This is a genomic window from Paraburkholderia sartisoli (genome assembly GCF_900107685.1).
GTDB classification, from domain to species: Bacteria; Pseudomonadota; Gammaproteobacteria; order Burkholderiales; family Burkholderiaceae; genus Paraburkholderia; species Paraburkholderia sartisoli.
This window is the reverse complement of record NZ_FNRQ01000001.1, coordinates 1146448-1204118: the sequence shown is the minus strand read 5'-3', so window position 1 is coordinate 1204118 and position 57671 is coordinate 1146448. Positions and strand designations below refer to the sequence as shown.

Annotated in this window: 52 protein-coding genes (1 of these 52 running past the window's edge); 24 read left to right on the top strand and 28 right to left on the bottom strand. The window is 65.8% G+C overall.

The features are described 5' to 3' along the window. Positions 1-149: 149 nt before the first annotated feature. Positions 150-656: a GAF domain-containing protein gene (locus tag BLV45_RS05475; protein WP_090529983.1), complete on the top strand. Its 507-nt coding sequence runs from the start codon at positions 150-152 to the stop codon at positions 654-656. Between the two features lie 77 nt (positions 657-733). On the opposite strand, the gene hydA is transcribed toward BLV45_RS05475, so the two are convergent. From hydA to BLV45_RS05450, 5 genes are all read right to left on the bottom strand, one after another. Continuing rightward, positions 734-2185, bottom strand: a complete 1452-nt coding sequence (hydA, locus tag BLV45_RS05470; RefSeq protein ID WP_090529980.1) for a dihydropyrimidinase — start codon at positions 2183-2185, stop codon at positions 734-736. Between the two features lie 51 nt (positions 2186-2236). After that, entirely contained in the window at positions 2237-3748 is a 1512-nt protein-coding gene (locus BLV45_RS05465; protein WP_090529977.1) for an NCS1 family nucleobase:cation symporter-1, read from the bottom strand. Positions 3749-3821: 73 nt separating this feature from the next. After that, positions 3822-5135, bottom strand: a complete 1314-nt coding sequence (gene preA / locus BLV45_RS05460) for an NAD-dependent dihydropyrimidine dehydrogenase subunit PreA (RefSeq protein ID WP_090529974.1) — start codon at positions 5133-5135, stop codon at positions 3822-3824. Positions 5136-5229: 94 nt separating this feature from the next. After that, positions 5230-6591, bottom strand: a complete 1362-nt coding sequence (locus BLV45_RS05455; protein ID WP_090529972.1) for an NAD(P)-dependent oxidoreductase — start codon at positions 6589-6591, stop codon at positions 5230-5232. A gap of 117 nt (positions 6592-6708) precedes the next feature. After that, a complete protein-coding gene (locus tag BLV45_RS05450; RefSeq protein ID WP_090529969.1) occupies positions 6709-7977 on the bottom strand; it encodes a Zn-dependent hydrolase in 1269 nt (422 codons plus the stop codon). 349 nt (positions 7978-8326) lie between these two features. Here BLV45_RS05450 and BLV45_RS05445 point away from each other — a divergent pair, with 349 nt between their 5' ends. The 4 genes from BLV45_RS05445 to BLV45_RS05430 all read left to right on the top strand — a co-directional run bounded on the left by BLV45_RS05445 (position 8327) and on the right by BLV45_RS05430 (position 13853). Further along, complete coding sequence (locus BLV45_RS05445; RefSeq protein ID WP_245753120.1) at positions 8327-9016, top strand: TetR/AcrR family transcriptional regulator; 690 nt, start codon at positions 8327-8329, stop codon at positions 9014-9016. 217 nt (positions 9017-9233) lie between these two features. After that, complete coding sequence (locus tag BLV45_RS05440) at positions 9234-9647, top strand: host attachment protein (protein WP_090529963.1); 414 nt, start codon at positions 9234-9236, stop codon at positions 9645-9647. A 271-nt stretch (positions 9648-9918) separates the two neighbouring features. After that, positions 9919-12459 carry a bifunctional lysylphosphatidylglycerol flippase/synthetase MprF gene (mprF, locus tag BLV45_RS05435; RefSeq protein WP_090531169.1) on the top strand — a complete coding sequence of 847 codons (2541 nt, stop codon included), beginning with the start codon at positions 9919-9921 and terminating at the stop codon, positions 12457-12459. Next, on the top strand, positions 12456-13853 hold the full coding sequence (locus BLV45_RS05430; protein ID WP_090529959.1) for a virulence factor family protein: 1398 nt from the start codon (positions 12456-12458) through the stop codon (positions 13851-13853). Before mprF ends, BLV45_RS05430 begins: the two co-directional genes overlap by 4 nt. Positions 13854-13959: 106 nt before the next feature. Here BLV45_RS05430 and BLV45_RS28050 read toward each other — a convergent pair whose 3' ends face one another. Continuing rightward, positions 13960-14301 (bottom strand): hypothetical protein, encoded by a 342-nt coding sequence (locus tag BLV45_RS28050; RefSeq protein ID WP_176954069.1) that lies wholly within the window; start codon positions 14299-14301, stop codon positions 13960-13962. 205 nt (positions 14302-14506) lie between these two features. Here BLV45_RS28050 and BLV45_RS05420 point away from each other — a divergent pair, with 205 nt between their 5' ends. Then, positions 14507-15082 (top strand): PAAR domain-containing protein, encoded by a 576-nt coding sequence (locus tag BLV45_RS05420; RefSeq protein WP_090529956.1) that lies wholly within the window; start codon positions 14507-14509, stop codon positions 15080-15082. 3 nt (positions 15083-15085) lie between these two features. Beyond that, the gene (locus BLV45_RS05415) at positions 15086-15856 is read left to right on the top strand and encodes a peptidoglycan recognition protein family protein (protein WP_090529953.1); all 771 of its coding nucleotides are present in this window, start codon (positions 15086-15088) and stop codon (positions 15854-15856) included. Here the strand turns inward: BLV45_RS05415 and BLV45_RS05410 are convergent. After that, positions 15848-16177 (bottom strand): hypothetical protein, encoded by a 330-nt coding sequence (locus BLV45_RS05410; protein ID WP_245753119.1) that lies wholly within the window; start codon positions 16175-16177, stop codon positions 15848-15850. The genes BLV45_RS05415 and BLV45_RS05410 overlap by 9 nt on opposite strands. On the opposite strand from BLV45_RS05410, the gene BLV45_RS05405 reads away from it, so the two are divergent. Further along, the gene (locus BLV45_RS05405; protein WP_322788599.1) at positions 16086-16757 is read left to right on the top strand and encodes a SanA/YdcF family protein; all 672 of its coding nucleotides are present in this window, start codon (positions 16086-16088) and stop codon (positions 16755-16757) included. The two genes, BLV45_RS05410 and BLV45_RS05405, sit on opposite strands and share 92 nt — an antisense overlap. Positions 16758-16975: 218 nt before the next feature. On the opposite strand, the gene uvrA is transcribed toward BLV45_RS05405, so the two are convergent. The 10 genes from uvrA to BLV45_RS05355 form a co-directional block, all read right to left on the bottom strand. Beyond that, the gene (gene uvrA / locus BLV45_RS05400; protein ID WP_090529944.1) at positions 16976-22891 is read right to left on the bottom strand and encodes an excinuclease ABC subunit UvrA; all 5916 of its coding nucleotides are present in this window, start codon (positions 22889-22891) and stop codon (positions 16976-16978) included. Between the two features lie 310 nt (positions 22892-23201). After that, positions 23202-23510: an EthD family reductase gene (locus BLV45_RS05395; protein WP_090529942.1), complete on the bottom strand. Its 309-nt coding sequence runs from the start codon at positions 23508-23510 to the stop codon at positions 23202-23204. A 144-nt stretch (positions 23511-23654) separates the two neighbouring features. Next, a complete protein-coding gene (locus tag BLV45_RS05390; protein WP_090529939.1) occupies positions 23655-24605 on the bottom strand; it encodes an MBL fold metallo-hydrolase in 951 nt (316 codons plus the stop codon). Positions 24606-24637: 32 nt separating this feature from the next. Then, positions 24638-25519, bottom strand: coding sequence for a quinoprotein dehydrogenase-associated SoxYZ-like carrier (locus BLV45_RS05385; protein WP_245753118.1), 882 nt, complete (start codon positions 25517-25519; stop codon positions 24638-24640). Between the two features lie 18 nt (positions 25520-25537). Beyond that, positions 25538-26479, bottom strand: a complete 942-nt coding sequence (locus BLV45_RS05380) for a quinoprotein relay system zinc metallohydrolase 2 (RefSeq protein WP_090529936.1) — start codon at positions 26477-26479, stop codon at positions 25538-25540. Further along, complete coding sequence (locus BLV45_RS05375; RefSeq protein ID WP_090529933.1) at positions 26476-27480, bottom strand: LysR family transcriptional regulator; 1005 nt, start codon at positions 27478-27480, stop codon at positions 26476-26478. The genes BLV45_RS05380 and BLV45_RS05375 overlap by 4 nt, the downstream gene beginning before the upstream one ends. Positions 27481-27482: 2 nt before the next feature. After that, positions 27483-28292 carry a hypothetical protein gene (locus tag BLV45_RS05370; RefSeq protein WP_176954068.1) on the bottom strand — a complete coding sequence of 270 codons (810 nt, stop codon included), beginning with the start codon at positions 28290-28292 and terminating at the stop codon, positions 27483-27485. Next, positions 28289-29179: a substrate-binding domain-containing protein gene (locus BLV45_RS05365; protein WP_090529928.1), complete on the bottom strand. Its 891-nt coding sequence runs from the start codon at positions 29177-29179 to the stop codon at positions 28289-28291. The genes BLV45_RS05370 and BLV45_RS05365 overlap by 4 nt, the downstream gene beginning before the upstream one ends. 101 nt (positions 29180-29280) lie before the next feature. Next, entirely contained in the window at positions 29281-29694 is a 414-nt protein-coding gene (locus BLV45_RS05360; protein ID WP_090529925.1) for a c-type cytochrome, read from the bottom strand. A gap of 174 nt (positions 29695-29868) precedes the next feature. After that, positions 29869-31689: a methanol/ethanol family PQQ-dependent dehydrogenase gene (locus tag BLV45_RS05355; RefSeq protein WP_090529922.1), complete on the bottom strand. Its 1821-nt coding sequence runs from the start codon at positions 31687-31689 to the stop codon at positions 29869-29871. Positions 31690-32196: 507 nt separating this feature from the next. Here BLV45_RS05355 and BLV45_RS05350 point away from each other — a divergent pair. The 9 genes from BLV45_RS05350 (at position 32197) to BLV45_RS05310 (ending at position 40372) form a co-directional block, all read left to right on the top strand. Further along, positions 32197-32583, top strand: a complete 387-nt coding sequence (locus BLV45_RS05350; RefSeq protein WP_090529919.1) for a 4a-hydroxytetrahydrobiopterin dehydratase — start codon at positions 32197-32199, stop codon at positions 32581-32583. A gap of 193 nt (positions 32584-32776) precedes the next feature. Next, positions 32777-33820, top strand: a complete 1044-nt coding sequence (locus BLV45_RS05345) for a beta-ribofuranosylaminobenzene 5'-phosphate synthase family protein (RefSeq protein ID WP_090529916.1) — start codon at positions 32777-32779, stop codon at positions 33818-33820. 120 nt (positions 33821-33940) lie between these two features. Next, a complete protein-coding gene (locus tag BLV45_RS05340; RefSeq protein WP_090529913.1) occupies positions 33941-34867 on the top strand; it encodes an NAD(P)-dependent methylenetetrahydromethanopterin dehydrogenase in 927 nt (308 codons plus the stop codon). Between the two features lie 13 nt (positions 34868-34880). Beyond that, entirely contained in the window at positions 34881-36140 is a 1260-nt protein-coding gene (locus tag BLV45_RS05335) for an ATP-grasp domain-containing protein (protein ID WP_407670956.1), read from the top strand. Next, positions 36121-37149, top strand: coding sequence for a methenyltetrahydromethanopterin cyclohydrolase (gene mch, locus BLV45_RS05330; RefSeq protein ID WP_090529910.1), 1029 nt, complete (start codon positions 36121-36123; stop codon positions 37147-37149). Before BLV45_RS05335 ends, mch begins: the two co-directional genes overlap by 20 nt. Beyond that, positions 37146-38207: an ATP-grasp domain-containing protein gene (locus BLV45_RS05325; protein WP_090531157.1), complete on the top strand. Its 1062-nt coding sequence runs from the start codon at positions 37146-37148 to the stop codon at positions 38205-38207. Before mch ends, BLV45_RS05325 begins: the two co-directional genes overlap by 4 nt. Then, positions 38194-39096 (top strand): triphosphoribosyl-dephospho-CoA synthase, encoded by a 903-nt coding sequence (locus tag BLV45_RS05320; protein ID WP_090529907.1) that lies wholly within the window; start codon positions 38194-38196, stop codon positions 39094-39096. The genes BLV45_RS05325 and BLV45_RS05320 overlap by 14 nt, the downstream gene beginning before the upstream one ends. 185 nt (positions 39097-39281) lie before the next feature. Then, the gene (fae, locus tag BLV45_RS05315) at positions 39282-39791 is read left to right on the top strand and encodes a formaldehyde-activating enzyme (RefSeq protein ID WP_090529903.1); all 510 of its coding nucleotides are present in this window, start codon (positions 39282-39284) and stop codon (positions 39789-39791) included. A gap of 149 nt (positions 39792-39940) precedes the next feature. Further along, a complete protein-coding gene (locus BLV45_RS05310) occupies positions 39941-40372 on the top strand; it encodes a hypothetical protein (RefSeq protein WP_090529900.1) in 432 nt (143 codons plus the stop codon). 104 nt (positions 40373-40476) lie between these two features. Here BLV45_RS05310 and BLV45_RS05305 read toward each other — a convergent pair whose 3' ends face one another. Then, the gene (locus tag BLV45_RS05305) at positions 40477-41001 is read right to left on the bottom strand and encodes a dihydroneopterin aldolase (protein WP_090529897.1); all 525 of its coding nucleotides are present in this window, start codon (positions 40999-41001) and stop codon (positions 40477-40479) included. Positions 41002-41424: 423 nt separating this feature from the next. Between BLV45_RS05305 and BLV45_RS05300 the strand changes: the two genes are divergently transcribed. From BLV45_RS05300 to BLV45_RS05290, 3 genes are read left to right on the top strand one after another with little or no spacing between them, the layout of a single operon-like run. Next, on the top strand, positions 41425-43536 hold the full coding sequence (locus tag BLV45_RS05300; RefSeq protein WP_090529894.1) for a sigma-54-dependent Fis family transcriptional regulator: 2112 nt from the start codon (positions 41425-41427) through the stop codon (positions 43534-43536). After that, positions 43533-44132 carry a flavoprotein gene (locus BLV45_RS05295; protein ID WP_090529891.1) on the top strand — a complete coding sequence of 200 codons (600 nt, stop codon included), beginning with the start codon at positions 43533-43535 and terminating at the stop codon, positions 44130-44132. The genes BLV45_RS05300 and BLV45_RS05295 overlap by 4 nt, the downstream gene beginning before the upstream one ends. Further along, a complete protein-coding gene (locus BLV45_RS05290) occupies positions 44111-45493 on the top strand; it encodes a DUF6513 domain-containing protein (protein WP_090529888.1) in 1383 nt (460 codons plus the stop codon). Before BLV45_RS05295 ends, BLV45_RS05290 begins: the two co-directional genes overlap by 22 nt. A gap of 3 nt (positions 45494-45496) precedes the next feature. On the opposite strand, the gene BLV45_RS05285 is transcribed toward BLV45_RS05290, so the two are convergent. The 7 genes from BLV45_RS05285 to BLV45_RS05255 all read right to left on the bottom strand — a co-directional run bounded on the left by BLV45_RS05285 (position 45497) and on the right by BLV45_RS05255 (position 52294). Next, positions 45497-46057, bottom strand: a complete 561-nt coding sequence (locus BLV45_RS05285) for a thioredoxin family protein (RefSeq protein WP_090529885.1) — start codon at positions 46055-46057, stop codon at positions 45497-45499. Between the two features lie 131 nt (positions 46058-46188). Further along, positions 46189-47226 (bottom strand): class II fructose-bisphosphate aldolase, encoded by a 1038-nt coding sequence (gene fba, locus BLV45_RS05280; RefSeq protein ID WP_090529880.1) that lies wholly within the window; start codon positions 47224-47226, stop codon positions 46189-46191. A 35-nt stretch (positions 47227-47261) separates the two neighbouring features. Further along, complete coding sequence (locus BLV45_RS05275) at positions 47262-48134, bottom strand: phosphoribulokinase (protein ID WP_090529876.1); 873 nt, start codon at positions 48132-48134, stop codon at positions 47262-47264. A gap of 61 nt (positions 48135-48195) precedes the next feature. Further along, positions 48196-49293, bottom strand: a complete 1098-nt coding sequence (locus tag BLV45_RS05270; protein ID WP_090529873.1) for a class 1 fructose-bisphosphatase — start codon at positions 49291-49293, stop codon at positions 48196-48198. A gap of 22 nt (positions 49294-49315) precedes the next feature. Beyond that, a complete protein-coding gene (gene cbbX, locus BLV45_RS05265; RefSeq protein ID WP_245753148.1) occupies positions 49316-50251 on the bottom strand; it encodes a CbbX protein in 936 nt (311 codons plus the stop codon). Positions 50252-50337: 86 nt separating this feature from the next. Next, positions 50338-50766 carry a ribulose bisphosphate carboxylase small subunit gene (locus BLV45_RS05260; RefSeq protein ID WP_090529867.1) on the bottom strand — a complete coding sequence of 143 codons (429 nt, stop codon included), beginning with the start codon at positions 50764-50766 and terminating at the stop codon, positions 50338-50340. A gap of 28 nt (positions 50767-50794) precedes the next feature. Continuing rightward, a complete protein-coding gene (locus BLV45_RS05255) occupies positions 50795-52294 on the bottom strand; it encodes a ribulose-bisphosphate carboxylase large subunit (RefSeq protein ID WP_090529864.1) in 1500 nt (499 codons plus the stop codon). Positions 52295-52673: 379 nt separating this feature from the next. On the opposite strand from BLV45_RS05255, the gene pqqA reads away from it, so the two are divergent. The 3 genes from pqqA to BLV45_RS05240 all read left to right on the top strand — a co-directional run bounded on the left by pqqA (position 52674) and on the right by BLV45_RS05240 (position 54200). Then, positions 52674-52748: a pyrroloquinoline quinone precursor peptide PqqA gene (gene pqqA, locus BLV45_RS28045; protein ID WP_090531154.1), complete on the top strand. Its 75-nt coding sequence runs from the start codon at positions 52674-52676 to the stop codon at positions 52746-52748. A gap of 113 nt (positions 52749-52861) precedes the next feature. After that, positions 52862-53464 (top strand): DUF447 domain-containing protein, encoded by a 603-nt coding sequence (locus BLV45_RS05245; protein WP_090529860.1) that lies wholly within the window; start codon positions 52862-52864, stop codon positions 53462-53464. Between the two features lie 34 nt (positions 53465-53498). Further along, complete coding sequence (locus tag BLV45_RS05240) at positions 53499-54200, top strand: (5-formylfuran-3-yl)methyl phosphate synthase (protein WP_090529856.1); 702 nt, start codon at positions 53499-53501, stop codon at positions 54198-54200. A gap of 70 nt (positions 54201-54270) precedes the next feature. On the opposite strand, the gene BLV45_RS05235 is transcribed toward BLV45_RS05240, so the two are convergent. The 3 genes from BLV45_RS05235 to BLV45_RS05225 all read right to left on the bottom strand — a co-directional run bounded on the left by BLV45_RS05235 (position 54271) and on the right by BLV45_RS05225 (position 57139). Continuing rightward, positions 54271-54861, bottom strand: a complete 591-nt coding sequence (locus BLV45_RS05235; protein ID WP_090529853.1) for an amino acid kinase family protein — start codon at positions 54859-54861, stop codon at positions 54271-54273. Positions 54862-54950: 89 nt separating this feature from the next. Further along, positions 54951-56066, bottom strand: a complete 1116-nt coding sequence (locus BLV45_RS05230) for a hydantoinase/oxoprolinase family protein (protein WP_090531151.1) — start codon at positions 56064-56066, stop codon at positions 54951-54953. After that, positions 56063-57139 carry an ATP-grasp domain-containing protein gene (locus BLV45_RS05225; protein WP_090529850.1) on the bottom strand — a complete coding sequence of 359 codons (1077 nt, stop codon included), beginning with the start codon at positions 57137-57139 and terminating at the stop codon, positions 56063-56065. The genes BLV45_RS05230 and BLV45_RS05225 overlap by 4 nt, the downstream gene beginning before the upstream one ends. 418 nt (positions 57140-57557) lie before the next feature. Here BLV45_RS05225 and BLV45_RS05220 point away from each other — a divergent pair, with 418 nt between their 5' ends. Beyond that, positions 57558-57671, top strand: partial view of a molybdopterin-binding domain-containing protein gene (locus BLV45_RS05220; protein ID WP_245753117.1) — the 5' end (the start) only. It continues 1290 nt past the right edge of the window; 114 of the gene's 1404 nt are visible here — the first part of the coding sequence; its start codon is at positions 57558-57560; the stop codon falls past the right edge of the window.

Here is a 57671-nt window from a genome sequence, read left to right as displayed (position 1 = left end):
AGGCGCGAAAACCGTGCGACGCGCAGCCCTGTCGCCGTGCGCGGCAGGATCGCGCCAAAGGTGGGAAAATCACGGACCCGGTCGCGCCAATGCGGCCTCGCGCCCGCCACCGGCGCCTTTCATGCACCCACCACGCAGGACACACGATCATGTTTCAGGGAACCGTCTCCGCCGCGTTGCCCAGGCGCGAGTTCTACGTCGAACTGGCCGCGCAGGCGCGCGGGCTCCTTGCCGGCGAAACGAATCTCGTCGCCAATGCCGCGAATCTTTCCGCGCTGCTCTTCAACGCGATGCCGGACGTGAACTGGGCGGGCTTCTATTTTCTCGTCGAGGGCGAACTGGTTGTCGGGCCGTTTCAGGGCAAGCCCGCCTGCGTGCGCATCGCGATGGGTCACGGCGTGTGCGGCACCGCCGCGCAAACCCGCGAGACCCAGCTCGTACCGGACGTTCAGGCGTTTCCAGGCCACATTGCGTGCGATTCGGCATCGCGCTCGGAACTGGTCGTGCCGCTCGTCATGCCCGATGGCGCGGTGCTTGGCGTGCTCGATATCGACAGCCCGCTACCCGGCCGTTTCACCGTAGAAGACCGCGACGGCATCGAGGCGATCGCCGCCCTGCTGATCAGGACGCTCGCGCCAGAAGGCGCGGTGCTGTAACAGGTCTTCCACGCACATGAAAAAAACCGGATGCCTTGAATGGACATCCGGTTTTCACGGCCGCGCATCGTGCACGCTCAACGCGCGACCGGCTCCACGGCCTTCAGGCGGTTGGCGACCCGGATCGCCTCGAAATACGCCGGGTTCGGCGGCCGCTTCAGATAGCGCCCCGCGCCGCGCTGCGCCCGCAGGTCGCCGTTGGCCCACGCCACGTGGCCGCGCGAGAGCGTATGCGTCGCCACGCCCTGCACGTTCATCCCCTCGAACACGTTGAAGTCGACGTTCTGGTGATGGGTCTTGACGGAGATCGTGCGCGTCGCCTGCGGGTCCCAGACGACGAGGTCCGCGTCGGCACCCACTTCGACCGCGCCCTTGCGGGGATAGAGGTTGAAAATCTGCGCGGCGTTGGTCGACGTCACGCGCACGAACTCGTTCGGCGTCAGGCGTCCTGTGTTGACGCCGTGATGCCAGAGAATCGACATGCGGTCCTCGACGCCGCCACATCCGTTCGGAATCTTCGTGAAGTCCTCGCGTCCCATCGCTTTCTGCGACGCGCAGAACACGCAGTGATCCGTCGCGGTGGTGTGCAGATGGCCGCCCTGCAGGCCGCGCCACAACGCGTCGCGATGCTCCTTCGAGCGAAACGGCGGGCTCATCACGTGCGCGGCCGCGCGTCCCCAGTCGGTGTCGCGATAGACCGATTCGTCGATCACGAGATGGCCGGCAAGCACTTCGGCGAACACGCGCTGGCCCTCGCTGTGCGCGCGGATCACGGCGTCGAGCGCGTCTTTCGCCGACACGTGAACGATGTACACCGGCACGCCCAGCACCTGGGCAATACGGATCGCGCGATTGGCCGCCTCGCCCTCCACTTCCGGCGGCCGCGACAACGGATGCGCCTCCGGTCCCGTGAAGCCGCGCGCCAGAAGCTGCCGTTGTAACTGGAACACCAGTTCGCCGTTTTCCGCGTGGACGGTCGGCAACGCGCCGAGTTCGAGCGCGCGTGCGAAGCTGTTCACGAGGATTTCGTCGTCGGCCATGATCGCGTTCTTGTAGGCCATGAAGTGCTTGAAGCTCGACACACCGTGCTCATGTACAAGCGTGCCCATGTCGCGATGCACCGACTCATCCCACCACGTCACCGCGACGTGAAAGGCGTAGTCGGACGCGGCCTTCTCCGCCCAGCCGCGCCATTCGTTGAACGCCGCCATCAACGGCTGACGCGGCGACGGAATCACGAAGTCGATGATGCTCGTCGTGCCGCCCGCGAGACCGGCGGCCGTGCCGCTATAGAAGTCGTCGCTGGCGGTCGTGCCCATGAACGGCAGCTCCATGTGCGTGTGCGGATCGATGCCGCCTGGCATCACGTACTGCCCGCCGGCATCGATGACCGTCGCGCCGGCGGGAGCCGTGAGATCGACGCCGATCTGCGCGATCGTGCCACCTTCCGCGCTGTCATGACACAGCACGTCGGCGCGATAAGTCTGGTTGGCGTCGACTACCGTCCCGCCACGAATCAGGGTTGCCATGCTGCCGTCTCCTTCAGTTAACCCTCAATCTCCATTCACGTCACTGCCCGCTCACGCGCGTGCGATACGCGGGCTTGCGCGCTTGCCGAGTTTCATCCACACGCCGTAGACGATGGCCGCGAGCGCGAGACCCACGAACCACGCATACGTATAGAGCGTGTTGAACATCTCCGGCACGTTCGGAAAAGCCGCGGGAAACGCCGTGTGCAGAAAGCCCGGCAGATTCGGCAGCACGCCGATCACCAGCGCGACCACCGCCTTGATGTTCCAGCCACCGGTGTACGCGTATTCGCCGTTTTCGTCGAACAGTTCATGATGGTCGAGACGCGTGCCGCGAATCAGGAAATAGTCGACCATCATGATGCCGGCCACCGGCCCGAGCAGCGCCGAATAGCCGACGAGCCACGTGAAGATGTAGCCCTGCGTGGTGGCGAGAATCTTCCATGGCATCATCACGATGGCGATCGTCGCGGTAATCATGCCGCCCGCCTTGTACGAAATGCCCTTCGGCCAGAGGCTCGAAAAATCGTAGGCCGGGCCGACGAGATTCGCCGCGAGGTTGCAGCACATCGTGTCGAGCGTCAGGATGATGAGCGCGATGCCGACGCCGACGCCCGTCATGCGGCTCGTCAGGTCGATCGGGTCCCAGATCGCCTTGCCATAGATCACGACGGTGGCCGAGGTGACCACCACCGAGATCACCGACAGCAGCGCCATCGGCACCGGCAGGCCGATCGCCTGGCCGACCATCTGGTCGCGCTGCGTCCTTGCAAAGCGCGTGAAGTCGGGGATATTCAGCGCGAGCGTGGCCCAGAAACCGACCATCGCCGTGAGGCCCGGCCAGAACGTGACCCAGAAGAGGCCTTCCTTCTTGCCGCCGGCGACGAACTGCGAAGGCGTCGAGAGCATCGACCCCACTCCGCCCGCTTTCGACGTCGCCCACCACACCAGCGCAATGCACATCACCACCTTGATCGGCGCCGACCAGCTTTCCAGCCAGCGGATCGAATCGGTGCCGTTGACGATGAAGTAGATCTGCAACGCCCAGAACGCGAGAAAGCACGCCGCCTGGCCGATCGAAATGTCGAGGAACGGAAGCGGCGTGCCGTGCAGCGCATTGCCGGTGAGAATGTTGAGCAGCACGTAGATCGCGCTGCCGCCGAGCCACGTCTGGATGCCATACCAGCCGCACGCGACGATCGCGCGCAGGAGCGCCGGGAGTTTCGCGCCCTGCGTGCCGAACGACGAGCGCACCAGCACCGCATACGGAATGCCGTGCTTCGCGCCGGCGTGACCGATCAGCAGCATCGGCACCAGCACGATCAGGTTGCCGAGCAGCACCGTCGAGACGGCCTGCCAGGGCGACATGCCCTGCTCCGTCAAGCCGGCCGCGAGCATGTACGACGCGATGTTCATCACCATGCCGACCCACAGCGCCGCGAAGTGATACCACTTCCACGTGCGCTGCGATTTGCCGGTCGGCGCGAGATCGTCGTTATAGAGCGCGCTGTTGCGCGCCGACGGTTGCAGTAGCGAATCGCTGGTTCCCACGGACTGGTTCATCAAGCACGCTCCCATTGTCGAAAAGCTGGCGCATCGTCATGCGGTGCGATGCGTCCAGCGCTCATGTCAATCATCAGACCGCATGTGCGGATGCTGGTGCTTCGGATTCCTGCGTCGCGGCGCTGGCGTTCACCGCGGCAGGATTGTTCGGATGCGTCGTCCAGTTCGAATACGCACCCGCGTCGACGCGCTCCATCGTGATGCACTGGTCGACCGGGCACACATGCATGCAAAGATTGCACCCGACGCATTGCGAATCGACCACTTCGAAATGACGCACGCCGTCTTTCTCGCGCAGGATGGCCTGGTGCGCGGTGTCTTCGCACGCGATGTGGCACAGGCCGCACTGGATGCACTTGTCCTGGTCGATGCGCGCCTTGATGTCGTAGCTCAGGTTCAGGAATTTCCAGTCGGTGACGTTCGGCACGGCGCGTCCGCGAATCTCGTCGAGCGTCGCGTAGCCTTTTTCGTCCATCCAGTTCGAGAGCCCGTCCGCCATGTCGGAGACGATCCGGAAACCGTAGTGCATCGCGGCGGTGCATACCTGCACGCTGCCCGCGCCCAGCACCATGAACTCGGCCGCGTCGCGCCATGTCGTGATGCCGCCGATGCCCGAAATCGGCAGGCCCGGCGTTTCCGCGTCGCGCGCGATTTCAGCGACCATGTTCAGCGCGATCGGCTTGACCGCCGGACCGCAGTAGCCGCCGTGCGTACCTTTGCCGTCGACGGTCGGCATGGGCGCCATCGCGTCGAGATCGACGGCGACGATCGAGTTGATCGTGTTGATGAGCGACACGCCATCGGCGCCGCCCTTGTATGCGGCGCGCGAACCGAGGCGGATGTCGGTGATGTTCGGCGTGAGCTTCACGAGGCACGGCAGGCGCGAGCCTTCCTTCACCCAGCGCGTGACCATCTCGATGTATTCGGGCACCTGCCCGACCGCCGCGCCCATGCCGCGCTCGCTCATGCCGTGCGGGCAGCCGAAGTTCAGTTCGACCGCATCGGCGCCGGTATCCTCGACGAGCGGCAGGATCCATTTCCAGTCGCGCTCGTTGCACGGCACCATCAGCGAGACGATCATCGCGCGGTCGGGCCAGTCGCGCTTGACCTGCGCGATCTCGCGCAGATTCTCGTCGAGCGGACGGTCGGTGATCAGTTCGATGTTGTTCAGGCCCGCGATGCGCTGGCCGTTCCACTGCACCGCGCCATAGCGCGAGCTCACGTTGACGACGTGCGGGTCGAGGCCAAGCGTCTTCCATACGACGCCGCCCCAGCCCGCCTCGAATGCGCGATTGACGTTATAAGCCTTGTCGGTGGGCGGCGCGGAGGCCAGCCAGAAAGGATTCGGCGACGTGATGCCGGCGATGGTGCAACGAAGATCGGCCATGTCTGGCTCCGTGGGGTGATTCGTTTTTTATCGCTGCGCGTGGCGTCGAGGCCCGCGCTTTCCGTACAACGTGCTGCTACGTCCGTTATGTCCGTTACGCCGCGCGCTTCGCGGTGCGGGCGAACACGCGGCTGATCGAGGCCGCCGCGAGCTTGCCGTCCTGCACGGCCTGCACGGTCAGATCGAGACCGGTGGCCGCACAGTCACCGCCGGCCCAGACGTTGTCGAGCGACGTACGCCGTTCGTCATCGACGGCGATGCGCGTGCCGTCCGTCGTCAGGATGTCGGCGTCGAGCCCTGTCGCGACGAGCGTCTGGCCGATGGCCTTCAGTACGACGTCGGCGGCAATCGTGAAGCGCTCGCCGGTGCCCGCGAGACGTCCACCCTCTTCATGCGTGCGTTCGAATTCGACGCCCGTCACCGTTTTGCCGTCACCCAGCAACCGGACCGGTTGCGCGTACAGCACGATCGAGACGCCCTGCGTCTGCGCGAATTCCTGTTCGGCCCACGTCGCGCCCATCGCCTCGACGCCGCGCCGGTACACCATCGAAACGCTTTCGGCGCCGAGCTTGCGGCTTTGCACCGCGGCGTCGATCGCCGTGTTGCCACCGCCGATCACGACCACGCGACGCCCTACCGGCAGCGTCGACAGATCGTCCGCCTGACGCAGGCGCGCGATGAAATCGACCGCGTTTTCCACGCCGCCGAGCGCCTCGCCTTCGATTCGCAACGCCTTCACGCCCGCGAGACCCACCGCGAGAAACACGGCGTCGTGCTGCTGGCGAAGCGCATCGAGCGTCACGTCGCGGCCCAGCGCGACACCCGTCTTCAGTTCGATGCCGCCCACCGACAGCAGCGAGTCGACCTCACGTTGCGCGAATTCATCGACGGTTTTGTACGCGGCAATCCCGTATTCGTTCAGACCGCCCGCCCTGGGATGCGTGTCGAACAGTGTCACGCGATGACCGTCGAGCGCGAGCCGGTGCGCACACGCGAGACCCGCCGGGCCCGCGCCGACGACCGCCACATGCCGGCCGGTTTCCGCCGCGCGGGTGAACAGCTTGAGATCGCGCGCCATCGCCCAGTCGGTTGCATGGCGTTGCAACGCGCCGATCGCGACGGGCTGTTCATCCTGATGGTTGCGCACGCATGCGCCTTCACACAGGATTTCCGTCGGGCACACGCGCGCGCACATGCCGCCTAGAGGATTCGCGGAAAGAATGTCGACCGCGGCACCTTTAAGGTTGCCGTTGCCGATCTTGCGGATAAAGCCGGGAATATCGATTTGCGTCGGACACGCGTTCACGCACGGCGCGTCGTAGCAGTAGTGGCAGCGGCTCGCGGCGATCGCCGCGGCGGCGGGTTCAAGCAACGGAGCGACGTCGGTGAACTGACACGCGAGCTGGTCGGCCTGTAGTCGGCCTGCGGCGATATCGCCGGTTTCCTTCGTAGCCATGCGCGTTCCTTCAGCAAGAGAAACAACACGAACCCGCTGGCTTCGCCTTTGGCGAAGCCAGCGTCGAAATCAGGAAACAACCTTCAAGGAGCGTCTGTCAATGAAGACCAGAAGAAGCTACGATGCAGGCTCGCACGCGCGCTCGAGCATCGCGTGCAGCAGCACGTTCGCACCCGCTTCGATCCATTCGATCGTCGCGTCCTCGATCTCGTTGTGGCTGATGCCGTCGACACACGGCACGAACACCATCGAAGTCGGCGCGACCTGCGACAGGTAGCACGCGTCATGGCCCGCGCCCGACACGATGTCGCGGTGCGGATAGCCGAAGCGTTCGGCCGCCGCGCGCACCGACTTCACGCAGGCTGCGTCGAAGGCGACCGGCTTGTAGTAGAAAATCTGTTCGAGCTGCGTTTCAAGGCCGATTTCGCCCGCGATGCGCGCGACGCCCTCACGCAGTTCCGCATCCATCCGTGCAAGCACGGCATCGTCCGGATGACGAAAATCGACGGTGAAAAACACGCGGCCGGGAATCACGTTGCGCGAGTTCGGATAGACCTGCATCATGCCGACCGTCGCGCAGCCGAAGGGTGCATGGTTCAGCCCGACCCGGTTCACGAGGTCCACCACGCGCGAGGCGCCCAGCAACGCGTCGCGCCGGCGCGGCATCGGCGTCGGACCCGCATGCGCCTCCTGCCCGGTCAGCACGATCTCGTACCAGCGCTGGCCCTGCGCGTCGGTCACGACGCCAATCGTCTTGTGTTCCGCCTCGAGTATCGGGCCCTGCTCGATGTGCAGTTCGAACGCGGCGTGAATCGGCCGGCCGCCGCACGGCACGTCACCCGCATAGCCGATGCGCCTGAGTTCCTCGCCGATCGTCTTGCCGTCGACGTCCTTGCGCGACAGCCCATAGTCGAGCGTGAAGACGCCCGCGAACACACCCGATGCCACCATCGCCGGCGCGAAGCGCGAGCCTTCCTCGTTGGTCCAGATCACGACTTCGACCGGATGCTCGGTCTCGATGCCATGGTCGTTCAGGCTGCGGATCACTTCGAGGCCGCCGAGCACACCGTAGATGCCGTCGAAGCGGCCGCCCGTCGGCTGCGAATCCGCGTGCGAGCCCGTCATCACCGGCAGCGCCGACGGGTTGCGTCCCGCGCGCCGCATGAACACGTTGCCCATCTGGTCGACGCTCACCGTGCAACCCGCCTCCTTTGCCCAGCTCACGATCAGGTCGCGCCCTTCCCGGTCGAGGTCCGTCAGCGCAAGACGGCAGACGCCGCCTTTAGGCGTCGCGCCGATCTTCGCCATCGACATGAGGCTGTCCCAAAGACGCTGACCGTTCACCTTGATCGACACGTCGAGCCCTGTTTCCGTCACTGCGTTCATCAGTCTGTCTCCTCTGCGAATCTGGTCATTCAAAAGCACGGTTTCGTACGCAAACGCGGTGCATCGCCGGCACATCACGGGACATCACGGGGCATCGCGCCCGTGTGCGGTGCATCTTCCGCGCGCCGCTGTTTACGTGTTTTCCCTGCTCGTCCAATCCTGTCCAGTTGGACAGGTTGTAGACGATTACCAGCTATATTTCAATGACTTCTCTCTGAGCGAAAAGCGTGCCATTGCGCTGCACCATGACGTGATGCACGTCGCTCGCAGGGGTACGGCACGACACATTCCGACTACAATGAGGCGCGCAATGAGGCGTGACGCGGCAAGCGCGCCAGACGAGGCCATGATGAAAAGCGACGATGCGCCGGCGATGACCGTCGAAAACGCAGAAACAGCGAAGCCAATGCGGCGGCGCAAGGCACACATCCGCAACACGAACGAGGCGCATCTGCTGGCCTGCGCCGAAGCCGTTTTTGCCGAGCGCGGTCTTGAAGGCACGAGCACGGCGATGATCGCGGAACGCGCCGGCCTGCCCAAGGCGAACCTGCACTACTACTTCCCGACCAAGCTCGCGCTCTACCGGCGCGTGCTCGACGACATCTTCGAGGAGTGGTACCGCGCCGCCGACACGTTCGACAGCAGCGACGATCCGGTGGAAGCCATCAGCGGTTACGTGCGCGCGAAGATGGAACTGTCGCGACGCCGTCCGCTCGCGTCGAAGGTATGGGCGAACGAAATCATTCGCGGCGCGACGCACATGCAGGACATCCTGTCGGGCCGCGTGAAGCCGTGGATGGAAACGCGCGTCGTCGTGATCAACGACTGGATCGCGCGCGGGCTGCTTGCCCCCATCGATGCGCGCGCGTTCCTCTTCATGATCTGGGCGATGACCCAGCATTACGCGGATTTCGATGCGCAGATCGAAGCGCTGGCGGGCAAACGCGCGCTGTCCAGAAAGGCATTCGATGAAGCGACCGAGCAGGTCGTCGCGCTGGTGATTCGCGCCTGCGGCGCGAGGAGCGTACACACGGAATAGAAAACGGGCGCTGGCGAAAGACGTCGCCCCTCGACGACCGTCGCCGCGCGGGACGGGTGACGCGTGCATGCCCGCATTGAAGCGGACGCTTCATTCGCCCGCGGGGCGCACCGCGCTGCGCCCCGCCGCAGGTCGGCCCATGGCGAAAACCCGGCAGGCATGCTTCTGGAGCGCTATTGTTCCTCGTGCGCCCTCACGTTCCTGAAAGGAGGAAAGCATGACCACGACTTCCTGGGTTGTCGTCGCGGACGGCAATCGCGCCCGTATTTTCGAAGCCAGCGGGCTCAAGCTCGACCTGCGTGAAATCGAAGGCTTTACCGACCCGCAGGCCCGCACGCGCGACCCGTCGTTGCGCAACGGCGAACCCGGCCAGAACGCGAAACCCGCCCAGAACAGCGCCGACGACACCGCGCGCGACCAGTTCGCCCGCATGCTCGTCGATTATCTGGACCAGGGACGTCTGCAGCAGCGCTTCCAGCGGCTGCGCCTTGCGATCGAGCCCCGGTTTCTCGGCCTCGTGCGCCGGCACATGACCGACGAGACGCGCAAACTCGTCTTCGACGAAATATCCGGCGACCTCTCCAAGCTGGCCCCAAAGGACATCCAGCGGCACCTCGAACAGCACGGATAGGCGACTGAGGGCGCCCGCAGGGCGGGCACCCCCGCTGCTTTTCCCGCATTTAATGCATATTTGCACCAGATTGACCCGGACCACGTCAACTTTCTGACTGCCTGACCGTTATAGTACGCATGGCTTTCAACGGGGCGGGCAAGTGAGCAGTATCGGTTCAAATAAAGTGTCGGCACGCACCGATACGGTGCATCAAGCGAAACCGGGCTTCTTCGACCGCTTCTTCAACCGCGTTTTCAGTCGCTTCCCGCGCGCGCCCGGCCCGGTCTGGATCGGGCGCCTGACCTCCCTTCCGCTACGTCACGTCGCCGTTCCCGCCCTTGCGCTGGTGGTCTGCGCGATCGTCCTGCTGGTTTTCCAGCATCTGTCGAAAACCATCGACTATCACTCCGTCGTCCGCAGCCTGCGTCATTTGCCGCCGCAGGCGCTCGTCACGTCGCTCGCCGCGACCGCCGCCAGCTACGTCGTGCTCGTCGCCCGCGACGCGGTCGGGCTGCGCTCGATCGGCGCACGCGTGTCGCGCCCGGTGCTGTGGATCGGCGCGACGGTGGCGTCCGCGCTCGGCAACGCCACCGGTTTTGGCGCGCTGACGGGCGGCGCCGTGCGCATCCGCATCTACGGCGCCGAAGGCATCAAGCCCGCGCAGGTCGGCCGCATCACCCTGTTCACGAGCGTCACGCTCGGCCTCGCGCTCGTGCTGCTTTCGGGTCTCGGCATGCTGTACGCCGCCGGATCGATGAGCCGCATGACGCATCTTTCGCCGACGCTGCTGGTCTGCACCGGCCTCGTCATCGTCGCGCTCTTCGCGGCGCTGATCGCGCTGTGCCCGCCGGTTGCGCGTCAGGTCCAGCTCGGCCCGCTCACGCTCGACGTGCCCGCGCGCCGCGATCTCGTCGCGCAGCTCGCACTCGCGGCCGCCGATGTCGCCGCCGCCAGCATCGCGCTGTGGGCCCTGCTGCCGCAGACGCACATCGGCTTTGCGCACTTCATCGCGATTTTCTCGGTGGCGATGCTGCTCGGCATGATCGGCCACACGCCGGGCGGTCTCGGCGTGTTCGAGGCATCGATGGTGTTCGCGCTCGGCGGCACCATGCCGACGCCCGCGATGGTCGCGGCGCTGCTCGCCTATCGCGTGATCTACTTCGGCGTGCCGCTGCTGCTGTCGTCGGCGCTGCTCGCCGGTTTCGAAGGCCAGGCGCTCAAGGCGCGCTTTGCCTCGCGCAACTCGCAGCACATCACGCAGCTTGCGCCGCTCTTTCTGAGCGTCCTCACGTTCGCGGTCGGCGGGATGCTGGTGATTTCCGGCGCGACGCCCGCGTTCGCGCGCCGCCTCGCGCTGCTGCAAACCGTGCTGCCGCTGTGGGTGCTCGAAGGCTCGCAACTGCTCGCGAGCCTGCTCGGCGTGCTGCTGCTGTTCGTCGCGCGCGGGCTGCTGCGCCGGCTCGACGCCGCATGGTGGCTCACGATGCTGCTCGCGCTCGCAAGCCTCGCGCTTTCGCTGACCAAGGGTCTCGCGTTCGTCGAAGCCGGCGTGCTGAGCGTGCTGATCGTGCTGCTCGCCACGACGCGCGGCCGCTTCAACCGTTCGTCGTCGCTCTTCGGCGAGCGCTTCACGGCGACCTGGCTCGTGTCGGTCGGCATCGTGATGATCGTCGCTTCGTGGGTGCTGTTCTTCGCGTTTCGCGACGTGCAGTACAGCCGCGACCTCTGGTGGGATTTCGCGTTCGACGAACGCGCCCCGCGCGCGCTGCGCGCGACGCTCGGCGCGTGTCTCTTCGCGATGTTCATCGCGTTCTGGCAGCTGCTGCGTCCGGCTGCGGGACGCTTCGTGAAACCGCCCGCGGCCGACCTCGTCGACGCCGCGAAGATCGTTCGCGCGCAGGAGCGCAGCGACGCCGGTCTCGCGCTGATGGGCGACAAGAGTTTCCTGTTCTCGAAGTCGCGCGAGGCGTTCCTGATGTACGCGAAGCGCGGCCGCACGTGGGCCGCGCTGTACGATCCGGTCGGACCGCGCGAGGAATGGGTCGAGCTGATCGGCGAATTCATGGCGCTCGCGCATGCGCACGGCGGACGCGCCGCGTTCTACCAGGTGCGCGCCGACGCCCTGCCGCTCTATCTCGACGCCGGCCTTTCGCTGATGAAGCTCGGCGAAGAGGCGCGCATCGTGCTGAGCGACTTCGAGCTCGCTGGCTCGCATCGCACGCACCTGCGCTATGCGCTCAAGCGCGGCGAGCGCGACGGCCTGACCGTCGAGATGTATGAACCGCCGCACGTCCCCGGCCTGCTGCCGACGCTGCGCGGCATCTCCGACGCGTGGCTCGACAGCCGTTCCGCGAAGGAAAAGAGCTTTTCGGTGGCCGCCTTCACCGACGACTACCTCGCTGCGCAATCCGTGATGCTGGTTCGCCAGCAGGGTACGCCGGTCGCGTTCGTCACGTTCATGACGACCGACCTGAACCTGGATGCGACCGTCGGCGTGATGCGCCACGCGCCGGATGCGTCGCCGTATGCGATGGAGTATCTGTTCACCAAGCTCGCGCTGCACCTGAAGCAGGAAAACTTCCGCAGCCTGAGCCTCGGCATGGCGCCGCTGTCGGGCATGAACGCGACGCCGCTCGCTTCACCGTGGCACCGTCTCGCCAGTCTGATGTGGCGTTTCGGGTGCCGCTTCTATAACTTCCGCGGTCTGCGGGGCTTCAAGAGCAAATTCCAGCCGACCTGGGAGCCGCGCTATCTCGCGGCATCCGGTTCGGTCGGCGTCGTGCTGACCCTCGCCGATCTCTCACTTCTCGCCGAAGGCTGGCGTTCATGAAACTATTGAGCATCACCCTGGCCCTGGGATTGTCCTCGGGCCTTTTTGCCGCCGTATCGTCCGATGCGGCCGCCGCCAATGCTCCTGCGGCCCCTGCCGCCCGCACCGTCGCCGCGCCGGTCACCACCGTCTCCGGCGGCCGTTTTGGCAACGTCACGGTCACGCGTCCCGCCGGCGCGATGCGCGGCTTCGTCGTGCTGTTTTCGCGGGCTGGCGGCTGGCGCGCCAGCGACCAGCAGGCCGCCGACGCGCTCGCGAAAGACGGCGCGATGGTCGTCGGCGTCGACACGTCGCGCTACGTCGCGAGCGCCGCGCCGCAGCCGGAGACCTGCCACAACCTGGTGGGCGACGTCGAGAACATCAGCCACCAGTTGCAGCGCGAAGCGCAGCTGAGCCACTACTTCCTGCCGGTCGTCGCGGGCACCGGCGAAGGCGGCACGCTGGCCACGCGGATGATCTCCACGGCGCCTTCGAACACGCTCTCCGGTGCGGCATCGGTCGATCCGGATGCGAAGCTCGACGCGCGCTTCAACCCGTGCCCAGCCGATCCGACGATCAGCCGCGGCAACGGCCTGCCCGGCTTCGTCGAAGTCGCGGCGACCACGACGGCCGCCGTCGACGCGCCCGCGCCCATCGGCGGCAAGCCAGTGCCGGTGCGGCGACTCGCGGCGAACACGTCGACGGCTGACGCGATGGTCGCGCTCGTCACGCCGCATCTGCATGTGCATGAAGCGGGCGAGCAGGACGTGTCCGACCTGCCGCTGATCGAATTGCCCGCCGCCCATCCGACCGACATGCTCGCGATCGTGATTTCCGGCGATGGCGGCTGGCGCGATCTCGACAAGACCATCGCCGAGGCGCTGCAAAAGAAAAACATTTCGGTGGTGGGCGTGGACTCGCTGCGCTACTTCTGGAGCACGAAGTCGCCGGAGCAGACGAGCCACGATCTCGCGCGCATCATGGAGACGTACGGCGCGCGCTGGCATACCCGACACGTCGCGTTGATCGGCTATTCGTTCGGCGCGGACGTGATGCCGTTCGCGTACAACCGCCTGCCCGAACCGCTGCGCGCGAAGGTCTCGCAGATGGCGCTGCTCGGCTTCGCGCACGACGCCGACTTCCAGATCCGCGTGACCGGCTGGCTCGGCATGCCGGCCAGCAGCGAGGCGCTGCCCGCGATGCCGGAAGTCGTGAAGGTGCCGCCCGCGATCGTGCAGTGCATCTACGGCGAGGACGAAACGGACACGCTGTGCCCGGCGCTCGTCAAAACTGGCGCGAGCGTCATACGCACGCCCGGCGGGCATCACTTCGGCCACGACTACAACCATCTCGCGGATACCATCCTCGACAGCTGGCGCAAGCAGATCGCGGCGACGAAAGAAAGTGCGCTGTAAAACATATCGGCGCCTGGCCAGGATTCGGTAAAAATCCGCAGCATCTCCCTGCTGGCCTTCGCGCCTTTGCCGGTGAGGTGAAGCCAGTGCGCGCCGCGTGTGCCGGTTACGATGCCGCCAGGTGTGACGCCGACCAGATCGCCTGCGCGCAGGCCGGTCGCGTAGCCGAAATCCGGCAGAAAACGCAGACACTGCGCTGCGAGAAGCGCCCAGCCATTCGAAACCATTGGCAATCGTGCCGACCGGTGTCCAGCGCCTGCAGCGCGGCATCGCGGTGGCGGGTCCGTTCGTCCATCGCACACTGGAACAACCGGATCAGTTCGGCGCGATGCCTGCTGAGAGCGAAACGAGCGAGCTGCCGAAAAATCCAGCCGCTCACGCCGCGTGCTGACCGACTGCCTTCGAGTGCGGGCAATCTGTTAGTGATCGAGTCACGTTGCAGATGCACATCACACGATCTCCGTTCTCCTTACTCATTGATCTGGCGCAGACCGCGACGACGATAGATATGCACACTCTCGTCATACGCATCTGGCGCAAATCCCCAGGCGTCTGATTTATCGATCTGCCACGAGGCCCGATGACATGCGGGTGATTGGGTAAGGTGCGCGCGGCATTCCCACTGGCTTGCGGAGCAAGGAGGTTTAACGGCCATGAGACGATACAACCTGAGAGAGAACGACAAGTCGACCAGTGGCGGCATCGTGATCGAGGGGATCCCGGACGATACCCTTGACGGCGTTCCGCTGACATTCCTGGGCGCGAAGGTCGTTTGTCCAGCATGCAAACGGACAGGCGTGATTGTCGGCCAGGGGCCGCGCTATCCCGATATCTCCATGGGCAAACAGATGGCGCTGGATAACGACATTTGCGTGTGCGGGTGCGAGCCGCCTCCTCGCATGAGGGCATCACAGAAGAGGATGTTTGAGGACCATCTGGAAAGCAATATCGCGAATCGATGGCGGACTGACAATGATGAACCTGCAAGGCGCAGTGCAGCGCCTGCATCATCGCCCCAATATGTTCGCTGGTTCTATGTTCGGAATAGCACGACCGGACAACGACTGGCCCATCGTGATTTTGTAGCCGATGTCGGAGGTGCCAGGCAGTCGGGAAAAACAGATGCCGAAGGCTATGCAAAGATCACAACCAGCAGCGAGCAGCCAGTCAGTATTCACGTCGTCTTTTCCTCTCCCAGGCGCACCCTCAAACCCCGTCAAGGAGCTTGACCCGTGGCAGATTACGACATCGTGCATTGGACGTCCGCGCATACGTCACTGGACAGTAGCAGGAACGATGCGGTATCGATTTTTGTTGATGATCGCGCAGCAACCAGGCAGGCCATCATTACGCGACTGAAGGCAAGAGGCTATAGGGTGCTGGAGAGATCGTCATGGGAGGCAAAACCACCCACGCAAGGTATGACGGCATCAAACTGGAACTATCGCGATATCGTAATTCACCATGCCGGACACAGCTATTCGTGTGCCGTTAATGCACAGGGCTCGATTGAGCAGATGAAAAAGGTGCAGGATTACGACATGGCGACGCAGAAATTTTACGACGTCGGCTATCACTACGCCGTCTCGTGTCCAGGCGAAATTATCGAGGCACGCGACATCCGCTTTATAGGATCTCACGTACTCGGTGACAATACGGGCAAACTCGGTATCGTCCTGCTTGAAAATCTGGCCGAGGCAGGCGAAGCCTGGCAGCAGGAATACAGCCGCAAATCCCTGTGGCAGAAACTCAAGGGTTCGTTAAACATCGCGCGCGATGCCGTGGCTTTCGACCATGCGATGCCCACACAGGCACAAATTGATGCCCTGTCAGCGTTAATAGCGACGTTGAAGGAATTCTTTGACATCACAGCGGTGGGTGGGCATCGTGAATATCAGCGCCTTGCCCCAAATCACGAGGGACGTGCATGTCCCGGTAAATATGGCATGCAGATTGTCAAGGACATGAGAGCCAGATTCAGCCTTGGTGCGCCGTCAAAATGAAATAGACCAGCCCAGCGGCCTGTTGATGATGTACGTATGGCGCCTGAACTGATCCTGAATCAACTGGCAGCGCTGCTGCGGCGGAAGGAGATTTTCTACGGGTAGCCCGGCTTTTGCCTCCACCACGCCGAGCCATTCACCGCTGCCCAGATCGGGGCCATGTCCTTCGCCATCCGAAATCTCAAAGTAATTCTTGTCCACATATGAAAACCACTCCTGTGTACACGGCATGGCTTTCGGTGTGCCCGGTAGACTTGTTGTTGCGATGCCCCACGCGAGTACGATTAGGAAACAGATGCTGACGAGAATCTTGATAACCATTGCTTGTCTATGGTTGCTTGCGAGTGCAGTACTTGCTTCTGCTGGCTTGCTCACGCGAGCACGGTTAGCAGATGTCGCGGTGGTGTTGGGAAACACGGTGCATCGCGATGGTAGTCTGTCACCGCGGCTGACCGCAAGACTGGATCGAGCGTACACGTGTTACGAACAGCGGCAATGTCGTGTCGTCCTCGTGAGTGGTGGCGTCGACGCGTCCGGTACTGACGAGGCTGCTGCGATGCGCGCTTATCTCGTGAGGCGTGGCATCCCCACCGATCACATCCTGGTCGACAGTGCGGGAAACGACACCTGGTCTACAGCGCGCGACGCAAGCGATGCCATGCGGAAGCAGCGGCTATCGAGCGCAATCGTCGTGACGCAGTATTTTCACCTTCCGAGAGCGATGCTCGCGCTCAAACGCTATGGAGTGAGCGAAGTCAGCGGCGCGTATCCCCGGTTCTGGGAAGTGAGGGATATCTATTCGGTTGTGCGTGAGGTGCCAGCGTTTATCTGGTACGCCATTCGCCCTCTTATCCCGCCAACGAACCCTCTCCGTGCCCGCCCTCGTGATCAGGCTGCGTAGAAGCTGAGGTAAGCTTCGTCGCTTCATACAGGCTTTACGAGCCTGAATTGCTTTTCAATTCAATTTTGCAGGCCGAGATGTAGCGAATTTTTCACGAGCCCCGGCCGACCCTCACATCGGGGCCGCATGCTTCACGCATGCGGCCCCGATGCGGCACGACACAGCCGCGTTAAAACCACACGGCCGCCCCCCCTGCGCGGCCTCGCACGCTCCCCCAGTTATCCGGTCTTCGCCACGCCCTGCTCAAGAGGCGCAACCGCGTCGTCATTGCGCTCGCGCGCGAGCACCGGCGCGAGCGCACGACCCGTGTGGCTCGCCTTCACCTGCACGAGCCCTTCCGGAGACGTCGCCGCGACAATCGTGCCGCCGCCCACGCCGCCTTCCGGCCCAAGGTCGATGATCCAGTCGGCTTCGGCGATCACGTCGAGATCGTGTTCGATCACCACCACGCTATGGCCCGCGTCGACGAGCCGGTGCAGCACGCGGATCAGCTTCGCGACGTCGGCCATATGCAGGCCGACGGTCGGTTCATCGAGCACGTACAGCGTATGCGGCGCTTTCTGCCCGCGACGCGTGATGTCGTCGCGCACCTTGCTCAGCTCGGTGACGAGCTTGATGCGCTGCGCCTCGCCGCCAGAGAGCGTCGGCGATGGCTGGCCGAGCGTGAGATAGCCGAGCCCCACGTCCTTCATCAGTTGCAACGGATGCGCGATGTTCGACAGCGGCGCGAAGAACTCGACGGCTTCGTCGATCTCCATCGTCAGCACGTCGCCAATGTTCCTGCCGCGCCACGTCACCGCGAGCGTCTCGGGATTGAAGCGCTGGCCGTGACAGACGTCGCACAGCACCTTCACGTCCGGCAAAAAGCTCATGCCGATCGTGCGCACGCCCTGGCCCTCGCACGCCGGGCAACGGCCGTCGCCCGTGTTGAACGAGAAGCGTGAAGCGCTATAACCGCGCGCCCGCGCCTCGAGCGTGTCGGCGAAGAGGCGGCGGATCGCGTCCCACACGCCGATGTACGTCGCGGGACACGAACGCGGCGTCTTGCCGATCGGCGTCTGGTCGACTTCGAGCACGCGGTCGATCGTTTCCCAGCCGGTCATCGATTCGCAGCCTTGCCACGCATGCGTCACGTTCAACACGGGGCGTGGCGCGCTGCGGGCAAGCACGCTGGAACGCGACTGCTTCGCCGCGGGCGCGTCGGCCTGTGCGACCTTGCGCGCGCGCTTCGTGGCCGGCGAAGACAGCACCGAGCGGCCCACCGCATCGAGCATGTTCGCCATCAGCACGTCGCGCGCGAGCGTCGATTTGCCGGAGCCGCTCACGCCCGTCACGGCGACGAGCCGCGCGAGCGGAATGCCGACCGTCACGTCACGCAGGTTGTGCAGCTTGCCGCCGTGGACCGTCAGCCAGTTCTCCGGCACGGCCGCGGCGTTCCTGCGCGCCGACGCAACCGGTGACACCGGCCGGCGCGGCTGCAACGGATGCGTGATCGGGTTCGCGAGAAACTGCCCGGTCAGCGACCCGGCCTGCGCCGCGAGGTCCTTCACGCTGCCCTGCGCGACGAGATTGCCGCCGCGCTTGCCCGCGCCCGGACCGATATCGATGATGTGATCGGCGCGCCGGATCGTATCTTCGTCGTGTTCGACGACGACCAGCGTGTTGCCCTTCTCCCCGAGCTTGCGCAGCGCGTTCAGCAGGATCTGGTTGTCGCGCGGATGCAGCCCGATGGTCGGTTCATCCAGCACGTAGCAGACGCCCTGCAGGTTGCTGCCGAGTTGCGCCGCGAGCCGGATGCGTTGTGCCTCGCCGCCCGACAGGCTCGGCGCCGCACGATCGAGGCTCAGATAGCCGAGCCCGACTTCCTCCAGAAACTGCAACCGGCTGCCGATCTCGCTCACGACATCGCGCGCGATACCGGCATCGCGTCCGGTGAGTTCGAGCGAATCGACCCACTGGCGTGTCTGCGACACCGTCCACCGCGCGACGTCGACAATCGGTTGTCCGTCGAACGTCACCGCGCGCGCGACCGGGTTCAGCCGCGTGCCGCTGCAATCCGGGCACGGCTCGTCGCCCACGCCTTCCGGTTCCTGCTCTTCCGAAGGCAGGCTCTGCTCGCGACCGCGATTGTCGTCGACGATCACAGTGTCGTCGTACGCGGCGCGCTGTTCGCGCGTGAGCGCGAGGCCCGTGCCGACGCAGGTCGTACACCAGCCGTGCTTGCTGTTGTACGAGAACATCCGCGGATCGAGTTCCGGATAGCTCGTGCCGCACACCGGGCACGCGCGCTTCACCGACAGCACCTTCACTGTGCCGGCATACCCGGTCGCGCCCTTGCCGTTGCCGTTCATCGCGGCGTGCAGGCCGTCGAGCGGCGCGAGCAGATGGATCACGCCCTTGCCGGCTTCGAGCGTGTCGTCGAGCGCGCGGCGCAGTTGCGCCTCGTGATCCGCCGAGACGATGAGATCTGCCACCGGCAGTTCGATCGTGTGTTCGCGGAAGCGGTCGAGCTTCGGCCACGGGTCGACCGGCACGAATTCGCCGTCGACGCGCAGATGCGTATTGCCGCGCGCCTTCGCCCATTTCGCGAGATCGGTGTAGACGCCCTTGCGGTTCACGACGAGCGGCGCGAGCAGCCCGACGTGCTGGCCCTTGTGATCGCGCAGCAACTGCGCGGCGATCGACTCGACGCTTTGCGCGGTGACCGGCGTGCCGTCATGGATGCAATGCTGCAAGCCGAGCTTCACATAGAGCAGCCTCAGGAAGTGCCACACCTCGGAGGTCGTCGCGACCGTGCTCTTGCGCCCGCCGCGCGACAGGCGCTGCTCGATCGCGACCGTCGGCGGAATGCCGTAGACCGCATCGACTTCCGGCCGCCCGGCCGGCTGCACGATCGAACGCGCATACGCGTTCAGCGATTCCAGATAACGGCGCTGGCCTTCGTGAAACAGGATATCGAACGCGAGCGTCGACTTGCCCGAACCGGACACGCCCGTCACGACGTTGAACTTGCCATGCGGAATATCGACGTCGAGCGACTTCAGATTGTGCTCGCGCGCGTTCACGATCCGCACGACGTCCTCGCCTTCCACCGCACGACGCGCGCGCGCCGCCGTCAGCGCCGTTTGCAGCGGCACGCCCTGCGAAGCCGGCGCGACTTCCACGCCCATCGATTCGTCGTATTGCAGCAGCGCCCGGCCGGTATGCGATTCCTCGCACGCTTTCACTTCGTCCGGCGTGCCGGCGCACAGCACGCGGCCACCGCCGTCGCCGCCTTCCGGACCGAGATCGACGATCCAGTCGGCCGCGCGGATCACGTCCAGGTTATGCTCGATCACGATCAGCGAATGGCCGCCCGCGAGCAGCTTGCCGAACGCCTGCATCAGTTTGGCGATGTCGTCGAAATGGAGCCCGGTGGTCGGCTCGTCGAACATGAAGAGCTTGCCGGCGGCAGCCTCTTTCGCGCCGCGCGGCGTGCGTGCCTGCGCCGTTTCCGCGAGAAAACCCGCGAGCTTCAGGCGCTGCGCCTCGCCGCCCGAGAGCGTCGGCACCGGCTGGCCGAGCTTCACGTATTCGAGCCCGACGTCGACGATCGGCTGCAACACGCGCAGCACTTCGGGATCGGTGGCGAAGTATTCAGTGGCCTCGTGTACCGTCAGTTCCAGCACATCGGCGACGGAAAGCGCGCGCGCCGGGTTGCCGCGCGCGATCTTCACTTCGAGCACTTCGGCGCGATAGCGGCGTCCGTCGCAGTCCGGGCAACGCAGGTAGACGTCGCTCAGGAACTGCATCTCGATGTGTTCGAAGCCGGAGCCGCCGCAGGTCGGGCACCGCCCGTCGCCAGAGTTGAAGCTGAACGTGCCCGCCGTGTAGCCGCGTTGCGCCGCGAGCGGCGCCTTCGCGAACAGCTTGCGGATTTCGTCGAACGCGCCGACGTAGCTCGCCGGGTTCGAGCGCGCCGTCTTGCCGATCGGCGACTGGTCGACGAACGCGACGTCGCTCACGCGCTCCGCGCCGTCAAGACTGCGGAACGCGCCAGGCGACTCCGTCGCCTTGCCGAAATGGCGCGCCATCGCGGGATACAGCACGTCCTGCAGCAGCGTCGACTTGCCCGAGCCGGACACGCCCGTCACGCAGACGAGACGTTGCAACGGAATCCCGACCGTCACGTCGCGCAGGTTGTGTTCGCGCGCGCCGGCCAGCACGATGCGCGGCGTGCCGGCCTCGACCGGACGGCGCGACCAGCGCGACGCATCCGCCACGTGCCGGCGCCCGCTGAGGTATTCGCCCGTGAGCGTGCCCGCCGCGCGGATGTTGTCGGGCGTGCCGTCGTAGATGATCGTGCCGCCGCGCTCGCCGGGGCCGGGGCCCATGTCGATCAGGCGGTCCGCCGCGAGCATCACCGAAGGATCGTGCTCGACCACGACGAGCGTATTGCCCGCGTCGCGCAGCCGGTGCATCGCCTCGACGATGCGGTTCAGGTCGCGCGGATGCAGCCCGATGCTGGGTTCGTCGAGCACGAAGAGCGTCTTGGTCAGCGACGTGCCGAGCGCGGTGGTCAGGTTGATCCGCTGCACTTCGCCGCCCGAGAGCGTGCGGCTCTGGCGATCGAGCGTCAGATAGCCGAGACCCACGTCGCACAGGTACTTGAGGCGCGTCCGCACTTCGGCAAGCAGGAGTTTCAGCGCGTCGTCGAGCAGGACACCCGGCAGCGTGATTTCGTCGAAAAAGCGCCGGATGCGCTCGATCGGCAGCAGCATCAGGTCGTGTACGGTCAGGCCCGGCAGCGCTTCGAGTTGCGCGCGCGACCAGTCGACGCCGCGCGGCAGGAAGCGGTTCGCGGCGTCGAGTACGGCGTCGGCGTTGGGCTTCGTGCCGAGACGCCACAGCAGCGACTCCGTCTTGAGGCGCGCGCCGCCGCAGGTTTCGCACGGCGTGTAGCTGCGGTATTTCGACAGCAGCACGCGGATGTGCATCTTGTACGCTTTCGATTCGAGGTACGCGAAGAAGCGCTTCACGCCGTACCACTGGCTCTGCCATTTGCCGTCCCAGTCGGGCGAGCCGTTGATCACCCAGTCGCGCTCCGCCTGCGACAGCGACGACCACGCCGTGTCGCGCGGAATGTCCGCCTTCGCGGCGTAGCGCATCAGGTCGTCCTGGCATTCCTTCCACGCCGGCGTCTGCATCGGCTTGATCGCGCCGCCGCGCAGCGTCTTGCGCCCGTCGGGAATGACGAGGCCCAGGTCGACGCCGATCACCCGGCCAAAGCCGCGACACGTTTCGCACGCGCCATACGCCGAGTTGAACGAGAACAGCGCCGGTTGCGGATCGGCGTAACGCAGATCGCTTTCCGGGTTGTGCAGCCCGGTCGAGAAGCGCCAGATTCGCGGTTCGGTGTTCTCTTCCGGCACCTGCGGCAGCACGTACACGTTCACGCGCCCGGCGCCGCGTTTGAGCGAGGCCTCGATCGCTTCGAGCGCGCGCGCCTTCTCCGTCTGGTGCAGGCGGAAACGGTCGGCGACGACGTCCAGCACCTTGCGCGTGCCCGTGGGCGACACCACCTCGCGCTGCGCCTGCACGCGCGTGTAGCCGCTCGCCGAGAGCCACTGTTCGACTTCGGCCTGCGTCGCGGTGTCGGGCAGTTCCACCGGAAATGTGACCGCCAGCCGCGGATCGGTGCCCGCGGTGCGCGCCATCAGGTCGGCGTAGACGGTTTCCGGCGTGTCGTGCCGCACCGGCTCCGCCGTCATGCGATCGAAGAGTTCGGCGCCGCGCGCGTACAGCAGCTTCAGATGGTCGTTGAGTTCGGTCATCGTGCCGACCGTGGAGCGCGAGCTGCGCACCGGATTGGTCTGGTCGATCGCGATGGCGGGCGGCACGCCGTCCACCCGTTCCACCTGCGGGCGGTCCATGCGGTCGAGGAACTGCCGTGCGTAGGCGCTGAACGTCTCGACGTAGCGCCGCTGGCCTTCCGCGTACAACGTGTCGAACACGAGGCTCGACTTGCCCGAACCGGACGGCCCGGTCACGACGGTCATTTCGCCGGTGTGCAGGTCGAGGTCGAGGTTCTTGAGATTGTGCTGACGTGCGCCGCGGATGCGGATCGTTCCGCGGTTCGTACCATTAGATGACAATTTATCTGTCCGTCTGAATGAGTTTGGCCAGTGCCGCGGCCTGCCTGCGCCGCCGCGAATGGAAGTGCGTCCAGCCACGCGACGCGTTTCGCGAGGCGGGCTTCGATTGCACACTATACTGTATATTTATACAGGTTCCAACGTGCTGGCCACGGCTGCCCGCGTTTTTTCGCGAGCCGGGAAAGCGTGTCCCTCAAGCCGGCTGGCGCCGGTTCGAGCCGCCTGTCAAACGTTCAGAACGGGCACCGGCCACACGTCGACTTCGCAGGATAGCGCGCGACGGCGGCCTTTGCCTGGCACCACGCGCGGCTCAGACTTCCTTCGAGTCCATCACCAGCAGTTCCGCGCCGGCCTGCGCGAAGTTGCCGAGATCGCCGGCCGCGGCCTTGCCTTCGGGCGTGCCGAGCCCCTGCATCAGCGCCTCGCTCGACGCGAAGTGCAGCACGGCGACCAGGTAATACGGCGACTCGCCACCCAGCAGCTTGACCGGCCCGGTGCTGATTTCGTACTTTTGCAGCCCGGGAATCTTCTTCGCGAGCGGCACGTGAGTCGATTCGTAATGCGCGTCGAATGCCGCCTTGTCGGCCGGGTTTTTGTACAGCACGACGAGTTTTGCCATGATCCTGTCTCCGTTGGGATACGTTGAAAGTGCGCGCTTCAAGGGTTCTTTAAAACCGTTTGCCGCTGTTGAAACCGCTGTTGGAACGTTACGCCGATTTTGCGTCCGGTTTTGCGTCCGTTTTTTCGTCAATACCGCGCGGCGTCACTGCTTTTCCAGCTGCAGATAAAGCCGCTGCACGTTCGCCGGCTGCGCAGTCGCGTAGAGCCGGTATTGCCTGAAATCCGGCGTCTGGACGGTGCGCATCGCTTCGCTCAGTCCGACGCCCGCCGCGTACGCGCGGCGCACGCCGGCATCCAGTTCGCGCAGATAGGCGCCCGTCGGCGCGATGCCGTCAGGCGGCACGGGTGGCCCGAAACCCGGCACCACCACATGTACGTCGAGCGCCTCGATTCGCTGCAGCGCGGCGAGCCAGCCCGGAATGCTCTCGTTGCGCAGCTCGGGAATGCGCCCGATGCTCACCAGCCCGCCCGCGAACAGCACGCCCGTCTCCGTGTCGAGCACGGCGAGATCGCCCGGCGTGCTGGCCGGGCCGAAATACAGCAGCTGGAGTGCGCGGCCGCCGGAATCGAGCGTCGTCGTGCTGTCGACGGTGTGGTCGGGCACGGTCACGCGCGAGCCCGCCATTTCATCTTCGCCGAGCGTGCGCCGCAGGTTCTTCAGACAGATCCAGCACCGCTCGCGAATCAGTTCGGCCGCGCGCCGGTGCGCGAGGATCGGGATGTCGCGGTCGCGAAACGCCGCGGCGCCAAACACGAATTCCGGCGCCTGATGCGTGATGATCACGCGCACAATCGGCAACGGCGTGATCGCGCGGATCGCCTCGATCATCGCGCGCCCATAGCGGTACGACGAACCGGTGTCGATCACCGTCACGCCGCGCTCGCCGACGATAAAGCCGTTGTTCGCGACGACACCGCGATTCGCGGGCGCGACCGCTTCACCGTTGCCGCGCATCACGTAGACGCCCGGCGCGAGCTGAACCGGCGCCGGCACGGTCAACGGATACGGTGGCTGCTGTGGCTGTACAGGCGCCGCACCGGCTGCGCCGGCGGGCGCAACCGGTGCGGCGAGGCAAGCGACGAAAGCGGCCATCCACACACGATGCCAAAACAGGCCCGCCCTTTTCAAGGTGCGGCCGACGAGGTTTGCTGCACCGCCGGATGCGGGCCGATCACGACCTGACTGTCGAACTGCCTGTTCTTCGTGTCCTCGATGTGGGCTTTCAGCGTGCCGCCATCATGCGGCACGAAGTAGAAGCGGAAGTTCGGATTCTCGCTGATCGAGAAATTCACGTTCGCGGTCATCACGGGTTTGTCCGCGTACGTCACCACCACCTTGCGCACGAAATACGCCGACGAATACAGGCGCGTCACCTGGTTCATCGCCATGCCGGTCCGGTTCGGATGGCGCACCATCAGCTGCACGAGTTGCGGCTTGCCGGGCGTCGACGGTCCTTGCCGCTGCAGGCGCACCTGGCCCGCGCCCGCTTCGGCGGCGGCGTCGTCCTTGCCGGCCGGCGCCGAGCATCCGCCCGAGGCCTTGATGAAGCGCACCGCGCTGTACAGGTGGCCGTCGTTCGTCTCGGCGATCACGCGCATATACGTGTAATCCTCGACACGGACCCGCGTTTCCAGACTCGCGAGCCCCGACTCCGGCGTGAATTCGAACCAGCCGACATAGGGCTCCGGATTTTCGTCGATGAACATGTACAGCTTCTTGATGTAGCGCGAAGGCGTCTGCGGAAACTGCGCGGTGATCGAGACCGGCACGACTGCCGCATCGGCCGCGCGCGCGGGGGCATCGAAGCGGATCACGCTGTCGCCGTGCGCATCGATCGGGCGATCCTTGAACGTGCCTTCCCTGAAATCGAGCCAGCGCGCGCTCTTGTCGGGATCGTCGCCGGGTTGCGCGGCGAACGACGGATGACCGGCAAGCGCCACCAGCGTCGTCAATCCGGCCAGCGCCATCAGCAAACCGTGTAGCGCGGTTCGCGTCGTCGTACTCATGATGTTCCCCTTCCTTGCTTACTGCTCCCACTCCAGTTCGGCGTATGCGGCGCTCACGTTGCGCTGGTGATAGATGTCGAAAAGCCGCCACCTGTCACGCTGGTCGAGCCCGATGGTCTCGATCGCCTGCTGCATCGTCACGCCTTGCCTGATCGCCGCACGCACATCCCGGACCAGCCCGGCGAGATAGGCCTCTTGCGCGTCGAGCGCGGGGCGCCAGGGCGTGTCGACCGGGCCGTGGCCCGGCACCACGCGACGCGGATTCATCCGACGGATCGTCGCGATATCGTCAAGCCAGCCCAGCACGCTGCCGTCGATCACCGGAATGCACTGCACAAACAGCAGGTCGGCGAGCCACAGCGTGCCGCTCCTTTCATCGTAGACCGTCACGTCGTTGTTCGTATGGGCTGTTTTCCATGTGCGCAGCTTCAGCACGCGATTGCCGAGATCGAGCGTCAGCTCGCCGCTGAACGGCAACGCCGGCGGCACGATCGTGCTGCCTTCGGCGAGCGCGCCCAGCTCGCGGTGCAGCACGCGCAGATAGCTTTCCGCGTGTGACATTTCCGCCTCGCCGAGCGTCGCGCTGCCGACAAACTGCGGATGATCATGCTCGAACGCGGCATTGCCGAAAATATGATCCGGGTGCATGTGCGTGTTGATCACGTAGCAGACCGGCAGCGGCGTGACCGCACGGATCGCGGCGCGCAACGCGCGGCCTTCCTGCGCGGTTCCGCCGGTATCGATGACCGCCACGCAACGCGTTCCGATAATAAAGCCGATATTCGCGATGTCGCCCCTGTTCGCCCGCGTGGCGACGTCGTCCTGCCCACGATGCACGTAAAGACCCGGCGCGATTTCCTGCACTTTCAGCGCGCTCACCGACTGCGCCGCGGACATCATCAACATCAACGCGAAGCCTGTCAGCACCACGAGCACCACACGCCGCAGCGCGGTGTTCATTTTGTCCGGCCCGGATCGGCGGGCGCCGCGCCTTCGAGGATCCGCGCGGCAACCCGCTTCGGCGGCCGGAACGCGAACTGCGCGTATTCGTTCTCGAGAAACGGCTCGGCGTGCTCGAGCAGGAACCGGCGGAACGTGACGCACGTCGGCGACAACTGCTTCGAGCGCGAATGCACGAGCTGCCACGTCCGCTCGATCGGCGTGCCGTTCACGTCGAGCAGCGCGATCTCGCCCGTGCGCAGCTCGAGGCCAAGCGTGTGCAGCGAAATCAGGCTCACGCCCATTCCCGCCATCACGGCCTGCTTGATCGTCTCGTTGCTGCCGAGCGTGACGGTACGCGCGGGCTGGAACAGATGCTGACGAAACGTGTGCTCCACGACGGCGCGCGTGCCCGAACCCGGCTCGCGCAGCAGGAACGTGTCACCCGCCAGTTCCTGCAGATCGAAACTCCGCGCGTCGCGCAGCGGATGCGAGAGCGGCGCGGCGATCACGTGCGGGTGATACGCCATCGGCTCGGCGGTCGTGCCGAGTTCAGGCGGCGGGCGGCCCATGATCGCGAGATCGGTTGCGTTGTCCTGCAACAGGCGCAGCAGCGTTTCCCGGTTTCCCACCGAAAATCGCACGTCCACTTTCGGATACTGCTGCGAATAGAGCGCGAGCAGCTTGGGCGCGAAATAGGTCGCCGAGCTCACGATGCTCACCGCGATCGAGCCGCTGTCGGCCTGCGTGAGCGAGGTCATCGCGTCTTCCGCGTCCTTGATCTCGCCAATGATGCGGCTCGCGTGATGCGAGAAACGCTCACCCGCCTCCGTCAACGCGAGCTTGCGCGCGACGCGCTCGAAGAGCGGCAGGCCCACCGCGTCTTCGAGCTGGCGGATCTGCATCGACACCGCGGGTTGCGTCAGGTGCAGTTCCTCGGCCGCGCGCGCGAAGCTCGGGTAGCGGCTCGCCACCACGAAAATCTGCAACTGCCGCAGCGTCAGTGAGCGGATGAAGTTCACGTTCAGCGACTCGCACTTGGCGCCTGTGGTGTCTTGACCGGCGCCGGCGCCGGCTGGCCGGGTCTGGCCGGCGGCGGCGCGAGGCTGCGCAGCGCGCCCGAGAAATTCAGCGTGTCGGCCTGGAACGGATGCGCGAAATCGTTGTTCGCGCCCGGCACCTCCGTATGGATCGACATCACGCGCCCTGGCACGGTGTCGTCGGCGATGATGAACGTATAGCGCTTGGCGGTGTATTGCGCGAAGCGCGAAGCGTTGGGATCGTCGAGAAACGGCTGGATCACGATCTTGCGCGCCTTCACGGGCTTGCCGCCCACGTCCACCACCACGGGCGTGACGGGCGGTCCGGCCGCGAGCGCGAGACGCACGCGGCGCTGGAAATAACGGCGCTGGCCACCGGTGAGCCGCTCCATCTCGGCAATATCGTGCTCGAGAAAATAGAGGATCACGGGATTGCACGGCAGCCCCTCGGAGGACACGTCGACGGCGCCGCTGCGATCCGTGATGTGCGCATCGCTCTTCGCGTTGGCGGCGCTCGTCACCAGCACGCGGACGGTGTCGCTGATTTTCTCCGGCGGACCGGAAAGACTGAACGCGTAGTCGAGTTCCGTCTGCGCTTCGACGCCGCTCATATGCGTCGTCATGAAGAGCAGTTTCTCCGCGGGGGTGATGTCGCCGCCGGCTGTCGTACCCGCGGCGAACGCCGCGCCGCCTGGCAGCATCAACGCGAAAACAGCGGCGACGGCTGTCGCGAACCCGAACCCGAACGCGCGGCGACCCGCACCGCGTGTCGCATACCCGGTCCGGCACCTCATTGCGAAGCGGTCGGCGCGCTCGCGACCGGCAGTATCGGCACCTGGTAGCTCGTGAGAATCCGGTCGATCTTGTTCTGGTTCGCACCGATCCACTGATCGACCTTGGTATTCCACGTTTTCTCGCCGTGACGCGTGCCCATCGAGATCTCGTAGTCGAAACGGATGCCAGGCGTCGGCGGAAACGGCACGAGCTTCACCTTGTCGCCCTCGCGCTTCGCGAAGTAGCCCGCGATCGGCCCCCACAGGAACACCACGTCGACGTTGCCCGCAACCAGGTCGTGTTCGATCATCTCGCCCGGAAACGCGGCGGGATCAGCACTTTGTGCCTGATACGACACAGCCTGTTCAAGCAGGTTGTGGCCAAGCAGCCAGTCGACGGCCGGCGTCTGCGAGAAAATGCCGAGGCGCAGCTTGCGCAGGGTCTCGGGCGGCAGCTTCAGCAGATCGGCGGGCGTGTTGATACCCGACAGTTCCGGGCGATTCGAGAACACCATCGCGTACGTGGAATGCAGATACGGACGCGTCGTCGCCGTCATGTCGTACCCTTTCGGCACGCCGATGACGAGGTCGCACTTGAAGCTCTCCGTGTTGGGCACCTTTTCGCGCAGCGTGTGCCGCACAAAGCCCATGCGCTGCGGAAAATACGTGTATTCGAGCTTGTAGCCGAAATCGCTCGCCATCTGCGCGGCGATCTGGTTTTCGTAGCCTTCACCCTTGCTGTTCGACAGCGGCATGTTGTTGGGGTCCGCGCAGACGCGCAGCACGCCGTCGTTGCCGTCGTTGTTCGGCAACGGCGGATCGGCGTACGCGGCGTGCGCCGCCAGCCCTGCACAGCACAACGTGGCGACGCGCACAAGCGCGAGCGGGCCCAGCTTGCGATCAGACATCGATACCTCCGGGAGAACGGGACGAGCGGCTCACGAGGCACGACACAACATCCACATCCGTTGTATCGCCTGTTATATCGCGTGACACTTCACGTGCTGCTTCATTTGGCATCGATGGCCTGCAGATCGCCAGGGTTGATCTTGCCGTCGGAGCGGCCTTTCAGATACGCATACAGGTTTTCCCAGTTCTTCTGCATCATCGTGCTGGTGCTGAAATCCGGCATGCCTTTGTCCACGCGCCCGCCAAATACGGTGCGATGGAATTCGGTCTTGTCGAGCGTCTTGAATGCGTCGATCAGCGAGGGGCCGACGAGGCCTTCCTGCTTCGCGCCGTGACACCGTTCGCACGCGAGCGCGCGCCACGTCCTCCATCCCTGCAAGGTATTGGCGTCGACCTTGCTGCCGTCGACGACCTTGTAGGTTACCGGTTTCATCTCCCCGCCGCTGGTCTGGGCAAAGGATGCGGGCGTCACGACGAGGATCATCGCGAGCGGCAGGAAAAATCGGCCTTTCATGCGTTCGTCTCCATCAGTTCATGGGTTTCGCGCGCATGCCTCTATCTGGCACGCGTCGCGAAACGAAATTACCTTGCCGGCAGCCACTGTCGTGCCGCCACTGCCGACACCCTGCCGCGCAACCCTGAACCGTTGCGCGGCGGGCGCCGTTTTCCGCTTCATCCAGGCAGACGGTCAGCCACCCGTGCTGCCAGGAATGGCGAACACGAAGAGCGTGCCGCCGAGTGCCGTGTACTTCGCCAGTTCACGATAGCCACCGACCGCGCCGAGACCTTCCGTCGACTTCTGGAGGCCCGCGGCCATGCCGATACCTGCCCAGCCGCCGATGCCCGAATAGACGCCGACGAACTGCTTGCCCTGGTATTCGTACGTAAACACGTTGCCGATGATCCCGGACGGCGTCTTGAACTTCCACAGTTCCTTGCCATCCTTGATGCGCACGGCCTTGATATAGCCTTCAAGCGTGCCGTAGAACGCGATGCCGCCAGCCGTCGCGAGCGCGCCCGACCACACCGAGAACCGTTCCGGCTTCGACCAGACGATCTTGCCCTTCGCCGCGTCCCACGCGATGAAATTGCCCATCGCGCCGTTTTCCTTCGGACCCGGATACATCGACAGCGTCGCGCCCACGAACGGCTGGCCCGAAACATAGTCGACGTCGAACGGCTCGTAATCCATGCAGACGTGGTTGGTCGGCACGAGGAACAGCTTCGACCCGGGGTCGAAGGCCGCCGGCTGCTGGTCTTTCGAACCGAGCGCGGCCGGGCAGATGCCCTTGACGTTGTGATCCGGACCGGCTTTTTGCGTCGAGTAAGCGGCGTTGCGCACCGGCAGGCCCGACTTCAGGTCGACGCTATCGGCCCAGTTCACCGCCGGGTCGAACTTGTTGGCAACCAGCAGCTGCCCGGTCACGCGATTCAATGTGTAACCAAAGCCGTTACGGTCGAAGTGGACGATCGCCGGTGTCGTCTTGCCGCCGATCGGCAGGTCGACGAGGATCATTTCGTTGACGCCGTCATAGTCCCATTCGTCGTGCGGGGTCATCTGGTAGACCCACTTCGCCATGCCGGTGTTCAGGTCGCGCGCGAAGATCGACATCGACCACTTGTTGTCACCGGGACGTTGCGTCGGGTTCCATGTACCCGGATTGCCGGTGCCGTAGTAGACAAGGTTAAGCTTGGGATCCCATGCGTACCAGCCCCACGTGGTGCCGCCGCCCAGCTTCCACTGGTCGCCCTTCCAGCTCTTCAGCGACGAATCCGCGCCGACCGGCACCATCTTGCCGTCCGACCACGTCATCGTCTTGTCGGGGTCCATCAGCATGTCGGCGTCGGGGCCGGTGCTGTAGGCTTTCCAGGCTTCCTTGCCGGTCTTGATGTCGTACGCGATCAGACGGCCGCGCACGCCGAACTCGCCACCCGAGATGCCGGTGATCACCTTGTCGCCGAATACGTGCGGCGCGTTGGTGTTCGTTTCACCCGCTTTCGGATCGCCGTTCTGCGCGGTCCAGACCACGTCGCCCGTCTTCGCGTTCAGCGCGACGAGTTTCGTGTCGGCCTGCTGGAGAAAGATCTTGCCGTCGCCATACGCGAGACCGCGATTGACCGTGTCGCAGCACATCACCGAAATCACCTGCGTGTCCTGCTTCGGCTCGTATTGCCAGATGAACGTCTGGTCCTTCAGGTTGATCGCGATAACGTTGTTCGGAAACGGAGAGTGGATATACATCGTGTCGCCGATGACGAGCGGTGAGCCTTCATGGCCGCGCAGGACGCCGGTGGACATCGTCCAGGCAACCTGCAGCTTGCTCACATTGCTTTCGTTGATCTGCTTGAGTGGGCTGTAGCGGTGATTCGAGTAATCGCCCGCCTGTGCCGCCCAGTTCGAGGGGTTCTTGATCAGCGTGTCGAGCTGCGAATCAGCCTGTGCAACGAATGAATTCAGGGCCGTCGCCGCTACCACCGCCAGTCCGAGAACCAGGGTGCGTACGTTCATGTCTCCTCCAGATTGTTGAAACCGTCCGATTCGTCAATGACCGCGCTACCGTGTCGCACCGAGTGCGCCTCGCTCGGATACGGGTAACGACCGTGCTTCGCCTGATTCATCGCCAGGTTCTTGCTTCCGCAGACCGTTTGCACATTCCGTGCCGGAACCTGGTTTACGCGCCTCACACCTGCGTTTCGCCGCGCAGTGACACAGCCGCCCGCCGCTTGCGACACACGATCATTCGGATTGCGACACATACTGTGTCAAATACGCGATTTGTCACGCGTGCCGCTCGCCCGCAAGCACACGCTGTCATGCGGCGGCGCAACATGACAGGACGCCTTCACACGCCTCGCCCCTTGTGCAGCCTCACGCGAGGCCCGCGCAGCGGCGCGTTTCACGCGTCGGCCGGAGTCGGGGAAAACGTGGCTGCCGGCGACGCCCGCGGCCACATGACTGGCGCGCTGCTTGCAGCGCTTTGAGATTCAACGTGCAGACACGACGGAGACCCACATCATGACCCAGGCTGAACACGTGTATTCCGACGAGGAGATCCAGCAACGCCTGCAGGGTCCGTTGCAGCACTGGTACCTCGATGAGGGCTGGCTGCGCCGCAAGTTCAAGACGGAAAGCTGGAAAGGCACGCTGATGGTGGTGAACACCGTGGGCCACCTGGCCGAAGCGGCGTGGCATCACCCGGACCTGACCGTTTCGTATGCGTTTGTCATCGTGAAGCTGAAGACGCATTCGGCGAAAGGCATCACCGACAAGGACTTCGCGCTGGCCACGAAAATCGAGGAAGTGATCCAGTGGCAACCCGGCCGCGAAGGCGGTCCGCTCGAAGGCACGCCCGCGGACGACCAGCGCTTTCGCTACATCAAGTACGACGCGCCGAAGGCCTGAGCGCGATACGGCGATACGGCGACACCCTCGCCCGCCCGCGAACGCACTGTCCACGGCTCTGGTACGGCTCTTGCCTTGGAGTGTCCAGCGTGCTGTCCGCGTGACACGCGAGATGCGAGACGACCCGCGCGTGGCGCGGGTTTTCGCCGGCCCGGACGCCGCCCGCACCCCTTGCCAACGAGGAACGCTCACGATGCAGAGTCAATCTGGAGGCCTTGCCCCGCTATCGGCCGTGACGGTCGACGCGCCCGCGCGCCTGCATCTCGGCTTTCTCGATCCGAACGGCTCGCTCGGCCGCGCGTTCGGCAGCGTCGGCCTCACCATCGACGAACGCGGCACACGCGTGACGATGCGGCTCGCCGACACGATGCGCGTCGAATCCAGCCGCGGCGACGCGGCGCGCGCACGCGCCGAACGCTACATCGAGACGCTGCGCGCCGCGTGGGGCGGACCGGCTGTCTCCATCGACGTGCAGCGCGCGCCGCGCGCGCACACCGGCCTCGGTTCCGGCACGCAGCTCGCCCTCGCGATCGGCACGGCCTACGCGCGCCTCACCGGCCGGTCGCCGGGCAGCGCGGAAATCGCACACCTGCTGGGGCGCGGCGCGCGCTCGGGCATCGGCACGCTCGGCTTCGATCATGGCGGCTTTCTGGTCGACGGCGGACCCGCGCACGCGCACGATCCGGCGGGCCACGTTCATGCCGAAGCGCCGCCGCTGCTGTTCCGCCAGCCGTTTCCCGACGCATGGCGCATCCTGCTCGTCGACGACACCACGCGCGAGGGCCTGCATGGCGACGCCGAAAAACACGGCCTCGCCTCGCTCGCGCCGTTCCCGCAGGCGCTTGCCGCCCATCTGTGCCATCTCGTGCTGCTGCGCATCCTGCCCGGCATCGCGGAAAGCGACTTCGACGCGTTTGCCGACGGCATCACCGAAATGCAGCAGACGATCGGCGAATATTTCGCGCCGGTGCAAGGTGGCGTGTTTTCGAGCCCTGTCGTCGCCGCCGCGCTCGAAGCGGTCGCGGCGCGCCAGACAGCCGGCATCGGTCAGACCTCGTGGGGGCCGACCGGTTTTGCATTCGTGCGCGGCGCGGAAGAGGCCGCGCGTGCGCTCGCCGTCGCCCAGGAAGCGACGCGCGGCAAGCCCGGCATCGCCTGTTCGATTGTCGCCGGCCGCAATCGCGGCGCGACGCTGCGCGCCGTCGACCTGCAGCAGTGCGGGATCGGCGCGTCATGACACGTCCCGCGTCCCGCGTCCTGGTTTCATGGCCGCCCCTCGCGGCCCGCGCACGTTGCGCCCGCCCTGTTCCGTCGTCCCGCCACGCGCGTGACGCCCACCTGAAACGAGCCTACGCCCATGCCCGAACCCACTGAAAGGCCTTATATCCTGCACATGTTCACGGCCACGCCGCAGATGAGCCCGTTCGACGTCAACATGGCCGCCGACGCCGGCTACCAGATCGTCGTGCCGTACTGCAACGTCGGCGAGGAGAGCGTCGTGCAGCTCACGCAGGACGCCATCTTCTCGCGCGGCCCGAAGGGGGTGTCGCGCACCGGCATCTTTATCGGCGGGCGCGACGTGATGCTGGCCGCCGACATGCTCGATCTCGCGCGGCAGGCAATGGTGCCGCCGTTCGAGGTGTCGGTATTCGCGGACCCGAGCGGCGCGTACACGACGGCGGCCGCGCTGGTCGCGCTGGTCGAGCGTCATCTGAAGAAGGAGCACAAGACCGAACCCGGCGGCAAGCGCGTGCTGATCCTGGGCGGCACGGGCGCGGTGGGACGCGTGTCGGCGGCGATGGCGGCCTCGCTCGGCGCGGACGTCGTGATCGCGAGCCACACGAGCCGCGCGCGCGCCACGCAGGTCAGCGACGAAATCAACCGCCGCTTCGACATCGCGACCACGGGCGTAGCGTGCAGTTCGCCTGCCGAGCTGCACGCCGCGCTCGCCCGCGCGGAAATCGTGTTCGCGACGGCCACCGCGGGCGTGCAGCTGATGACCGCCGCCGATCTCGCGCACGCCAGACATCTGCTGATCGCCGCCGACGTCAACGCGGTACCGCCCGAGGGCATCGCGGGCGTCCACGTCATGGACGACGGCAAGCCGCTCGCCGGCGCCGCGCGTCACGAAGCCATCGGCATCGGCGCGCTCGCGATCGGCAACGTCAAGTATCAGGTCGAGCACCGGTTGTTCGTGCGAATGCGCACGGGCGGCAAGCCGGTCTATCTCGGCTTTCCCGAAGCGTTCGACGAAGCCCGCGCGATCGCGTCCGGCAGCACCTGAGCGGACCGCGTTCATGTCATCGACGGAGTCGTCGCCGCGCGCCATGAAGCCAGCGCCCGCGCGCGCGCCGTGCGTCGCGGTCGTGGGGCTGTCGGCGCGGATGCTGGCGCAATCGGCGGCACGCGCCGGACTGAACGTCATCGCGCTCGATATCTTCGGTGACCGCGACACGCAGCAGCACGCCGGTGCCTGGTTCAATATCGGCGACGGCAGCGGCGCGTTGCGGATCGATCGCGAACGGCTTCTCGACGCGCTCGCGCGCGTGGCGCGCATCCCGCACCTGCTGGGGTACGTCGCGGGTAGCGGCATCGAGCCGCTTGTCGACAGCCTGCATCGCGCGCCGCACATGCCGCATTGTCTCGGCAACAGCCACGATGCGCACGCCGCCGTGCGCGACCCGCAGCGCTTTTTCGCGCTGCTGGATGCGCTCGATATCGCGCACCCGGCGGTGTCGTTCGCGCGGCCCGCCCACGATGAGACCGGCTGGCTCGTCAAGCAGGCGCATGGTTGCGGCGGCACGCATATCGAACCGCTCGACACGTGTACGCCAGATGAAGCCGCGCCCGGGTCCTATTTCCAGCGGCTCGTTCCCGGGCAGCCGATGTCGGCGCTTTTCGTCGCGGCGCGTCGCGAAGCGGTTGTCATCGGCTACGCACGGCAACTCGTCGTGAAGGCGGGCACCCTGCCCTTCGTGCATGCGGGCTCGACCGGACCTGTCGAGCTGCCTCGCAACGTCGCCAGAACGCTCGACGCGACGATCCGCGCGATCGTCGCGCGCGCCGGGCTGACGGGCCTGAACAGCATCGACTTCATGCTCGACGGCGAATCGCTTCAGGTGCTCGAAATCAACGCGCGGCCTTCGTCGACGATGGCGCTCTACGAAGCCGTCTGGCCCGGGCAATGGCCGCGCGGCCTCCTCGCCTGTCACATCGACGCGTGCCTGCATGGCAGGCTCCCCGACGCCGCGCCGTCTGATCGTGCCGGACCACGCACTGGATCATGCACCAGCGGGCGCGCCGGCCAGCGCGTGCTGTTCGCGCCGCACGGCTTCACCGTCACACAGGCGTTCAGCGACGCCTGCCTCGACGATCCGGTCTGTCATGACGTCCCGCAGCCGGGCACGCGCATCGAGGCGGGCCAGCCGGTCTGCACGCTGTTCGTCACCGCGCCCTGCGCCGACGACGTCCCGCACGCGCTGGAACGCGAACGCGCGCGCCTCCTGCAACGCATCGCAACCTGTCACGAGCCCGCCCATGACGTCATCCCCGGCTGATCATCCTTCCGGCACGCCGCCCGTCGCCGCGCTGAGCGTGAACGCACTCAGCGCGCCGCTCGTCGCGCAACTCATCGACGAAGCCGCGCAACTGCGCGTCGCCACGTCGCGCACCGACGCGGGCACCGTCATCGTCGATGCCGGCATCGAGGCGCCAGGCAGCATCGACGCGGGCCTGCTGATCGCGCGCATCTGCATGGGCGGCCTCGGGCACGTCACGACGCACATGAACACGGAAGCCGAGCCGTTCTGGCCCGTCACGATCGACGTGCGGACGTCGTCACCGGTGCTGGCCTGTCTCGCCAGCCAGTACGCCGGCTGGAGCCTCTCGGCGACGAAGGAACAGACCGGCGGCAAGAAGTTTTTCTCGCTCGGCTCGGGGCCGGCGCGCGCGCTGGCGGGCAAGGAAGAGCTGTTCGCCGGGCTCGGCTATCGCGACCGGCACGACCGTGGCGCGCTGGTGCTCGAAGTGGATCGGCCGCCGCCGCCCGTCATCATCGACAAGGTCGTGCGCGACTGCGGCCTCGCGCCGGACCGGCTGACACTGATCGTCACGCCGACACACGCTGTGGCGGGGACGGTACAGGTCGTCGCGCGGGTCGTCGAAGTTGCGCTGCACAAGACGCACGTGCTCGGCGTCGATCTGCACGAGATCGTCGAGGCGAGCGGCGCGGCGCCGCTGCCGCCGCCCGCGCCCGACGGCATTCAGGCGATGGGCCGCACCAACGACGCGATCCTGTATGGCGGACGTGTGCATCTCACCGTCAGACAGGACGCGGTCGCAAGGCGGCTGGCGATGGAGTTGCCGTCCTCGAACGCGCGTGACTACGGGCGCCCGTTCGCGGAAATCTTCGCGTCGTTCAACTACGACTTCTACCAGATCGACGCGGCGCTCTTCGCGCCCGCCGAAGTGTGGATCAGCAGCCTCGAAAGCGGCGCGACGTATCACGGCGGAAGCGTCAACGCGGCCTTGCTGCAGGCGCAATGGGGCGCGAGGCCCGCGCCATGAGCGGGACGCCTGCCACGCCCGGGACGTCCGATACACCCGGTACGCCCGACGTCGTCGTGTCAACCGGCCTGCGCGTCGCGATCATGACCGACGAGACCGGCTGGCACACCACGCGCCTGAAGCGCGCGTTTCGCGCGCGCGGCGTCGAAGCCCGCTGCATCGACCTCGCCGGTTGCCGCATCGATACGACGTGGGCGCCGTACGGGCTCGCGCTACCCGGCTTCGGCCATGCGCTGCCCGACGCGGTGTTCGTGCGCGGCATCGCGGGCGGCACGTTCGAACAGGTGACGCTGCGTCTTGGCATCCTGCACGCGCTGCGCGAATGCGGCGTGCCCGTCTACAACGATGCGCGCGCGATCGAACGCAGCGTCGACAAATCGATGACGAGTTTCCTGCTCAACCGTCACGGCGTGCCGACGCCACCGACATGGGCCGCCGAATCGACCGTGCATGCCCAGCGCGTGCTGATGCGCGAGGCCGCCGCGGGCCGTCAGGTCGTGCTCAAGCCGCTGTTCGGCTCGCAGGGCAAAGGCCTGCGGCGGCTCGGCGCCAGCGTCCAGGGTGGGGCGCACACCCGGGCCAGCCGAACGCTCACACCGCTGCCGTCGCTCGGCGCGTACCGGCACGTGGCGTATCTGCAGCGCTATGTCGATGGCGGACCGGATGGCTTCGACTGGCGCGTGCTCGTGGTCGGCGGTCGCGCCGTCGCGGCGATGCGGCGAACGGGCGGCAAGGGCTGGATTCACAACTTCGCGCAGGGCGCCACGTGCGAGCCCGCCGCGCTCGACGACGCGCTCGCCGATATCGCCGTGCGCGCCACCGTGGCGCTCGGGCTCGACTATGCCGGCGTGGACCTGATCCCGGATCCCGGCAACGCATCGCGCCCGCTCGTGCTGGAGGTCAACGGCGTCGCGGCATGGCGCGGCCTGCAATCGGTGACGTCGCGCGATATCGCCGCCCTGCTCGTCGACGATCTGCTGGATCGCAAGCTCGCCGCTTCGCGCGACGCACCGGCCAACGTCCTGCCGCTCGCAGGCGGCGCCCATGCGGGCCGCTGACGGCATCACACCGGCACACGCGCGCGCGGCGTTCCTGCGCGCCTGCCGGCTCGACGTGGAGACGGCGAAGCCCGGCAACGTCAGCGTCGAAAGCGCGGGACACGGCATGACGTCGGCCCAGTTCATCGAAAGCGCGACCGTTGCGGCGGACGCGCTGTTTAGCCGCGGCGCAGCAATCGGCCCGCGCATTCTCGACGCGGTCACGCTCACGCGCGCGCGCGTCGCGTGCAACACGAATCTCGGCATCGTGCTGCTGGTCGCGCCGCTCGCCGCCGCGCTCGAATCGACCCCCGCGCCGCGCGACGCCGCCGCGTGGCAGCGCGCCACGGAAGCGGCCCTCGCCGCGCTGGATATCGACGACGCCCGCGCCGCCTATCGCGCGATCGCGCTTGCGAACCCGGGCGGCCTCGGCGACGCGCCCGAGCAGACCGTCCACGCCGAGCCGACGGTGTCGCTGCGCGAGGCCATGGCGCTCGCCGCCGCGCGCGACAGCATCGCGCGGCAATACGCGGAAGGCTTTCGCGACGTATTCGAAATCCACGACGCCGCCGCGCACGAATGGCCGCGCGAAACGCGACCAGGCGTCGTCACGCTCGACGTGTATCTCACGTACCTGAGCCGCTGGCCCGATTCGCACATTGTGCGCAAACACGGTGAGACGGTGGCGCAAAGTGTCACGCGCGAAGCACAGCGCCAGCACGCGCAATGGCGCATCGCACGCGACAAAACGCGCGGCGCGGAAGACGGAATCGCCGCGAACGCACTCGCGCGCTGGGACGCCGAACTGAAGGCGCGCGGCATCAATCCGGGCACGAGCGCCGATCTGACGGTCGCCACGCTCTTTGTCGCCGGCGTTCTCGACGACGTCGGGCCCGTCGCTGGCGCATGAAAGATGCGTCGCCGGTACGACCTCATGATGCAGTGCGCCACGCGTGCGGGTCGGGATTGGCACGGAACATGTTAGGAACACCTGGCTTAGCGTGGCGCTCATCCACGTCTTGCGCGGCCGTTGTTGCGGCGTCGCGAGTTGAACGCAGTCCGACACATCCTGTACACAATCACTGGAGGAACAGCATGGCCAAAATCAACCGCGTCATGGTAGGAGAGTCACTGGTCGGTGACGGCAACGAGGTCGCGCACATCGACCTGCTGATCGGACCGCGAGGTTCTGCTGCCGAAACGGCGTTCTGCCACGCGCTAACGAACAACAAGGACGGCTTTACGTCGTTGCTGGCAGTGATCGCGCCGAATCTGCTCACCAAGCCGAACACCGTGATGTTCAACAAGGTGACGATCAAGGGTGCGAAACAGGCCGTGCAGATGTTCGGCCCGGCGCAGCACGCGGTGGCGCTCGCGGTGGCCGACAGCGTCGAGGACGGCACGATCCCGAAGGACGAGGCCGATGACCTGTTCGTGTGCGTCGGCGTCTTCATCCACTGGCAGGCCGACGACGACAAGAAGATCCAGGAGTACAACTACAAGGCGACGCGCGAAGCGATCCAGCGCGCGGTAGCGGGCGAGCCCAGCGCGGCGGAGGTGGTCGCGAAGAAGGCAACCGCCGCGCATCCGTTCGCGCCCAACTGAACGGCCCATCAGGTTGACCCGCGCAGCTGGCCGGCTCACTGGCCCGCTGCGCGGCCAGCCTGGCAGCGGCACGCCAGAGTCGCGGCGAGACCCGCATCGAGCCTCGCCGCGGCGAACGCAGATCGATGCATTGACAACGAGGTTCCGGCATGACTTCACCCTGTCGCGTGCTGCTGATGCTTGCATGCTGCGCATTGACTGTGGCGCCGGCGGTTTCGTCCGCGCAGGATGCGGCGACGAGTGGCGCGAACGCGGCACAAGGTTACAACTATCCCACCCAGGGACGGGTCGAATACGTGCTCGGCTGCATGGACGACAACGGCCACGATTTCGCCAACGTCTACAAATGCTCGTGCGCCATCGACCATATCGCGGCCGCGCTGCCCTATGACGATTACGTCGAACAGTCGACGTTCGCGAAGTACGCGACGCTTGGCGGCGAGGGCGGCGGAGAATTCCGCGTCGACCTGGCCCGCGCGCAGTCGAAGAAATTCCTCACCCTGCAGGCCGAGGCCTATCGCGCCTGTGGCGTCCACAAGACCGCGGCAGTCGCGACGCCAGCCGCATCGGCGAACAAATAGCGCAAAACGTGTGTGCGCGCGTATGTGGTTTGACGGCGTGACACATGCCACGCCGTTTCACGTCATGGCGCGCCGTTTCATGACGCGATATGACGTATCCGCGTTCAGTCGGGAATCAGGCCTTCGCCGAGCGAAGCCCACGTCGCACGCGCCGTGCCGCGTGCGTCGCGCCGGCGCTCGATCAGCACGCCGACCGATTCGACGTCGTCGAATTTGGCCGGCTTCGCGAGTGAAACCCGCACCCAGTGCGCGCCGAAATCCGCGATCAGCAGTTGCGCGACCTGTTCCGCGAGCGCTTCGAGCAGTTGCACGCCGTGCGTTTCGAGCAGGGCGTGCAGCGCCTCGCGCACTGCGGCATAGTTGATCGTGTCGTCGATGCGGTCCGTCACGCACGCGCGGATCGACGGCACGCCGATCGCGAGGCTCATGCGCACCGGCTGGGGCGCGTGCAGCTCCGACGTGTCGATGCCGATCACCGTCTGGCCCGTGAATCCTTCGATATAGACGATGTCCATTGGCGCCGCGACCTCATCCGTCATGGAAAATCCGGTGGGCGCATGCTGCACCACGCCGGACATCCGGGAAACAGCGGAAAAACCGCTATGGCGAATCGCGTCGAAACGGTCCATGGTGTGTGTGTCCTCTGGGTGTGAAAATCCGCGCTTTCCGGCGGATCAGGTGGCCTTCGCGCGCACGCCGGACACAATGCGCCGTTTATGACGCACAAACGGATGCACGATGCCGGATCGTTCGACTTCCGGAAGGCTTTTGCACAGCAAAGCAAATTTCGGGCGCACACACGCATATTGCTGCGACTAATGATTGAACCCTGTCGCTATCGGTTGTAGAGTTTGAATGAGTGAAGCCTGCGCTTAAAGGCTAGCGCTGCCATACTCACGTGTACCGCGGTTGCGGAACAGGATTGGGCTGGTTGACGCGCATGCGTGCCTCGAGACACAGCAGCGCGAGGGGAAACCTACATAGATACGCGCCGGGGAGGCGTCACGCAGCGTGCGTGGCGTCTGCGCCGGACGCCACGGAGACAAGGCCCCATGTCGTCGCTTGCAGACATCAACACGCATGTCCGGGAAGTACTCAGTACCGTCCACAACCAGGTGGCGACACGGCCCACCAGTGCCTCGGTGGCGCAGTCATGGACGCGCTGCCTGAACGAATTCAGGCTCGATCCCGCGCATTTCGTGATGCCGCCCATTCTCACGCAGCAGGAGCTGGCCGCGCGGCGCGAAGCCGCGAGCGACCTGATCGCCTGTTCGAAGCTCGAGATGACCACGCTGTACCAGCAGCTCGCCGATCCCGAACTGGCCGTCGTGCTGGTGGACGCGGAAGGCGTGATCGTGCATCAGGTGTCGTCGGTGCCGTTCGGCGAAGCCGTGGCCGCCGACGGCCTGCGTGTCGGCGCGCTTTGGAGCGAGCGCGAAGCGGGCACAAACGGCATGGGCACCTGTCTTGCCGAACGCGAATGTATCGCGGTGTACCAGCACGAGCACTTCTATCCGCGTTACACGTCGCTGACCTGCTCGGCCGCGCCGATCTTCGACGATCGCGGCGCGGTTGCCGGCGTGCTCGACGTGACGAGCCGCTCGAAGCTGTTGCAGCAGCATTCGCTGGTGCTCGTCGGCATGTCGCGGCAGATGATCGAAAACCGCCTGATCGACGCGCGTTACCGCCGCGCGCACATGATCCACTTTCATAGCCGCCCCGAGTTCGTCGGTACGCTGCATGCGGGCAAGCTCGCCGTCAGCGACGAAGGCGTCGTGCTGGCCGCGAGCCGCAGCGCCCTCTTCCAGCTCGATTACCGCTCGCACGCGGAACTGGTCGGCAAGCGCATCGAGGAGGCGTTCAACTCGTCGCTCGAAGACATGCTCGCGCGCAGCATCCGGGGCTCGTTCCATCCGGTGACCGTGTACAGCGCGAACGCCAACAACCGCTTTTTCCTGATCGCGCAGACGCCGCGCGACGCCACCGACACCGCGACGCGCATCCTGATGACCGATCCGGCCGCGCGCGAATACCCGTCCGCCGCACGCAGCCGGAGCGTCAGGCCGCGCGATAGCCGGGAAGCGCGCGGGCAGGCCAACCGGCTCGACAAGCTCTCGCATCTGGAATTCGGCGACCCCGGCATGGCTTCGCAGATCCAGCTCGCGGCGCGCGTGATCCAGCGCAAGATTCCGATCATCCTGCGCGGGCAGACCGGCACCGGCAAGGAAGTGTTTGCGAACGCGCTGCACAGCATCAGCCCGAACAGCGCGGGCGCGTTTGTCGCGGTGAACTGCGCCTCGCTGCCGGAGAACCTGATCGAAAGCGAACTGTTCGGCTATCGTGCGGGCGCGTTCACGGGCGCGCAGCGCGAAGGACGGCGCGGCAAGATCGTGCAGGCGAACAGCGGGACGCTCTTTCTCGACGAAATCGGCGACATGCCGATGGCGCTCCAGGCGCGCCTGCTGCGCGTGCTCGAAGAGCAGGAAGTCACGCCGCTCGGCGCGGAAGTCACCGTCAAGGTGGATTTCCAGCTGATCAGCGCGAGCCACCGCAACCTGATGGAGCTCGTGCAGAACGGCCAGTTCCGCGAAGACCTGTATTACCGGCTGAACGGCATCGAAATCAATCTCCCCGCGCTACGCGACCGTGCCGATGCGCTCGCGTTGATCCATCACATCCTCGAAAGCGAAACGGACGATCCGCCCACGCTCAGCACGGAAGCCCAGCGCGCGCTGCTCGGTTATGCGTGGCCCGGCAACATCCGCCAGTTGCGTCACGTGCTGCAGATGGCGATGGCGCTCTGCGACGGCGACGAAATCCGCTGCTCGCATCTCCCCGCGGATATCTGCCGCGGCGCTTCCGGCGCTGCCGCCGCCGGTGCGGCAAGCGCCGCGAGCGCGTACGACGCGCCGGGCCTTGCGCGGTCCACGGGCCTGCCCGGCGCCGCCACGCCCCCACGCGCGGCCGACGACGCCGACACTTCGACGCTCAACGCAATCCAGCTGAAAGAGCGTGAGACGGTGCTGGCGCTGCTCGACGAACATCGCTGGAACGTCAGCAACGTCGCGAAGGGGCTCGGCATCAGCCGCAACACGCTGTACCGGAAGATGCACCGGCTGCAGATCCGGCTCTCCCACGACGGGTCTTCGCCTTCCGACGCATGAACGCACCCACGCCCGCTCGCCGGCTCGACGAGTTCAAGCCCGACGCGCGGTTCGCGTGGTGCGTGACCGGCTCGGGTCACATGCTCGAGGAATCGATCGACCTCGCGCGCCAGCTGCCGGGCGTCGACCTGTTCCTGTCGGCCGCGGGCGAAGAGGTCTTGCCGCTCTACGGCTGGACGATCGCGAAACTGCGCGAGCATTTTCGCGTGGTGCGCGACAACAGCGCGAGCAGCGTGCCCGTCGGCATGATCTACAACGGCGAATATCACACCGTCATCATCGCGCCCGCGACCAGCAACACCGTCGCCAAGTGCGCGTTCGGCATCTCGGACACGTTGCCGACCAATCTCTTCGCGCAGGCCGGCAAGCAATGTGTACCTGGCATTGTTTTCGCATGCGATACGGCACCGAGTGTCATCACGCAGACCCCGCACGAATGGGTCGAAGTGCGGCCGCGGGCGATCGAACTGGAGAACGTCGAGCGGCTCGCGCGCATCGAGTACACGACGGTGGCGCGCTCGCTCGATGAACTCAGGGCGGCGCTCGAACAACGACTGACCCACCTCAAGCTTGCATGGACCACATCGTCTTCCTGACTGGCAGACTGGCCGAGAAAAGCCTGAAGCAGGTGCTGGAAGGCATGGCGCCCACACCGTTCACATGGGAAATCCGCGAAATCGGGCTGCAGGTTGCCGGCCTGATGACCGCCGACATGATCCTGCGGCGCGTGCCGAAGCCGCTCGGCGCGAACCGGATGATCGTGCCGGGCCGCTGTCGCGGCGACCTCGACGCGTTGTCCGCGCACTATGACGTCCCCGTCGAACGCGGCCCTGAAGAGGTCAAGGACCTGCCGCAGTTCTTCGGCCGCGAAGGCCGGCACTTCGACCTGAGCCGCCACGACACCGCGATTTTCGCGGAGATCGTCGATGCGCCGAGGCTCGATCTCGACGGCATCGCGGCGCGCGCGAAACATTACGCTGCACAAGGCGCGGACGTGATCGACATCGGCTGCCTGCCCGAGACGCCGTTCCCGCATCTCGAAGACGCCGTGCGCATGCTGAAGGAACAGGGCTATCGCGTGAGCGTCGATTCGATGCAGACCGACGAACTCGTGCGCGGCGGCCGCGCGGGCGCCGATTATCTGCTGAGCCTGAACCTGGACACGTTGTGGGTCGCCGACGAAGTCCCCGCGACGCCCATTCTGGTCGCCCGCGAGCCGCGCGACCCGGCCTCGCTCGATACGGCCATCGAGGTGTTGAGCCGGCGCGGCCGCGCGTTTCTCGCCGATCCGGTTCTCGATCCGGTTCCGTTTGGTCTCGCCGCTTCGATTGCACGCTATGTCGGGCTGCGCGAGCGCTATCCGCATATCGGCATCATGATGGGTATCGGCAACGTCACGGAATTGACCGAGGCCGACACGAGCGGGATCAACGCGGTGCTGTTCGGCATCGCGGCGGAACTCCACGTGGGCGCGGTCCTGACGACCTCCGTCAGCCTGCACGCGCGCAGGGCGATACGCGAGGCGGATGTGGCACGACGCGTGATGTACGCGGCCCGTGAGGCGCAGGTGCTGCCCAAGGGCATTTCCAGCGAGCTTTCCGCGCTGCACGCAAGGCGCCCGTTCCCCTACGACGCAAAGGAAATCGCCGAAGTGGCGAGCGCCATCCGCGATCCGAATTTTCGCGTGCAGGTCGCAGCCGACGGCATTCATGTCTACAACCGCGACGGCCATCAAACCGCCGGCGATCCGTTTGCGCTGTATCCGGGCCTCAAGCTCGAAGCCGACGGTGGCCACGCGTTCTATATGGGCGTGCAGCTGGCGCGCGCCGAAATCGCGTGGCAGCTCGGCAAACGCTTCAATCAGGACAAGGCGCTCGACTGGGGCTGCGAAGTCGATCGCCCCGAGGAAGACCTGAGCGCATGGCACGCGCCCGGCACGACCCGCAGGAAGCACTGACGCTTACCGGCCCGCGTTGCCTTTCCATTTGATCGAGCAGCCCAGTGCGGGATACTGCGGCCCTTGCGCGACACCCTCGCTGGCGATTTCACGCATCGCCTCGAAGAGATCGCGCCTCGCACCGGGAAGCGGCGCATGGCGCGATGCGTCGACCCGTCCGCGATAGCGCAGCTTCAATGCTGCGTCGTAGCCGAAGCACTCCGGCGTACACACCGCGCCGTAAGCGCGCGCGACCTGCTGCGATTCGTCGTGCAGGTAGGGAAACGGCAGCGTCCACTGCGCGGCGAACGCCACCATCCGTTCAAACGCGTCGTCCGGGTACGCCGCCGCATCGTTCGAACTGATGCCGACGACGTTGACACCGGACGCCGCCAGTTCCAGCGCGTCGCGGATCAGATGCGGCAGCGCGCCTCGCACATACGGGCAATGGTTGCACATGAACACGACGACCAGGCCGCGCTCGCCGCGCACACCGGCGAGTGTCAGCGTGCGCCCGTCCGTGGCGGGCAGTGAAAAAGCGGGCGCGGGCGCGCCCGGTTCACCTGCGGGAGATTCGGTTGCCATCGTGTACTCCTGCCAAGCCGGCGATATCCTGAACCGCCAGAATACGCACATTCATCGGTTCCTTCAGGCTGGCGCATGCCCACCTGCCGTCGCGCACGATGGCCGCTTTCGCCCCGGCAGGTTCGACCCGCTCAGTGATAGCGCCGCGCCATCGCATCGAGCGCAAGCGGCTTGATGCGATCGGCCTGCCCCGCGCAGCCGAACGCCTGAAAGCGTTCCATGCACAGATCGCGCGCCGCGGCCGTCGCGGCCTTCAGCGCGTGCCGCGGATCGAATTCCGCGCGCGCCGACGCCATCGCCTGACGCATCGCGCCCGTCATCGCGAGGCGGATATCGGTGTCGATGTTCACCTTGCGCACGCCGTTCGCGATACCACGCTGGATTTCCTCGACCGGCACGCCCCACGTCGCGGGAATCTCGCCGCCGAATTCGCGGATCGTCGCGAGCCATTCCTGCGGCACTGAGGACGACCCGTGCATCACGAGATGCGTATCCGGCAAGCGCTTGTGAATCTCCACGATGCGATCGATCGCCAGAATGTCGCCGGTCGGCTGGCGGCTGAACTTGTATGCGCCGTGCGACGTGCCGATCGCGATGGCGAGCGCATCGACGCCCGTGGCCTCCACGAACGCGCTCGCCTGTTCCGGATCGGTCAGCAGGTCGTCGCGCGTGAGCTTGCCCTGTGCGCCGACACCGTCTTCCTCCCCTGCCTCGCCGGTTTCGAGCGAGCCCAGACAGCCGAGTTCGCCTTCGACGGACACGCCCACCGCATGCGCCGCCTCGACCACGCGCCGGCTCACGTCGACATTGTAGTCATAGGTTGCCGGCGTTTTCTGGTCGGCCAGCAGCGAGCCGTCCATCATCACCGACGTGAAACCGGAACGGATCGCCTGCTGGCACACCGACGGGCTCGCGGCGTGATCCTGGTGCAGCACCACCGGCAGATCGGGATGCGCCTCGATCGCGGCCAGCACGAGGTGACGCAGATACGCCTCGCCCGCGTATTTGCGCGCGCCCGCCGAGGCCTGCAGGATCACCGGGCTGCGGGTGGCATCGGCGGCCTGCATGATCGCCTGAATCTGCTCCATGTTGTTGACGTTGAACGCCGGCACACCATAGCTGTGTTCCGCCGCGTGATCCAGCAACTGACGCAATGCGATGAAAGCCATGCCACTCTCCTTGAAGTTAACCGGAAATCTGTTCCTCAGGCACGCGCGCGACGGTCGACCAGTTGCAGGATCATCGGCGTGAAAATCAGCTGCATCGCGAGCCCCATCTTGCCGCCGGGCACCACGATCACATTCGGGCGCGACATGAACGAGTCGTGCAACATCGTCAGCAGATACGGAAAGTCGATGCCTTTGGGCCGCGCGAAGCGGATCACGACGAAGCTTTCATCGGCGTTGGGAATCTCGCGCGCGGTAAACGGGTTCGACGTGTCCACGGTCGGCACGCGCTGGAAATTCACGTGCGTGCGCGAGAACTGCGGGCAGATGTAGTTCGCGTAGTCGGGCATGCGGCGCAGGATCGTGTCGACCACCGCTTCATGCGAATAGCCGCGCATCGTCTGGTCGCGGTGCAGCTTCTGGATCCACTCGAGATTGATGATCGGCACGACGCCGACCAGCAGATCCGCATGCCGCGCGACGTCCACTTTGTCCGTGACCGCCGCGCCGTGCAGGCCCTCGTAAAACATCAGGTCGGTTTTCCCGGGCACGTCCACCCACGGCGTGAACGTGCCGGCGTCCTGGTTGCAGGCCGCGGCTTCCGCATCGTCGTGTACGTAGCGGCGAAGCTTGCCGCCGCCCGTCTCGCCGTAAGTCGCGAACAGCTGTTCCAGTTCCTCGAGCAGGTTCGCCTCAGGCCCGAAGTGACTGAAATTCAGCGCGCCGTCGCGCTCGCTCTGTTTGAGCGCCTCACGCATGCCCTTGCGGTCGTAACGATGAAACGCGTCACCCTCGACGATCTGCGCGTTGATGCGCTCGCGCCGGAAAATATGCGTGAAGCTCTTCATGACGGTGGTCGTACCGGCGCCGCTCGAACCGGTCACCGAGATGATCGGATGTCTGACTGACATGCGCGTCTCCCTGAGTCTGTAATCTGCCCATACGATTTGAAGGTGCGTTCCCGCCGGATCCCTACATGGGTGTTTCCGGCAGAAACAGCGAGCGTTCGTTGAAGAGCGGCGAGGTAAACGGCTTGTCCTCGCCGCGATCGTATTCGTCGTGATAGCGGCCGATGCGCGCCACTTCGTTGCGCGAGCCGAGAATGACCGGAACACGCTGATGCAGTTTCTCCGGCACGACATCGAGAATCCGCTCACGCCCGGTGATCGACTGTCCGCCCGCCTGCTCGACCAGAAAGCTCATCGGGCTCGCCTCGTACAGCAGACGCAGGCGCCCTTCCATCGCGGGCGTCTTGAAGTCGCGCGGATACATGAAGACGCCACCGCGCATCAGGATGCGATGCACCTCGGCCACCATCGAAGCAATCCATCGCGTGTTGAAGTCGCGCGCGCGGCAGCCGCTGCGGCCCGCCTTGCATTCCTGCACGTAGCGGCGCACCGGCGGCTCCCAGAAGCGCTCGTTCGAGGCGTTGATCGCGAATTCGCTGGTGTCCTCCGGAATGCGGATGTCGGAATGCGTCAACACGAAATTGCCCACGTCGCGCTCCAGCGTGAAGCCGTGCGTGCCGGTGCCGACGGACAGCACGAGCATCGTCGAGGGCCCGTAGATCGCGTAGCCGGCCGCGACCTGTTCGTTGCCGGGCCGCAGGAATGCGCCTTCCGTGAGCGGCGTGTCGCGCGCTTCGTCCCGCACGCGCATCACGGAGAAAATCGAACCCACCACGCCGTTGATGTCGATGTTCGACGAGCCGTCGAGCGGGTCGAACGCGAGCAGGTAGTCGCCGCGCGGATACGCCTGCGGGATCGCGTAGACCTCGTCCATTTCCTCCGACACCATGCCCGCCAGCAGGCCATCCCACTCGCAGTGCTGCAGGAAGATGTCGTTGGTCATGAGATCGAGTTTCTGCTGCTCCTCGCCGTGCGTGTTGACCGACTGCGCCGTGCCGTGATTGCCGCCCAGCGCGCCTTTCGTCAGCGCGGCGGAAATTGTCTTGATCGATGCCGCCACGTCGATCAGGAGCGCGGACAGTCCCGGCGCCGGTCCGGATGCGGGATTGCGGTCGAGCGTGTCGATGAGAAACTTCGAAAGCGTGGTGCGTCCGTCCTGCATGGCAATCTCCTCATGAAACGATTCAAACCGGTGTGGGCGGTGGCGCGGCTGTGTCGGCAAACACGCGGCTCGCGCGGATATCCGCTGCGCCGAGCAGCGTCAGCGCGGCCGCATCCGCGGGCGCGCCGCCTTTCAGCGCGTCGGCAAAGAGACGGTTTGCCTGGCGCAGGCGCGAGCGGTCCAGCGCGTTGCGCACCGAGCGCGCGTTCGCGAAGTTCGGCTGACGGATGCGGCGATCCAGGTATTCACCAAACGCGGCGCGCGATTCGCCATCGAGCCGGTAGTGCATCTTCGCCAGCATGCGTTCGGCGATGTCGAGCAGTTCCGCGGCGGCGTAGTCGGGAAACGTGATGTGATGCGCGATCCTCGAACGGAAACCGGGATTGCTCTGAAAGAACGTCTCCATTCGTTCTTCATAGCCGGCGAGTATCACCACCAGGTCGCCGCGCTGGTTTTCCATCGTCTGCAGCAGGATCTCGATTGCTTCCTGCCCGTAGTCGCGTTCGTTCTCGGGGCGGTACAGGTAATACGCTTCGTCGATGAACAGCACGCCGCCCATCGCGCGCTTGAGCACGTCGCGCGTTTTCGGCGCGGTGTGGCCGATGTACTGCCCCACAAGGTCGTCGCGGGTCACCGACACCAGATGGTTGCGGCGGATATAGCCGAGACGGTGCAGCACTTCGGCCATGCGCAGCGCCACCGTCGTCTTGCCTGTACCCGGATTGCCGGAAAAACACATGTGCAGCGTCGGCGCCCCGCTGGCGATGTCGAGCGTTTCGCGTGCGCGCTCGACGATCAGATGCGCGGCGATCTCGCGCAGGCGGGTTTTCACGGGCGCGAGGCCAACCAGGTCGCGGTCGAGTTCGGCCAGCACCTCGCCGATGCCCGAGTCGCGAAAGAGACCGACGAGGTCGACCGTCGCATGCGCGGCCGGCGTGCGCGCGCACGCCACTGACATGGGCAGATCGAGTTCAGCTTCGACGGTCATGTGGGATTCTCCGGTGACGGTGACGGTGACGTTAGGGGCCGCGGCCGTGATGACGCTCACTGCGATGCGGGGTAGCGCTCGCCCGCCGGACGATCCGACGCGTAGCTCTTCATGCTGTAACGCTGCACGCGTCCCTGCGCTTCCGTGCGCTCAAGGCGGAACCCCGGCTCGACCGCCGGCCGGTTGACGATGAACGACATGCGCATCGTCTCGAAGCCGCGCACGGAATCGAACGCGTTGATCTTGATGTAATGCTGCGGATACACCTTGCGGCATGCGTTCACCTCCTGCAGCACGCCCGCCGCGTCGCGCAGGTCGAACATCGGCAGCCCCCACATTTCCCAGTACGTATTGCGCGGATGGGGGTCGTCGGTGAACTCCACCGAACACGACCAGCCTTCGCGCAACGCGTAGTCGATCTGCAAGCTGATTTCCGCGTCGGTGAGTTCCGGCAGAAACGAAAAGGTACCTTGAGTGATTCGCATGGCGTGGTCTCTTCAGGTCAGGTGACGTTCAGGCCGCAGTCGGTGTCGCGGCGAAATCGGGCGTGTCGGTCGACGCGTAGTTAAACGTGACGTCGCGCCATGTGTCGAGCGCCTGCTTGAGCGGCGTACACCAGCGCGCGGCCGCCTCCAGCAGTTCCGGGCCTTCGTTGACGATGTCGCGCCCTTCGTTGCGTGCCTTCACGATCGCTTCGAGCGCCACGCGGTTCGCCACCGCCCCCGCCTGGATGCCGCCCGGGTGTCCAATCGTGCCGCCACCAAACTGAAGGATCGAGTCGTCGCCGAACAGGTCGATGAGCTGATGCATCTGTCCCGCGTGAATGCCGCCGGACGCCACCGGCATCACCTTGCGCAAACCGGCCCAGGGCTGGTCGAAGAAGATGCCGCGCGACAGGTCGACCTCGTTATGCGACGCACGGCACACGTTGTAATAGCCCTGTACCGAAAGCGGATCGCCTTCGAGTTTCCCGACCGCGGTACCCGCATGAGCATGATCCACGCCCGCCATGCGCAGCCACTTCGCGATCACGCGAAACGAAATGCCGTGATTGCGTTGCCGCGTGTACGTGCCGTGCCCCGCGCGATGCAGATGCAGGATCATGTCGTTGCGGCGCGCCCATTTCGACATCGACTGGATCGCGGTCCAGCCGATCACCAGATCGATCATCACGATGCACGAGCCCAGCTGCTTCGCGAATTCGGCGCGTTCGTACATCTCTTCCATCGTGCCGGCCGTCACGTTCAGGTAATGGCCCTTCACCTCGCCGGTCTCGGCCTGCGCGCGGTTCACCGCTTCCATCGAGAACAGGAAGCGGTCGCGCCAGTGCATGAACGCCTGCGAGTTGATGTTCTCGTCGTCCTTCAGAAAATCGAGGCCACCCTTCAACCCTTCGTACACCACGCGCCCATAGTTCTTGCCCGAGAGTCCCAGCTTCGGCTTGACGGTCGCGCCCAGCAGCGGGCGTCCGTATTTGTCGAGCCGTTCGCGTTCGACGATGATGCCCGTCGGCGGCCCCTGAAACGTCTTCAGATAGGCAACCGGAATGCGCATGTCCTCGAGCCTGAGCGCCTTGAGCGGCTTGAAGCCGAACACGTTGCCGATGATCGACGCGGTGAGGTTCGCCACCGACCCTTCCTCGAAGAGATCGAGCTCGTAGGCGATGTACGCGAAGAATTGCGGTTCCGTCGCGCTCGATGCGGGCACGGGTTCCACGCGATATGCCTTCGCGCGGTACATGTCGCACGCGGTGAGCCGGTCGGTCCACACGACCGTCCACGTGGCGGTCGACGATTCGCCGGCCACGGCGGCCGCGGCCTCTTCCGGTTCGACGCCCTGCTGCGGCGTGATGCGGAAAAGCGCGATGACGTCCGTGTCTTTCGGCGTGTAATCCGGTTGCCAGTACCCCATCTCGCGGTACTTCATGACACCGGCGGCATAGCGGGAACGCGGATCCGCTGCATTGCGTTCGTGCGATGCGGGCTCGACTGCGGCCTGGCTGAAGTCGTTCATGAACTGTCCTCGATGGTTGGAGACGCACCCGGCGATGCAGGTTGAAGAACAACGCGGTCAATCTCGTCACCCCGCGTCCATGTCTGCAATGTAGGCGTGCGCCTCATCGAAGGGAATTCACGAATTTCTTCTCCATCCCTAAGCAATTCTTTGGCTCATGGTGCGAATCGATCCCTCCGCCGCAGCCAGAAACTCGTATGATGGTGAAACACTTTGCTGCGTTTTCGCGACAGTAAGCCGCGTAAGCCAGCACGGTGCCCAGTGTCCGCTTCACTGTGCTGCTTCTGGCACGGCGCTTGCGTGATTTCTGGTGCTGATCCGTTCCGGCGCTGCTTCATGTGTCGGCGGCGAAAGCCCCAACCAACCCTGGAGGATGACTATGCAGTGGACGACACCGAGTTACACCGATATGCGTTTTGGTTTTGAAATCACGATGTATATCGCAATCCGTTAATCCCGCACGAGCCGCCTTTGCGCGGCTGCCGTGCGGCATCGCACTCACTCGACCAGCTGTCAGTTTGCAAACCGCCGGCGCGTAGTTCGCCGCAACGTCCAGCGTTCTCCGCCATGATTTTCGAAACGATCATTACGACTGCGGCGCGCGACGGCCGGCCCCACATTGCACCGATGGGCGTGCGCTTCGAAAACGGACGCACGATCCTCGCGCCGTTCAGACCCTCTGTCACGCTCGACAACATCCTCGCCACCCGCGCCGCCGTGATCAACTTCACGAACGACGTGCGCGTTTTCGCGGGCTGCGTGACCGGCTACGCGTTCGACTGGCCGACCTCGCCCGCCACGCGCGTGGCAAGCGTGCGGCTCGACGGCGCGCTTGCGCACACCGAGCTGGAACTCGACGAAGTCCACGACGACACCCAGCGCCCGACGCTCTACATGCGCAGCGTGCATCAGGAAACGCACGCGCCGTTTCCCGGTTTCAACCGCGCGCAGGCGGCCGTCGTCGAAGGCGCGATTCTGGTCAGCCGGCTGTTCATGCTGCCCGCCGAGAAGGTCGACAATGAAGTGGCGTATCTGAAGATCGCCATCGACAAAACCGCGGGCGACACGGAACGTGTCGCGTGGGGATGGATCATGGATGCGATCGCACGGTATCGCGCGCAGGGGGACAAAACGCCGGACACATCACCGGATACCTCGCACGTCGCGTGATGCGTTGCAGCAAAGCCGCTTTCTGGAGACTTCCATGACCGCACTGCTCGCGAGCGTCCGCTCGTATGACGAAGCCTGCGACGCCGCAGAGGCAGGCGCCGAGCTCATCGACCTGAAAGAGCCCCGCGAGGGCGCGCTGGGCGGCGTACCTGTCGACGAAATCGCGCGCATCGTGCAGGCCTTGCGCGCGCGCTTCCCGGTCAAGCCGATCAGCGCGACGATCGGCGACGTGCCGAACGAAGCGCACGACGAGATCGCCGCGCGCGTGATCGGCGTGGGCGAGGCGGGCGTCGACTACGTGAAGGTGGGCGTGACGCCGGGACCATCGGCGCGGGCGTGCCTCGCGCATCTCGCGAGCCTGCCCGCCGCCGTGGTGCCGGTGCTGCTGTGCGACGCGGGCATCGACGCGGCGCTGTCCGACTACGCCGCCGGGCTCGGCTTTGCCGGCATCGTGTTCGACACGGCCACCAAGAACGGCCGCACGCTGTTCGATTGCGTCGACATGGACACGCTGGCGCGCTGTCTCGCCACGATCCGCGCGCGCGGCGCGATGACGGCGGTGGCGGGATCGCTCGGCTGGGCACAGCTCGCGCAGATCCACGCGCTCAAGCCGGATATCGCCGGGTTTCGCACGGCGCTCTGCACCCAGGGGCGTTCGACGCGGCTCGATCCGGGGCATGTCGCGCGGTGGGCCGAAGCGCTGCATCACGCGCCGCAGGATGCGCACGCGATTTGACGCTGCTGTTGTGCCGCATGCCGTGCCGGCGTGCGTCGGCATGCGTCGGCATGCGTCGGCGTGCATCGGATCAAGCGGCCGGCACGTGCAGCAGACGGTCGCGCATCAATGCCACGTCGCGCCGGTTCAGCAGTTCGACCACGTAATTCGCGTCGCTCACGTGATCGGCGAAGCGCGCATCCAGCACGCCATCCAGCGTCAACGCCGCGAGCGGCGCACCCACGTCCACCTCGCATGATTTCACGACGATCAGGCGCTCCGCGTTGAGCGTCTTCGAAAGCCATGCGGCGAGGCTGTCCGAGGTGGTGTCCCAGTTGGTCATGTCGTCGGGGCTGTCGCGCATGAGGCCGGTGGGCACCCACACGGCGACGTGTCCGTCACGCAGCGCGCGGCGGATGCGCTCCTCGTTCGCGGCCAGCACGAGTTCGGGCCGCACGCCCTGCATCAGGATCGCGTACTGCGTCATCGCGAGCAGGCACATGTTGTGGGCGGCGAGGTCGTCGAAACGCCATTCGGTCTGGTACTGGCGGACCTTGTCGGCGAAGTCGCCGCCACCCGGCACGATCACCACGCGACCGCCGCCGAGTTCCCAGAGCTGCGTCAGCCACTCGCGCAGCAGCGGGTCATGGCTGAGGCTTCCGCCGATTTTTACCACCCACATGACCGATGCCCTCGCTCCAGGTTGACGCCATCGACGGCCCGTTTTCCACATCCGGCCGACCCGCTTCGTATCGTCTGCTGCATGCCGCCTCATGCAGTCTGGGCAACCTCGAGATGGATGCCTGTGCCGGCGAGCAGCGCCACCGCCACGCCCGGCGCGCACGTCGCGACCCATTCCGCGAGGTCCGCCTGTTGCGCGCCGGCAGGCGTCACACCCGCCAGCACGGCGAAATCGATGTAATCGCGCCCGTCGTGCCCGGCGAGCGCCGCCGCCAGAAAACGCCCACATCCGGCGCCGACGATCGGCGCACCGGCGAGCGCGGGATGCGCGACCCGCACGCGCGACAGGTTCGTCGCGAGTATCGCGAGCTGCTCGTGACGCCAGCGCTGCGCGAATCGCCGCCATTCGGTTTCGGTGGCGTCGGCCGCGTCGAAGCCGATCATCCGCGCGAGACGCACGCGGCTCGCGGCTTCGGTCTTCGGGCCGTTGTCCGCGGCCGGATGCTGGTCGTGCGCAGGCCACAGTTCGCCCGTCAGCCGGTAGACGTCGGCGCTCGTCGCGAACCATTCGTTCATGACGTTCGTCGTCTGGTCGCGAAACACGATCTGATGCGCGACGCCGCACAACGGTGTGCGCACCACGCCCTGATAGACGAGCTCGCCGCTCACGAGGCGCGCGGCGTCGTTGGTGCCCTGCGCGACCACCCTGCCGCCGACGACCGGAATGATATCCGTCGTCGTGCTGCCGATGTCGACCAGCAGCGCATCAGGCACGCGCGTCGCGAGCCATTGCGCCGTCGCGAGCCAGTTCGCCGACGCAACCGCGCGCCATTTTTCGGCGCACGCGGCGGCGTCGAGCCAGCCGTCCGCGCCTGCGAAAAACCGCGTCCGCGGGCCGAGGCGCGCCGCGAGGACACCTGAGAGCCCACGCACGCCTGCCGCGCGGTCCGGGAACAGGTCGACCATTTCGCCCGTCATCGTGATGACGTGTTGCGCCGCAGCAGCACGCGCTTCGGGCCAGCGTTCGAAAACATGGTCGATGGCCCGCTCCAGATGGTCGAGCCCCTGCCACAACGGACACGCCCATTGCGCGACGTCGCACGGCACGCCGGATGCATCCGCCACGGACACCTTCACGTGCGCGCCGCCGACGTCCCAGCCGAACACGGGCGCACCGACCATGGAGGCGGCGTGCGCGGCCGTCATGACGCGGCCCCGCATGCTTGCGCTCCGGCATGGCATTGCGCGGCTGGCGTTGCCGAAGCGTTCACCGTCACGCCATGCGATTCCAGCAGCACGCGGGCGAGATTGCGCCCGAGCCGCGCGGACAGACCGGCATAGGCCGCCGTGAGACGGGGGTTCACCTCGATCACGACCGGGCCGCGTTGCGGATGCCACACGAGGTCGATGCCGGCAAACCCGCGCAGGCCCGGCAACGCGGCGACCACACGTTGCGCGAGCGCTTCGAGCACGCGCCCCTCCTCGCTCTGCAGGGCGATCTGGTCGACCTGCACGCCGCTGAACTCGACGACCCGTTCCGCGTGGCCCGGCGCGGCATGATCCGGCACGCCGATCTGCTGCCGGTTGATGCTGATGAGTTCCGCACGCGCTGCGCCGCAGACCAGCGAGAGGCTCAGCGGTTCGCCGTCAACCCACGCCTGGAGCACCGGATTGCGCCCGGCCGCGAGCCGCGCGCGATATTCCGCGCTGGCGTCGTCGAAGCGGTCGAAGAGAAACGTGTCGAGCCCACCCGCGCCGTCGTCCGGCTTGACGACCCAGCGGCGTGACGCCATCGCTGCTTCGGCGTGGCCGGGTTCGTTTCCCTGTTCGGGCGACAGCGCGGGTGTCACGGCGATGCCGTGCGCCGCGAGACGTTCGGCCGTCGCGCGCTTGCCCGACGCAATATCGATGGCCTGCGGCGTGCAACCGAGCCAGCGCGCGGCGCCGACGGCGTCGTGCAGCTGGCGTAGCAGGCCGTCGCATTCCGGCGCGATCACCCACGCGTAGTCGTGCTCGCGCGCCGCACGCGCAACGAAGTCGCTCATGGGTTCGCCCGGCATCGCGCGGCAATGCGCCAGCGAAGCGTCGACGTGCTCGAATCGCGAGCTGGCGAACGTCACCTGCACGCCGTCGAGGGCACGCAGGTCGGCGACGAGCGCATCGCGCATCGCGCGGCCTTCGACGATCAGCGCACTCAGATCGGCGAGACTGCCTTCGCCCGCGAGATCGGGATCGATGCCGCCGCCAGTCAGATATTCGTATACAAACAGCTTGGTCACGGGAGGTCATCCTTGCAGGTGAGAAAGAGGCCTGTGTCGCGAGGGACCGCGCGCCACGCCGCTCCTGGGCCAGCGCCCTTGCACAACACAATATCCGTGCCACGCGCGCCGCGGGCGAGCGGGCTGTAATGCATTGGCAAGGCGGGGTGTTGCAGCGCGGAGCGATCACGTGACACAGTGTTTCAGAACGAAGCACATACTGTGCTGCGCGGGCGCGGGGCTTCCATCGGGTTTCATGGGCTTCACGCGCGCCCATTTCCTGAGACGGGCGACGCGGTCTGAAAATGAACGCTGTGTGGTCCGCTGTGTGGTCCGTATGGCGTGCGGGTTCGTCACGCACGCGCTCAGACACTCACGCGCCAGCGAAACCACGCGCCGATAACCCGCTCCCGGCATGGTCCTTGCTGAAAACGCGACCATGCACCGTTCGTCCAACCATCCGTCGAGTGCCGGCCCGACGGGCGTGTCCGCGTCCATCACGTCCGACTGGACCTGTCCTTTCTGTCCGCTGCTCTGCGACGACATCGCGGCA

Excerpts from the sequence above, each read along its gene's own strand:
- BLV45_RS05475 (WP_090529983.1), top strand. The coding sequence starts at position 150 with ATGTTTCAGGGAACCGTCTCCGCCGCGTTGCCCAGGCGCGAGTTCTAC.
- hydA (WP_090529980.1), bottom strand. The coding sequence starts at position 2,185 with ATGGCAACCCTGATTCGTGGCGGGACGGTAGTCGACGCCAACCAGACT.
- BLV45_RS05465 (WP_090529977.1), bottom strand. The coding sequence starts at position 3,748 with ATGAACCAGTCCGTGGGAACCAGCGATTCGCTACTGCAACCGTCGGCG.
- preA (WP_090529974.1), bottom strand. The coding sequence starts at position 5,135 with ATGGCCGATCTTCGTTGCACCATCGCCGGCATCACGTCGCCGAATCCT.
- BLV45_RS05455 (WP_090529972.1), bottom strand. The coding sequence starts at position 6,591 with ATGGCTACGAAGGAAACCGGCGATATCGCCGCAGGCCGACTACAGGCC.
- BLV45_RS05450 (WP_090529969.1), bottom strand. The coding sequence starts at position 7,977 with ATGAACGCAGTGACGGAAACAGGGCTCGACGTGTCGATCAAGGTGAAC.
- BLV45_RS05445 (WP_245753120.1), top strand. The coding sequence starts at position 8,327 with ATGAAAAGCGACGATGCGCCGGCGATGACCGTCGAAAACGCAGAAACA.
- BLV45_RS05440 (WP_090529963.1), top strand. The coding sequence starts at position 9,234 with ATGACCACGACTTCCTGGGTTGTCGTCGCGGACGGCAATCGCGCCCGT.
- BLV45_RS05430 (WP_090529959.1), top strand. The coding sequence starts at position 12,456 with ATGAAACTATTGAGCATCACCCTGGCCCTGGGATTGTCCTCGGGCCTT.
- BLV45_RS05420 (WP_090529956.1), top strand. The coding sequence starts at position 14,507 with ATGAGACGATACAACCTGAGAGAGAACGACAAGTCGACCAGTGGCGGC.
- BLV45_RS05405 (WP_322788599.1), top strand. The coding sequence starts at position 16,086 with ATGGCTTTCGGTGTGCCCGGTAGACTTGTTGTTGCGATGCCCCACGCG.
- BLV45_RS05410 (WP_245753119.1), bottom strand. The coding sequence starts at position 16,177 with ATGGTTATCAAGATTCTCGTCAGCATCTGTTTCCTAATCGTACTCGCG.
- BLV45_RS05395 (WP_090529942.1), bottom strand. The coding sequence starts at position 23,510 with ATGGCAAAACTCGTCGTGCTGTACAAAAACCCGGCCGACAAGGCGGCA.
- BLV45_RS05390 (WP_090529939.1), bottom strand. The coding sequence starts at position 24,605 with ATGGCCGCTTTCGTCGCTTGCCTCGCCGCACCGGTTGCGCCCGCCGGC.
- BLV45_RS05385 (WP_245753118.1), bottom strand. The coding sequence starts at position 25,519 with ATGAGTACGACGACGCGAACCGCGCTACACGGTTTGCTGATGGCGCTG.
- BLV45_RS05380 (WP_090529936.1), bottom strand. The coding sequence starts at position 26,479 with ATGAACACCGCGCTGCGGCGTGTGGTGCTCGTGGTGCTGACAGGCTTC.
- BLV45_RS05370 (WP_176954068.1), bottom strand. The coding sequence starts at position 28,292 with ATGAGGTGCCGGACCGGGTATGCGACACGCGGTGCGGGTCGCCGCGCG.
- BLV45_RS05365 (WP_090529928.1), bottom strand. The coding sequence starts at position 29,179 with ATGTCTGATCGCAAGCTGGGCCCGCTCGCGCTTGTGCGCGTCGCCACG.
- BLV45_RS05360 (WP_090529925.1), bottom strand. The coding sequence starts at position 29,694 with ATGAAAGGCCGATTTTTCCTGCCGCTCGCGATGATCCTCGTCGTGACG.
- BLV45_RS05355 (WP_090529922.1), bottom strand. The coding sequence starts at position 31,689 with ATGAACGTACGCACCCTGGTTCTCGGACTGGCGGTGGTAGCGGCGACG.
- BLV45_RS05350 (WP_090529919.1), top strand. The coding sequence starts at position 32,197 with ATGACCCAGGCTGAACACGTGTATTCCGACGAGGAGATCCAGCAACGC.
- BLV45_RS05345 (WP_090529916.1), top strand. The coding sequence starts at position 32,777 with ATGCAGAGTCAATCTGGAGGCCTTGCCCCGCTATCGGCCGTGACGGTC.
- BLV45_RS05340 (WP_090529913.1), top strand. The coding sequence starts at position 33,941 with ATGCCCGAACCCACTGAAAGGCCTTATATCCTGCACATGTTCACGGCC.
- BLV45_RS05335 (WP_407670956.1), top strand. The coding sequence starts at position 34,881 with ATGTCATCGACGGAGTCGTCGCCGCGCGCCATGAAGCCAGCGCCCGCG.
- mch (WP_090529910.1), top strand. The coding sequence starts at position 36,121 with ATGACGTCATCCCCGGCTGATCATCCTTCCGGCACGCCGCCCGTCGCC.
- BLV45_RS05325 (WP_090531157.1), top strand. The coding sequence starts at position 37,146 with ATGAGCGGGACGCCTGCCACGCCCGGGACGTCCGATACACCCGGTACG.
- BLV45_RS05320 (WP_090529907.1), top strand. The coding sequence starts at position 38,194 with ATGCGGGCCGCTGACGGCATCACACCGGCACACGCGCGCGCGGCGTTC.
- fae (WP_090529903.1), top strand. The coding sequence starts at position 39,282 with ATGGCCAAAATCAACCGCGTCATGGTAGGAGAGTCACTGGTCGGTGAC.
- BLV45_RS05310 (WP_090529900.1), top strand. The coding sequence starts at position 39,941 with ATGACTTCACCCTGTCGCGTGCTGCTGATGCTTGCATGCTGCGCATTG.
- BLV45_RS05305 (WP_090529897.1), bottom strand. The coding sequence starts at position 41,001 with ATGGACCGTTTCGACGCGATTCGCCATAGCGGTTTTTCCGCTGTTTCC.
- BLV45_RS05300 (WP_090529894.1), top strand. The coding sequence starts at position 41,425 with ATGTCGTCGCTTGCAGACATCAACACGCATGTCCGGGAAGTACTCAGT.
- BLV45_RS05295 (WP_090529891.1), top strand. The coding sequence starts at position 43,533 with ATGAACGCACCCACGCCCGCTCGCCGGCTCGACGAGTTCAAGCCCGAC.
- BLV45_RS05290 (WP_090529888.1), top strand. The coding sequence starts at position 44,111 with ATGGACCACATCGTCTTCCTGACTGGCAGACTGGCCGAGAAAAGCCTG.
- BLV45_RS05285 (WP_090529885.1), bottom strand. The coding sequence starts at position 46,057 with ATGGCAACCGAATCTCCCGCAGGTGAACCGGGCGCGCCCGCGCCCGCT.
- fba (WP_090529880.1), bottom strand. The coding sequence starts at position 47,226 with ATGGCTTTCATCGCATTGCGTCAGTTGCTGGATCACGCGGCGGAACAC.
- BLV45_RS05275 (WP_090529876.1), bottom strand. The coding sequence starts at position 48,134 with ATGTCAGTCAGACATCCGATCATCTCGGTGACCGGTTCGAGCGGCGCC.
- BLV45_RS05270 (WP_090529873.1), bottom strand. The coding sequence starts at position 49,293 with ATGCAGGACGGACGCACCACGCTTTCGAAGTTTCTCATCGACACGCTC.
- cbbX (WP_245753148.1), bottom strand. The coding sequence starts at position 50,251 with ATGTCAGTGGCGTGCGCGCGCACGCCGGCCGCGCATGCGACGGTCGAC.
- BLV45_RS05260 (WP_090529867.1), bottom strand. The coding sequence starts at position 50,766 with ATGCGAATCACTCAAGGTACCTTTTCGTTTCTGCCGGAACTCACCGAC.
- BLV45_RS05255 (WP_090529864.1), bottom strand. The coding sequence starts at position 52,294 with ATGAACGACTTCAGCCAGGCCGCAGTCGAGCCCGCATCGCACGAACGC.
- BLV45_RS05245 (WP_090529860.1), top strand. The coding sequence starts at position 52,862 with ATGATTTTCGAAACGATCATTACGACTGCGGCGCGCGACGGCCGGCCC.
- BLV45_RS05240 (WP_090529856.1), top strand. The coding sequence starts at position 53,499 with ATGACCGCACTGCTCGCGAGCGTCCGCTCGTATGACGAAGCCTGCGAC.
- BLV45_RS05235 (WP_090529853.1), bottom strand. The coding sequence starts at position 54,861 with ATGTGGGTGGTAAAAATCGGCGGAAGCCTCAGCCATGACCCGCTGCTG.
- BLV45_RS05230 (WP_090531151.1), bottom strand. The coding sequence starts at position 56,066 with ATGACGGCCGCGCACGCCGCCTCCATGGTCGGTGCGCCCGTGTTCGGC.